Below are 53,703 nucleotides of genomic sequence, written 5' to 3'. Positions count from 1 at the left end.
AACTCGGTCACCGGCACCTTCTGAAAGAACCGGACGCTTTCGAACATCAGCGACAGCACGATGCCCAGCGTGGTGAAGATGGCCAGCGTCGAGCAGGCGATCATCAGGCCCAGCACGATCGCCTCGACGCTTTGACGCGCGCGGAAATCGGCCGAGACGCGGGCGCGGGCAAAGATCAGCAGGCCGAGGCTGAGCAGCCCCACCGCCACCACCATCGCCGTGCGCGAGGTGGCGTAAAGCGCGGTCCAGCGTTCCGCGGCCTCGATCTTCCACGGCTCGGGCGTGCCGAAAACCTGGCCGCGGGCGATGGACTTGATTTCGGCCAGCACCAGACGATAGGCACTGTCATCATCGGCGGCCACGGCGTCGGCGGGGATGCCGCCCATCACGGCGGCGTCGATCAGGCCCCCTTGCAGCATGAGCCACAGCAGAATCACGACAAACCCCGGCAGCAGCACCAGCAGCGCCGAATAGGCGGCGTGAAACCCGACCAGCGAATGCAGACTGGCGCCTCGGGTGCGTATCGCGGCCGCCGCCTGGCGGTTCAACAGATACCCTGCCACCACCGCGGCGAACAGAACGGAAAAGGCAGCAAGGGTCATAGCAGGGCCCATCGGTAAAAGGGGTGGCCCCGGGCGAGGGTCGCCCAGGGCCGGTCGGCATCACTTCGCGGGGGCCGCCATCGGGGTTGCGCCGGTCACGTCTGCCTGCACCTTGGCCAGATTCTCGGGGCTCAGCACGACGAGGCCGCGCTCGGCGAGGTAGCCGCCCTTGCCCAACGCCGCGTCCGAAGTGTATTCCGCCAGGAACTCGTTCAGGCCCGGGATGACGCCGCGGTGGGCGTTCTTGACGTAGAAGTACAGCGGGCGCGCGATCGGGTATTCGAACGAGGCGATGGTGTCCTTGTTCGCCTCGACGCCGTTGATCTTGACGTCCTTCAGCTTGTCGAGGTTTTCATAGAGGAACGAGAAGCCGAAGATGCCCACGGCGTTCGGGTCGGCAATGAGGCGCTGCACGATCAGGTTGTCGTTTTCGCCGGCCTCGATGAAGGGCCCGTCCTGGCGCATGCGCGAGCAGTCTTCCTTGACGAACTTGCTGTAGGCGTCCTTGTCGCCGGCGGCCTTCAGCGCCTTGGCGTAGTCGGTCGATTCGCAGCCGACGTGCATGGCCAGCTCGACAAAGGCGTCACGAGTGCCCGAGGTGGGCGGCGGGCCGTAGGCGATGATGTCGGTCGCCGGCAGCGCGGCGTCGATGTCGGACCACTTCTTGTAGGGGTTGTCGATCAGGCCGTCGCCGCCCGGCACCTTGGCCGCCAGCGCAAGGTAAACCTGCTGCAGCGTCAGGTCCAGATCGACCGGGTTGGCGCGCGACATGGCGATGGCCAGCCCGTCATAGCCGATCAGCGCTTCGGTGATGTCGGTCACGCCGTTCTTCACGCACAGCTCGTATTCGGACGCCTTCATCGCGCGCGAGGCGCCGGTGACATCGGGGTGACCCGCGCCCACGCCGCCGCAGAACACCTGGAAGCCGCCGCCGGTGCCGGTGGATTCCGTGACCGGCGACTTGCCGCCGTGGTTGGCGAATTCTTCGGCCACGGCCTGGGTGTAGGGGAACACGGTCGACGACCCGACGACTCGGATCTGGTCGCGCGCCATGGCGGCCGAGGCCGAGACGGCGGCGATGGCGATGGCCGAGGCCGAAAGCTTGATGAAGGACATGGAATTGCTCCTTGGTTTCCGGGCCGGGATTCGGCCGCTGGTGCCGGGATACCGCGCGGGCATGACGCTTGTGCTGCAGTTTTGTAACGGTTGTATGACGGTCCGCGCCCGGGCGGCGGAATCCTTTTCGCGCCGCCCCGGTTCTGGACAAAACGGCCCCGCGCGGCTAGCAGAGGGCACCCACCCGCAGGAGGCCCGCCATGACCCAGATCGACAGCTTGCGCGCGAAGTATCTTGGCGCCGTGCTGGAGGCCGCCGACGAGCCCGCGCTGGAGGCCGTGCGGCTGGCCGCACTGGGCAAGAAGGGCGAGGTGGCGCTGATGATGCGCGACCTGGGCGGCATGAGCCCCGAGGAGCGCCAGACCACCGGCAAGGCGCTGAACGCCTTGCGCGACGAGCTGGACGCGGCGTTGCGCGCCCGCAAGGCGGCGCTGGCCGATGCCGCGCTGGACGAACGGTTGCGCGCCGAATGGCTGGACGTGACGCTGCCCGCCCGCCCGCGCCGGGTGGGCACCATCCACCCGGTCAGCCAGGTGATGGAGGAATGCACGGCGATCTTTGCCGACATGGGCTTTCGCGTCGCCGAAGGCCCGCAGGTGGAAACCGACTGGTACAATTTCGACGCGCTGAACATCGCGCCCGAACACCCCGCGCGGCAGGAACATGACACGTTCTTTCTGCACCGCGCGCCCGGCGACGCCCGCCCGCCGCACGTGCTGCGCACCCATACCAGCCCGGTGCAGATTCGCGCCATGCAAGACCAGGGCGCGCCGATCCGCGTCATTGCGCCGGGGCGCGTCTACCGCATGGACATGGACCAGACCCATACGCCCATGTTCCACCAGATCGAGGGGCTGGCGATCGACCGCGACATCAGCATGGCCAACCTGAAATGGGTGCTGGAGGAGTTCTTTTCCGCCTATTTCGGCGCCCGCGTCCGCACGCGGTTCCGCGCCAGCCATTTCCCCTTTACCGAACCTTCGGCCGAGGTGGATATCCAGTGCAGCTGGGTCGGCGGCACGCTGAAGGTCGGCGAAGGCAACGGCTGGCTGGAGGTGCTGGGCTCGGGCATGGTGCACCCGCATGTGCTGCGCGCAGGCGGGATCGACCCCGACCAGTGGCAGGGCTTTGCCTTCGGCATGGGGATCGACCGGATGGCGATGCTGAAATACGGCATCCCCGACCTGCGCGCCTTTTTCGAATCCGATCTGCGCTGGCTGCGCCACTACGGCTTTGGCGCGCTGGAAGCGCCCAGCCTGCACGCCGGCTGAACCGGCAGCGCGGCGCCTAGCGCCGCCGCAACGTCTTGAGCGCCGACCACACCTGCATCAGCACCAGTGCCGCGATCAGACCGGCGAGGATCATGGTGATCGGGCGGTCGATGAAGTCGAGCGGCGAAGATACCCGCATCATCGCGGTGCGCAGCCGGGTTTCCATGATGAAGCCCAGCACCATGCCCATGATGAGCGGCACCGTGGGCAGATCGAGCCGCTTGAGCACGAAGCCGAACACCCCGAAGGCCGCGGCCACGCCGACATCGGCCACCGAGTTGCGCATGGAATAGGCGCCGACGAAGCTGAGCACCAGGATGGCCGCGCCCAGAAAGCGGGTCGGCACCTCGATCGTCTTCATGATCGGGCGGGTCGCGGCCAGCAGGAAGGCCAGCACGATCACATTGAGCAGCCCCAGCGCGATATAGAGCGCCACCACGAAATCCATCCGCGTCTCGAACAGCCCCGGCCCCGGCACGACGTTGTGGACATAGAACACCGACAGCATCATCGCCGTCAGTTCCTCGCCCGGGATGCCAAGCGCGAGCAAGGGCACCATCGCGGCCGCCGGCACCGAGTTGTTGGACGCCTCGGAGGCGATCAGCCCTTCGGGGCTGCCCTTGCCGAACATCTCGGGGGCTTTCGAGGTTTTCTGCGCATAGGTATAGGCCAGAAACTGCGCGGTGAATTCGCCCACCCCGGGCAGGATGCCCATCGCCACGCCGGTGCCGGCCGAAACGGTGGCCACGCGCTTGTAGCGAAAGATCTCGCCCATCGCGCGGAACAGGCCGGTGCCCAGCTTGCCCGCGCGCGGGGTGTGGTTGGGCTCGATCAGCAGCACGAAGGCTTGCGAAATGGCAAACAGCCCCAGCACCACCGCGATCAGGTCGATGCCCGAGGCGAGCCAGGCCTGATCGAAGGTGTAGCGGCGGGTGTAGCGCACGGCCTCGAGCCCCACGGTGGACAGGAAGATGCCGAAGAACGCCAGCGCCCCGGCCGCCAGCATCTGCCCGCGATGCGCGATGACAACCAGCAGGATGCCCAGGACGGCCGCGAGGAAAATCTCGCGCGAACCGAACATCGGCGCGATTTTCGCCAGCACCGGGGCAAGCAGGATCAGGCAGACGACGGAAAAGATGCCGGCAAAGAACGAGGCGGCATAGGCCAGCGCCAGGGCGCGCACGCCTTCGCCATTCTTCGTCATCGGATAGCCGTTATAGGTGGTCAGCGCGTTGACCGGCGTGCCCGGCGTGTTGATGAGAATGGCCGGGATCGCCCCGCCATACATCGAGCTGCCGTAGATGCCCAGCAGCGCGGTCAACCCCACGATGGGGTCGAAGCCGAAGGTGGCCGGCAGCAGGATGGCGATGGCCACCGGCGGGCCCACGCCGGGAATGGCGCCGATGACGACCCCGCCGACCGACCCGATGACCAGCGCCGCCAGCACCTGCCAGGTGGCCAGAATCGACAAGGCGGAAAGCAGGATGTCCATCGGCGTCTTTCAGAAGTTCAGCGACAGGAAGATGCGGGTCCGTTCCGGGAACAGGTCGTAAAGCGCGCCGCCGGGGATTTTCACCGAAAGCCCGGTCTTGAACACCAGCACCATGCCGACGGCAAAGACCGCGGCCCACAGCAGGCTTGCCCGGTCGCGCAGGCCGACGCGCCAGACCAGCCCCACCATCGTCACGAGACTGGCCAGCAGATAGCCGAGCCAGGGCGTGAGAAAGGCATAGGCCAGATACCACAGCACGAATTCGAAGGCGCGCAGCCAGATCAGCATCTCGCGCCATTCGGTATCGGGCTTGCGCGCGCGCAGGCAGGCCAGCACGTGCAGCGCCGAAAAGAAGGCCATGCCGATCAGGCCGATGGCGGGCCAGAGCGCGGGCTGGGCATAGGCCTTGACCCCTTTCGGGAACCACTTCGCCTGGTCGCCCAGAAACCCGATCATCACCAGCGCAAAGACCAGCATTCCCAGAGCAAAGGGCAGTTCGCCCCGCTGGCGCAGCGGGCGGTCGGGCAACGGGCTGGCAGCGGGGCGCATCGGGCGGGTCCGGGGCTGGGGGCGGGCAGGGGTGGGGGGCCGGGGGCGGGGCGGGAGGGGGCGCGCCCCCGCCTGCCCCGCCCCCGGTCACGCCGGAAGGGTCACTCGATCAGCGCCATGATGCGGGCCAGGGTTTCCTTGTCGCGCGCGATCCGTTCGGCCGACCCGGCGGCGTCGAGGAAATAGACCTCGGCCCCGGTATCCCTGGCCAGTTGCTGCGCGCGCTCCGAGGCCATCGCCTTTTTCGTCACCTCGGCCAGCACGTCGCGCACCTCCTGCGGGGTTTCCTTGCGCACGAACAGGCCGTTCCAGCTGGACATGGCGATCTCGGGGGCGAGTTCGCCGATGGTCGGCACTTCGGGCAGCAGCGGGATGCGGTTGTCGGTAAGCGCCACCAGCACCGTCAGGTCGTTCAGGCAGGGCAGCACCAGCTGCACGGTGGTGTTGATGACATCGGCATCGCCCGAGGCCAGGGTGTTGCAATCCAGCGCGTCGAAGGCGGCGTCCGAGCCCCATTCGAAGCCCATCGTCCTGGCCATCGCCATCGTCACCTGGGCCGGCGAGGTGACGATGCCGAAATGCCCGACGGCGACCGGGTTCGATTTCGCATATTCGGTCAGTTCCGCCATCGTCTTGTAGGGCGCATCGCCCTTGGCGGCGAGGATGAAGGGATAGTTCAGGAAGATGCCGACGGGGTCGAACTTTTCGGGCGTCAGCTCGGGGATGCCGATCTCGTGCCCGACCAGCGCCACATCCAGCACGAAGGAGCCGACGGTGTAGCCGTCGGGTTTGGCGTTGGCCACGTCGATGGCGCCGGGGAAGGGGCCGCCGCCGCCGCCGGGGCGGTTGACGACCGCGGCGGCGACCTTGTGATCCTGCTGCATCTGGTCGGCGATCATGCGGGTCAGCACGTCTTCGAGGTCGCCCGGCGGCCAGGGCACAATGAAGCTGACCGGCTGGTTGGGATAATCGGCAAAGGCGGGCAGCGCGAGGGCAGCCAGCGCGGCGGCAAGGGTCAGGCGGGTTTTCATCGGTGTCTCCCTGGAATGGTCCGGGTCTGGCGCCCGGTTCGGCTGGATGGGGTCAGGACATTCTTAACAAGTGCAGGAGTCAAGCGGTTTCGTTGCGCGTGCAACATCCGGCCGCCGGCATGGGCAGATAGCCGCGGTTGGCATAGATCAGCGGCAGGCGCGGGGCGTTGAGCCAGACCTGTTCGGCCTGCCCGATCAGCACATGATGGCTGCCCACCAGGTCCGACCGGGTGATCCGGCAATCCCAGGCGGCCAGCGCATCGGCCAGCACCGGGCTGCCGGTGGGGCCGTCGATCCAGCGGCCCAAGGCAAAGCGGTCGCCCGTGCTGCGGCCGGCAAAGGCGTCCGCGAGCGCCTGCTGTTCGTGGCCGAGCAGGTTGACGCAGAACACCCCGTTTTCCAGGATCGCCGCCGCCGAGCGGCTGGCGCGGTTGAGGCAGACCAGCAGCGAGGGTTTCGCGGTATCGGCCGAAACCGAGGTGACGGCCGAGGCGGTCAGCCCCGCGCGCCCGCCCGGCCCGTCGGTGGTGATGACATGGACCGAGGCGGCGGCGCGGCTCATGGCGTGCAGGAAATCCTGCCGCAGATCCCCGGTCATGGCGTGGCGGCGGGGGCGCTGCCCCCGTCCGGCCGGGGGCCGGACTCCCCCGGGATATTTGGGTCAAGGTGAAACGGCATGGCGGTTACCCCAGATCGAAATAGCGCATCAGCTCGACATCCGGCACCTGGGCGCGGAACTGGTCGAACTGGCTTTCGCGCGCGGCGGCGAAGGTGGTGACGAAGGCGTCGCCCAGCCAGTCGCGCGCGAAGGCGCTGGCGCGGAAGGCGGCGATGGCCTCGGGCATCTGGCGGTGGAAGTCGCGGGCGGGCGGCTGCCCGTAGCCGTTGCCGAGGACCGGGGCCTCGGGTTCGATTTCGTCAAGGATGCCGGCGATTCCGGCCGCCAGCGTGGCGGCGACGGTCAGATAAGGGTTGGTGTCGGACCCGGGCAGGCGGTTTTCCACCCGCAGGCTGCCGGGATCGTGGCCGACCACGCGCAAGGCGGTGGTGCGGTTTTCGTAGCCCCAGGTCAGGCCGGGGGGGGCGAAGGTGCCGGGGGCGAAGCGGCGGTAGGCGTTGACCGTGGGCAGGAACACCAGCGTGAGATCGGCCAGATGCCGTTGCAGCCCGCCGATGAAGTGGCGGAAGGTGCGGCTGATGCCGTGGGGTTCGGCCGCGTCCCAGAAGACCGGGGTGCCGTCGGCATCCTTGAGCGACATGTGCAGGTGAATCGACTGGCTGTCGGCCTGTTCGCTCCAGCGCGGCATGTAGGTGACGGTCTTGCCCTGGCGCAAGGCGAGGGCGCGCAGGAAGGTTTTCAGCAGCACCAGCTGATCGGCGGGCTCGAGCCCTTCGCCGGCGGCGATGCAGGCCTCCATGAAGCCGCCGCCGATTTCCTCGTGCATCTTGGCCAGGTCGATGCGCAGCGGTTCGGCCATGTCGGCCACCGCCTGATACCATTCGGATTGCAGCGCCTGATACAGCACGAGGTCGTGGCTGGGGTGCAGGGTGGCGGTGCGCAGGTTGCGATAGCCCTTGGCGGCCGCGCTTTCGGGGGTTTCGTCGAACAGGGTGTATTCCAGCTCCAGCCCGTATTTCGGGTGGAACCCGGCGCCGGCCGCGCGGGCCAGCACGCGCGACAGGAGCGCGCGCGGGCAGATCTGCGCCGTGGCGCCGCCGTAGTTGGACAGGAACATGAGGTCGTGCCCGGGGCGCGCCCAGGGAATGCGGCGGACCGTGGCGGGGTCGACGATCAGCGGGTCGTCGTGGAAGTCGGCGCTGTCGTCGGTGATGCCCGGCACCGTCAGCACCTTGTCGGTCGGGTCGAGCGCCAGCGTGACCGGCGCCATGCCCATGCCGTGCCGCAGGATGCCGGCCAGCGACCGGCGGCTGACCATCTGGCCGCGCAAGGCGCCGTTGGTATCGACCATCGCCACGGTGGCGAACTTGCAGCCGTTCTGTTCGAGCAATTCGTCGAGGTTCATGGTGTCCCTGTATCCGGCGGGTTGTCGGTCAGCCGCGCAAGCGCCGCCAGATCGGCTTGCGGGTTGGTGGAATAGGCGCGCAGGAAGACGCGCAGCCCGTTTTCCAGATAGCGGCGCACCTGGGCGCGGCCGGGAACCGCATCGGGGCGGTGCAGCGCCTGGGTGCGCGGGGCCGACAGGATCAGCGCCCAGAGGTCTTGCGCCGCAAGCTCGGCATCCTCGAAGGCCAGTCGCCCGGCGCTGCGCTGGCGCTCCAGCCAGGCGATCATCGCGGCCAGCAGCCGGTCGGGACCGGCGGCCTGATAGGCGGCGCCGATATGGGGAAAGCGCGCGGCCTCGCCGATCACCAGCCGGGCAAGGCCCAGAAGGTCGGGGCGCATCACCGTATCGGCATAGGCCCAGGCAAAGCGGTAAAGCTGATCGACCATGTCGCCGCCCTTGCCGAAGGGCTCGGTCATGGCGTCGCGGGCGCTGTCCATCATGGCGGCAAACAGCGCGTCCTTGGAGCCGAAATACTGGTAGAGCGTGGGTTTCGACACGCCGGCGGTTTCGGCGATGGCATCCATCGAGGCGCCGGCATAGCCCGCCCGGGAAAACACCCGGAAGGCCGCGTCGAGGATGCGCCGTTCCCTGGCAGCGCGGTTCAAGGCGCGGGCGCCGGCGGTCATGCCGCCACCCGCTGCACGAAGGGGATCAGGTGGCGGTCGTAGCCGGCGGGGCCTTCGATGTTGCACAGGTGACCGGCGCCGGCGATCACCTCGAACCGCACATCCGGTTCCGGGCTGGCGTCGAGGATGCGCCCGGCCACGGCGCGAATCTCGGCCGGGGGGGCGAGCCGGTCGTGTTCGCCGGTCATCAGCAGGCAAGGCATGGCGATGCGGGAAAAATCGAACCGTTCCAGAGGGTTGGTAAAGCAGCGGATCGCATCGCGGTAGGTTTCGGCCGGAATCGCCGCCATGCTGGCCAGAAGCTCGGCGCGGATGGCGTGGTCGGCGCCGGGTCCGGCCAGGAGGCCCACCACCGCGGGCGCGAAATCGGCCGGGCGCTGGCCGGCATCGAGCGGCACCTCGCGGCTGAGGCGGAAGGCCTCGCGTTCTTCGGGGCCGGCCTCGGACATGCCGGTGCAGCCGCCCGACAGCACCAGGCCCATGAGCCGGCCGGGGTGGCGCATGGCAAAGGACGTGGCGATCCAGGCGCCATAGGACAGACCCGCGAGCACGAAACGGTCGGCCCCGAAGGCTGCGGCGACGCGCAGGATATCGTCGCAGTAGCCATCGACCGTGGAGGGGCCGAAGCCCAGGGTGCTGTCGCCATACCCGCGCAGGTCCAGCGCCACGGCGCGGGCATGGGGCGCCAGCGCCTGCAACTGGCGGTGCCAGTTCCGCCGCCCGCCGCCGATGCCGTGCAGGAAGACGACCAGCGGGCCGCCTTCCCCCGCGACCGACAGGGCCAGCCGCGGCGTGCCCTCCAGCAGGCGGGTTTCGATGGCGGCAGCGGGCGCGGCCGCCGGGGGCGGCACCGGCGGGGCAGGGGGGGCGGCGGCCAAGGCGTCGATCCCGGCGCGGAACACCGCCTCGGTCCCCGCACGGATCGCGGCCAGCCGGTCGGCGCGGGCCGCGATCTCGGCCGTCCAGAGCACGGAGGCGCCGGTTCCGGTGGCCGCAACCGACAGGCGGGCATCGTAGCGGTCGGCGCCTTCGATGCCTTCGAGCATCCGGTAGGCCAGCACCCGGTCGCTTTCGGACCGATAGGTCAGGCGTTCGCGGTAGATCGTGTCCTCGCCCCGCACGGTGAAGCGGCGGGTTTCGTGGACCCCGGGTTCGGCTTCGATCCGGGCGATGGCGGGGTGCCAGGCGCCCAGAAAATCGCCCGCCATGTGCCAGACCGCATCGGCCGATGCCGCCAGTTGCCCGCGCACCTGCACCCGGTCGCGCGGCATCTCAGCGCAGGCCCTTCAGCGCGCCGGCATCGCCGCGCCAGAGCGAGTTGCGCGCCCCCCCTTCGTCGCCCGGGGCGGTGTCGAGCTCGTCCAGCTCGTAAAGCGCCAGCACGCCCAGATAATCCTCCATGATTTCCGAGGTGTAGGGCAGCATCAGCGCGCCGCAGCGGCTGTCGCGATACATCCGTTCCAAGGGCAGGGACCGCAGCATGGATTGCCCGCCGCAGGTGCGGATGGCGAGGGCCGCGATTTCCTGCACGCCTTCCATGATGTTGTATTGCGCGGCATACATCCGCATCACCTCGGCCTTGGAGGGGAAGCCCTTCGCCTCGGAAAACGCCTGCCACCACAGGGCGCGCATGTTGGCCAGGCGCGCATACATCTTGCCCACGGTGATGCGCTTGGTGGCATACATCCGCCGGTCGATGGGGGGCTGGCCGGGCACCTGACCCTTGAGATAGGCCACCATGAAGTCATAGGCGCCTTGCGCCACGCCCATGTAGGTGGGGCTGAGGGTGGCCATCATGTGCGGCCAGTTGGGCAGGGTCTTGCCGAAGATGCCGCGCGGCATCAGAAGGTCGTCGCGGGTCACGAACACGTCCCGCAGGATCAGGTCGCGGCTGTTGGTGCCGCGCATCCCCAGCGGATCCCAGTCGCCCTGAACGCTCAGACCGGGGGTATCCTTGTGCACGACGAACAGCATGGTGTCCTCGTGCCGGGGTTCCACCCCTTCGAACACCTCGGTGCAGACGATGGTGTAATAGTCGCAATACCCCGCCAGAGACGCGAATTTCTTGAACCCGCTGATGCGCCAGCCGCCTTCGACCGCGTGGCAGCGGGTCTGGTTCGGCTTCGACGTCCAGTTCTGCCCGCCTTCGGAGATGGGCTGCGAAAAGATCGCGCGTTCCTTGATCGCGCGGCGGAACTGGCGTTCGCGCAAGGGGGCGAATTCGGCGCGTTCCTCGGGCGTCAGGTTCGGCATCTCGAACATGAAGCGCGACCAGGCCATGCTGGAGTTGTGCATGTTGAAGGTCAGCGCGGTGGCGCCGCAATACTTGCCGATCTCGGCCCCGACCATGGCGTATTCCCACATGGAAAACCCCATGCCGCCGTATTCGGCGGGAATGCACAGGCCAAGGAAGCCTTCGTCGGCCAGGTCGCGGTAGTTTTCCACCGGGAACGACGCCTCGTCATCCACGGCCCGCGCCCGGGCGGCAAAGACGGGGCCGAGGGCGTTGATCCGCTCCAGCACCGCCAGAACCTCGGGGCGGATGCGGCTCAGGTCGTAGTAATCGCCCGGGTGGCTCATGGGCAGGACGGCGGGGATGGGGCGCGGGTCGTTCATGCGGCGAATCCTTCGGTCAGAACGCCGTCACGCACGACGACGCGCCCATCAAGGGCGATGGTGCAGTTGCGCATCGGCAGGTCGAAATGCCCCAGCGTGAAGCGCCCGGCATACTGGTTGGCGCCGGTGGACCACAGGAACGACCCCGCCAGCGCGCGGAACTCCACCGCCTGCATGTCGCGCTTGTCGTACATCGCGGCCGAAACCCATTTGGCGCCCGGGTTCACCCCCCAGCCGACGTGGCTCATGCCATAGGCGTTGGGGTCGTCCCACGCCTCCAGGTATTCGCGCAGGTGCAGCGCATCGATGCCGTCGCCCTTGATGGCGGTGATGAAATCGTCCTCGATGGTGAAGTCGATGCGGCTGGTCAGCACCGTCTTGAACGTCAGGTTCATGTCGCCCACGTCCATCACGATGCGCCCTTGCGCGCAGCCCTTGCCGGGGAAGGCAAGGCAAAGGCCCCCCGGCCAATGCGCCACCGCACCCGGCGTGGTGCCGAAGCCGGCGGTGCCCCCGCAGGGCGCCCCGCGGAGATCGACGTGAAAATCGGTGCCGGCGGCCGAGGTGACGTGCATGTGTTCGGCCGCCTTCAGCGCGGCGATGCCCGCCTGCACGGCGGCCGCGTGTTCCGCCTTCGGTTCGGTGCGTTCCAGGATTTCGGGGTGTTCGTTGGTGATGACCAGCAGACGGGTGCGGCCGGCCGCCTCGATCTCGGGCCATTCGGGGGCGTGGATCAGCCCTTCGACGGTGCAATCCACGATCACCTCGACGCGCTTCAACGCCTCGATCACCGCGCGGTTGCCGGCCAGCGCCCAGCTGGTGCCGGTGGATTTCACCGGCACGGGCGCGGTCTGCGCCGGCGTGGGCATGCAGATCATGCAGAATTCGGCGCCCAGGTCATAGGCGGCCAGTTCGCTCAGATGCACCAGCACCGGGCGCGACTGGGTTTCCGACACGATGGCCACCGGCGTGCCCCGCCCGATGCCGTTGAGCGCAAAGACGCGGCGAAAGGCCGCCAGCCATTTGCCTTCGATCCGTTCCTGCAGCATCGCCCCCCCGTTCGGTCATACGCCACCGCCCTGCGCGAGGTGCGCCGGTGTCTGCCCGGGGCAGATGAGGTGCGTAACTTTACTTTACGGTGTAGTTTTGTGGGGAATCGAACATGTGTCAACCGGAATTTTCGAAAGTTTCGTCGCCGATCCGATGGGTGCGAAAGCGCCCGCGCCCCGCGTGTTTGGAGGCGTAAAGCGCCTTGTCCGCGTCCGCCAGCATCCGGTCGGGCTGCGGTTCGGCATAGGCGGTCGAGACGGTCATGCCGATGCTGGCCGAAACCACGCACTGATGGTCGCGGTAGGGGATCGGCCTGCGCAGGCGGCGGATGATGCGGGCGGCGATGCGTTCGAGCCGCGCAAGGTCGACCAGACCGGGCAGCAGCAGCACGAATTCGTCGCCGCCGACGCGGGCAACGGTATCGTCCGCCCGCGTTTCGGCCCGCAGGATTTCGGCCACCCGGATCAGCACGTGATCGCCGGCGGCATGGCCGAAGGAATCGTTGACCTGCTTGAAGAAATCGAGGTCGAGGTGCATCAGCCCGAAGGGCGTGCCGCTGGCGATCAGCGCCGCCATGCGGCGATCCATCGCGCGGCGGTTGCGCAGGCCGGTCAGCGCGTCGGTCTGGGCCTGTTCCTCGGCCACGATCTTGGCCCCGGCCAGGCGGCGGTTCAGATCGGCCAGCTCGTCCATCACCAGGGTCTTCACCTCCAGCAGATACAGCAATTCGATGGCCAGATCGGTGGGGGCGAAATCGGCATCGGTCAGGCGGTGGTGGCGCACGGCCTCGGGCAGGTCGATCCCGAAGGACAGGTTCAAGAGCAGCCCGTCGTCGGCCAGCGGCAAGGCCAGGCCGCGCAGCGTGCTGACGGGGATGTGGCGCAGGGCCAGATGCAGCTTTTGCCCGGCCCTGCGGCCCAGGGCGGCCAGGTCGGCCACCCCGGTCGGGCGACGCACCTCGACCGCCTCGAAGAAATCCCGGCCTTCGAGCCGCGTTCCCGCAACCTTGGCCAGCGTGGGCCCCACCGCCCGGATCACGCCGCCGGCGTCCACATGCAGGTGCATCGGCATCACCCGGCCAAGCGCCGCGGTGCCGATCCTCAGATCCGGGGTCAAGGCCGCACCGTCCACCGCCTACCCCCCGCCCACCAGGTCGAACCGCCGGCCTTCGGCGAAATCGGCGGCGAGCAGGTGGATGCGCACGGTTTCCGACCCGTCGTCGCCGCCTTCGTGGTCCAGCAGCACCAGGGCGCCGTAATCGTCGGCCATGCCGCGCAGCAGCCCGACCAGCACATGCCCGAAGCCCGCCAGCCCTTCGCAGGTCAAGAGGTAGATGCCCGGTTGCGGTTCCTGCAACCGCAGCGCCGGAAGACCGAGGTCGGGCAGGGCCAGCCGCCCGCGCCCCGGCAGATCCTCCAGCGAATGCAGGAAATCGGTGAAGCTGACGCCGCCGAAGCGCAGCAGCCGCCGAAGGGGTTGCCCGGCCTGCGATGCGACCAGCCAGGTGCCGATATCTTCCAGAATGGTCTCGCGCGCCCGGCCCAGGGCGCGCGACGCCTGATCCAGCACCCGGGCCGTCAGACTGTCGTCGTAATGCAGCATCGCCTCGAACCCGTCGGCCCCAAGGTCGGCGCCGCGGGCGACGCCGGACCACAGATCGGCCCCGTAGACATCGCGCAGAAATCCCTGGATCGCGCGGTTCATCAGACCATGCATGCCACCCGCCTCGCTTGCCGTGTCCCGCAAGCCTAACGGGGGCGTGTTAACAAACCCCGAATCCCCGCTCAGGCGGCGTTGCGGCCGGCATTCATCACCTGGTCGCGCCCGTCGGCCTTGGCGGCCAGCAAGGCGCGGTCGGCGCGCGCCAGCGCCGACTCGGCGGTTTCGGCCGGGGTCGAGGCCAGCGCCACCCCGATCGACACCGTGACGCGCAGCGGGGGTTCGGACAGGTCGATCGCAAAGGGGCGTTCGGAAACCGCATGCCGCAGGCGTTCGGCCAGGATCAGCGCCTCGGCCTCGGTCACGCCGGGCAGGGCAACCAGAAACTCCTCGCCGCCGATGCGGGCAATCAGGTCGCCCGGGCGCAAGGCCACCGACAGGCGCGCGGACACCCCTGTCAGCACCTTGTCGCCCGCGGCATGCCCGAACCGGTCGTTCACCGACTTGAAGCGGTCGATGTCCAGCACCATCACCGCGCAGGTCCGGCCGTGCGCCGCCGCCTCGGCCAGCATTCGCCCCAGCATCGGCAAGGCGTAGCGGCGGTTGTGCAGGCCGGTCAGCGGGTCGGTCAAAGCCAGACGCAACCCTTCGGCCAGGCGGGCGCGCTGGCGGTCGGCGGCGCGCTTGCGGGCGATCAGGGCCTGGGCGCGCAACGCCACCTCGGCCCCGTCGAAGCCTTCGCGCAGCACGTCGTCGGCGCCCAGATCCAGCGCCGTTGCCGCCTGCCCCTGGCCTTCGGCCGGCAGCACCAGGCAGATCGCGGCATGGGCGCTTCCCGGGCGCGAGCGCAGTTCCGACATCAGTTGCAACCCGCTGCCCGGCGCGTCGAGATCGAGGCCGATGAGATACAGGTCCGCCGCCCCCCCCGCACCTTCCAGCGCGGCCTCGCGCGCCATCGGGGTAATGGCCGCGAACAGATGCGGCGCCAGCACGCTGCGCCAGCGCAGGCCGGTTTCGGGCCGCGGTGCGATCAGCGCCACCCGCGGCGGCAGGTCGAAGCCCGCCGCGGGCTCGGCCAGGCCGAATTCGTCCAGCGCCGCCGAGCCGGCGCCCAGATCGTCGCCCCGCGCGCGCAGCAGGTTGCGGATGCGCGCGAGCAACATGCGGTCGTCGATGGGCTTGACGAGGAAATCGTCCGCCCCGGCGCGCAAGGCGGCGATCTTGGCTTCTTCGTCGCCCGAGGCGGTCACCATGATGACCGGCACCCGCGCCGTCGCCGGATCGGCGCGCAAGGCGCGGCAGACCGCGATGCCATCCATGTCCGGCATGGCATAGTCCAACAGCACCAGATCGGGCGGGTCGCGGCGCGCGATCTCCAGCGCCTCGGGGCCGCTGGCGGCCTGCACCGCCTCGTAACACGCGGCCGTCAGCTTGACCTTGAGGATGATCCGGTTGGTGGGAACGTCATCGACGATCAGAATCCTGCGCGTCATGGCACTGTGACTCCTCTCGCTCGTGACGGGTTGCGCGCATACCTTATGTGTCGCAGATTCCCTGCCAATGGTTAACAAAAGGTTTCCGTCCGCGTCAGGCCAGAAAAGGTTGCCGGAATCGTGCGGAAACCCGCGCAGAAGGAAACGGGCATGACCCGCGAACAGGCCGAAATCCTGGGCTTGCAGGCGCTGTCGCACATCGCGGCGCAGGATGACCTGTTCGCCGCCTTTCTGGCTGCCAGCGGCGCCAGCCCGGCAGACCTGCGCGCCCGGGCGGCCGATCCGGCCTTTCTGGGGGCGGTGCTGGATTTCCTGCTGGAGGACGACCGCCGCGTGCTGGATTTTGCCGCCGCCGCAGGCATCGCGCCCACGCAACCGGCAGAGGCCCGCGCCCGCCTGCCGGGCGGGCAGGCCTGGCACTGGACCTGACGGCGCCCCCTTGCGCCGCCGCAGCGGCCCGGGCAGGGTGCGGCGGGGAAAGCCAATTGGGGGGGCGCATGATCGGCGGCATCATCTTCGACAAGGACGGCACGCTGTTCGACTTTCGCCGCACCTGGGCCGAATGGGCCGCGCGGCTGACGCTGGAACTGGCGCAGGGCGATGCCGCCCGGGCCGAGGCGCTGGGCCGGGTGGTCGGCTTCGATCTGGCGACGCGGGATTTCGCCTGGGACAGCCCGGTCATCGGCGGCACGCCGGTGGAGCTGGCCGCGCTGCTGGCGCCGCATCTGCCCGGTTGCGTGCCGGCCCGTCTGGTCGAGCGGATGAACACCCTGGCCGCGGATGTGCCGCTGGCCGAGGCCGTGCCGCTGCGCCCGCTGTTGCAAGGCCTGCGCGCGCGCGGGCTGCGCATCGGGCTGGTGACCAACGATGCCGAAATGCCGGCCCATGCCCACCTGAACCGCGCCGGCGTGGCCGACCTGTTCGATTTCGTCGCCGGCTGCGATTCCGGCCATGGGGCCAAGCCGGCGCCCGGGCAGCTTCTGGCGTTTTGTGCGGCCATGGGGCTGGCGCCGCGCGAGGTGGTGATGGTGGGCGACAGCCTGCACGACCTGCACGCCGGCGCCCATGCCGGCATGCGCCGCATCGGGGTGCTGACCGGCATCGCCCGCACCGCCGAACTGGCCCCCCATGCCGATACCGTGCTGCCCGACATCGGCAGCCTTCCGGCCTGGCTGGACCGTCAGGCTGCCGCCTGAAGGCGCGAAAACGACCTGAACCTGTCGCATCCGGCGAAACATCTGCCCGACGCTTGCCGTCATGCTGCCTCGGACAGACAGCTTGAGCGGAAGGATGCGCCATGAGCGACGATACAGCAGGCAAGCGCCGCGCCGGATCGCGGGGCGGCGGCCGGGCGGGCAACCAGCGCCGCAGCGGCGGACATGCCATCGACCAGATGTCGTGGCGCATCCCGCTCAACCCCGACCGGCCGACCGAGCCGCTGGACCACGACGGGGTGATGGCGATTCACCGCGGGGCGATGCGGATTCTGTCCGAAATCGGCATCGAGATGCTGAACCCCGAGGCGGTCGAGATCCTGCGCCGCGCGGGCTGCATCGTCTCGGGCACCAATGTGCGCATGGACGAGCATTTCGTGATGGAGCAGGTGCGCAAGGCGCCCGCCAGCTTTACCATCACCCCGCGCAACCCCGACCGCGAAATCGTGATCGGCGGCAAGCACATGGTCTTCGTCAACGTCTCGAGCCCGCCGAATGCCTGGGATCTGGAACGCGGCAAGCGCGCCGGCGATTTTGCGACGTTCCGGGAGTTCATCAAGCTGACGCAGTATTTCAACTGCATCCATGTCGCCGGCGGCTATCCGGTGGAGCCGATCGACATTCACCCCAGCGTGCGGCACCTCGACTGCCTGTATGAAAAGCTCGTGCTGACCGACAAGGTCTGCCATGCCTACAGTCTGGGCGCCGAACGGGTCGAGGATGTGATGGAAATGGTCCGCCTGGCCGGCGGGCTGAGCCATGACGAATTCGAGGCGAAACCGCGGATGTATACCAACATCAACTCGGTCAGCCCGCTCAAGCACGATTTCCCGATGCTGGACGGCGCGATGCGGCTGGCGCGGCGCGGGCAGCCGGTGGTGGTCACGCCCTTCACGCTGGCGGGGGCTATGGCGCCGGTGACCATGTCGGGCGCGGTCGCGCTGTCGATCGCCGAGGCGCTGTCGGCCATTGCGCTGCTGCAGGTGATCCGCCCCGGTTGCCCGGTGGCCATCGGCACCTTCACCAGCAACGTGGACATGAAATCGGGCGCCCCCGCCTTCGGCACGCCGGAATACATGCGCGCGACCCAGATGACCGGGCAGCTCGTGCGCCATTACGGCTTGCCGATGCGGTCGTCCGGGGTATGCGCGGCCAACGTGCCCGACGGGCAGGCGATGTGGGAAACCTGCAACTCGCTGTGGGCGGCGGTGCAATCGGGCACCAACCTTGTCTATCACGCGGCCGGCTGGCTGGAAGGCGGGCTGATCGCCAGCCCCGAAAAGTTCGTGATGGACTGCGAGGTGCTGCAGATGATCCAGCGCTATTTCGAACAGGCGACCTGGGCCACCACGCCCGAGGACATCGCCTTCGACACCATCGCCGAGGTCGGCGCCGGCGGCCACTATTTCGGCTGCCAGCACACGCAAGAGCGCTACACCACCGCGTTCTACGCCCCGATCGCCAGCGACTGGCGCAACTACGAAGCGTGGCAGGCCGATGGCGCCGTCTGGACGGCCGAGCGCGCGCACCGCATCTACAAGGCGATCCTGGCCGAGTTCGAGCCGCCGGCGATGAACCCCGACCACAAGGGCGCGCTGGAAGAATTCGTCGCCCGCCGCAAGCAGGAAGGCGGCGCGCCGACCGACTTCTGATCGCGCGGCACCGGTGCGGCCGCCCTTCAGTCCTTGAAGTGGCGGCTGTCCTTCAGCTGGTCCCAGGCCCAGACCACTTCTTGAAGGCGGTCTTCGTCGGCGCGGTTGCCGCCGTTCAGGTCGGGGTGCAGATCCTTGACCAGGCTCTTGTATTGCTTGCGAATCTCGGTGCGCGTCCAGGTGTCGCGGGCATCGAGGATCTCCAGCGCCTTGCGTTCGGTCGGCGGCAGGCGGCGCGTGCTGACCGAGGACGGCGCCGAGCGCGTGCCCTTGTCGCCCAGGATCTGCAGCGGGTCGTTCACGCCCAGCCGTTCCCAGGCGCGGCCTTCGTCGGCGCGCTGGCCGAAGGGCCGGGTTTCCCGCCCCCAGACGCGATCCTTGTCGATGAAGCGCTGGAACTCCTCCTCGGTCTGGCCCTGGAAAAAGTTCCACTTCAGGTTGTATTCGCGCACATGCTCGCGGCAGAACCAGACGAATTCGTCCAGCAGGTCGGGCGATTTCGGGGCCCGATACTGGCCGGCCTCCTTGCAACCCGGATAGGTGCAGGGGCGGTCGGTGCCCTCCACGGCGCCCGACATGCCACGACGGCCGCGTGCCTTGCGCTTCTTGTCGGCCGACACGCGGATGTCGAAATCAAATGGCGAACGGGTGGTCATGTGCGGGCTCCGGTCTTGCCTTTCCGACTCAGGCGGGCAAGTCTAGGTTATTCCACGCGCACTTGAAGGGGGGGGCCGGGCAAAAATGCGGGTCGAGGACCAAATTCGCCGTCAACTTTCCGAAGCCTTCGCGCCCGAGCGGCTGGACGTGGTGAACGAAAGCCACCGCCACGCCGGGCATGCCGGCGACGACGGGTCGGGCGAAAGCCATTTCCGGGTGGCGATCCGGTCGGCCGCCTTTGCCGGGCAGTCGCGCATCGCGCGCCATCGCGCGGTGCATGCCGCGCTGGGGCCCGAGCTGATGGGCCGGATTCACGCCCTCGCGCTGGAGATCGAAGCCTGAGCCTATTGCGCGGCCTGCCCGCCGCCGCCGGGGGCCGGCCCGACCGAAGGCGCAAGCCCGGTTTCCGCCTTGGCCGAAAGCCGCGGGGCTGTGCCGAATTGCGGCCGAGCGATCAGCGCGGCGCGGCGCGCGGCCACGTCCAGCGCATCGGGTTCGGGCAAGGCGGCGGGCTCGTCCTCGGCGGGGGGGGCGGCCGGGCGTGCCAGGTGCAGCGCCGGGGCCGGCACCTCGGCCGCGGCGGCGGTGGCGGTGGCGGCGGCCGGCAGCGCGCGGCGGAACACCAGCAGGTGCTGAAACGTCGTCGTCCGCCCGGTCAGGCCCACGCGTTCCTCGGCCGGCAGGGTGTCGGCGCGCAGGTATTCCCAGCCATCGGCGGCCATCTGGTTCATCGTCTGGGTCAAGGCATGGGCGAACCGCGCCTCGGTGGTCTTCAGCCCCTTGGCCTTCTCGCCCCGGCGTGGCGCCGGAATCACCCTGTATTCGAAACGCTGCATTCCACACCCCTGCTTCTGCCCGGGCAGGATAGGTGGATTCGCCCGCCAAGGCAAAGCGTGGCAAGGCAATTCCCGAAAAATTGCCCTCTGCGTGGCGCAACCGCCCCGCTGCCACAACCGGCGGCATTGCAACCCGGGTGCTGCTGCACATCTGGTGGCCTTGCCGGGGTCTTTACGAATCGACGCGCCGCGCTATACCTTTTGTTCCATGAATGTTCTTCTGTGGTTCAAGCGCGACCTGCGCGTCGCCGATCATCCGGCGCTGGTCCGGGCGGCAGCCCTGGGCCGGGTGCTGCCGCTTTACGTGGCCGAACCCGGGCTGTGGGCGCAACCCGACATGGCGGGCCGGCACTGGGACACGCTGGCCGAGGCGCTGGCGGGCCTGCGTGCCGATCTTGCGGCGCTGGGCGCGCCGCTGGTGGTGCGGTCGGGCGAGGCGGTCGAGGTCATCGCGCGGCTCGTGCGCGCCCACCGCATCGGCGCCATCGTCAGCCACCAGGAAACCGGCACGCTCTGGACCTATGACCGCGACCGCCGCCTGGCGGCCTGGGCGCGCGCGCAGGGCGTGGCGTGGGAAGAACTGCCGCAATCGGCGATCCGCCGCGGCCAGCGGAACCGCACCGGCTGGGCCGAGGCGCAGGCCGCCTTTCTGGCCGCACCGCGGCTGGATCCGGTGGCGCTGACGCCGGTGCCGGGGGTGGAGCCGGGGCTGATTCCGGCCGCCCGCGCGCTGGGCCTGGCGCCCGACCCGTGCCCGCACCGCCAGTCGGGCGCGCGCAGCGCCGGGCTCGCGCTGGCCGAAAGCTTTGCTGCCGGGCGGGGGCAGGGGTATCAGGCGGCCATGGCTTCGCCCGTCGGGGGGGAACGCGCCTGTTCGCGCCTGTCGCCGCATCTGGCCTATGGCACGCTGTCGCTGCGCGAGGCGGCGGCGGTCGGGCCCGGCACGCTGGCCGCGGGGGCCTTGCGTGCCTACCGTGCCCGGCTGGCCTGGCGCGACCATTTCCACCAGCGGCTGGAAGACCGGCCCGACATGGAACTGCGCCCGCTGCACCCGGCCTGCGACGTGACGGCCGGCAACACCGTGCATCTGGCCGCCTTTGCCGCCGGCGAAACCGGCCTGCCCTTTGCCGATGCCTGCCTGCGCTATCTGCGGGCCACCGGCTGGCTGAACTTTCGCGCCCGGGCGATGCTGGTGTCGGTGGCGGTGCATCACCTCGGGCTCGACTGGCGCGCGGCGGGGCAGGTGCTGGCGCGGCTGTTCACCGACTACGACCCCGGCATCCACTGGCCGCAGGTGCAGATGCAGGCCGGGGTGACCGGCATCAACACCATCCGCATCTACAACCCGGTGAAGCAGGGGCAGGACCACGACGCCACCGGCGCCTTCACCCGGCGCTGGGTGCCGGAACTGGCGGCGGTGCCCGACCCGCATCTGCACGCCCCCTGGCGCTGGAGCGGCGCAGGCACCCTGCTGGGCCGGCGCTACCCCGAACCGCTGGTCGATCCGGCGGAATCGGCCCGTGCGGCGCGCGAAACCCTGTGGGCGCATCGCCGCGCGCCCGGCTTTGCCGCCGCCGCCGCGCGCATCGCCGAACGCCACTCCAGCCCGGCCACGCCCGTCTTCGTCAACGACCGCCGCGCCCCCGCGCCGCGCCGCCGCCCGGCCGCGCCGGCGCAACTGACGCTGGATCTCTGACCATGCCGCGCGGGGTCAAGAAGCAGCACCTGCCGCAAAAGACCTGCGCCTGCTGCGGCAAGCCCTTTGCCTGGCGCAAGAAATGGGCCCGCGACTGGGAGACGGTGAAATACTGCTCCGACCGCTGCCGCACCCAGGGCAAACCCGCATTGCGCTGACCTGCTGAAAGCTGTTTCTTGGCGAAATTGGTCAGTTCATCTGACCGCGCTGTTGCCTATCGGAAACTTTTTCCCTATGGCATACCGTCGTATGCGGCGCAGTGCCGCTGTGCGAGGGAGGACGCCTTGAGCCGGATCGATAAGCACGGGTTGCAGGTGGATGCGCGGCTTGCCGCCTTTGTCGAGGATCGCGCCTTGCCGGGCACCGGCATTGCGCCCGATGCCTTCTGGTCGGGCTTTGCCGCCCTTGTGGCCGACCTCGCGCCTCGCAACCGCGCGTTGCTGGCCAAGCGCGACGCGCTGCAGGCGCAGATCGACGCCTGGCACAAGGCGCGCCGCAACCAGCCGCACGACCACTACGCCTACAAGGCGTTCCTGGAGGACATCGGCTATCTGCTGCCCGAAGGCCCTGACTTTCAGATCGACACCGCCAATGTCGACCCGGAAATCGCCGATATCCCCGGCCCGCAGCTGGTGGTGCCGATCACCAACGCCCGCTATGCGCTGAACGCCGCCAACGCTCGCTGGGGCAGCCTTTACGATTGCCTCTATGGCACCGACGCGATGGGCACGCTGCCGCCGCCCGGCGGCTACGACCGCGGCCACGGCGCCCGGGTGGTGGCCCGCGCCCGCGTGTTCCTCGATGAAACCTTCCCGATCCAGGGCGCCAGCCATGCCGACGTGCGCCGTTACCACGTGCAGAACGGCGCGCTGCTGATCGACGACATGCCGCTGATGCAGCCCGAAAAGTTCGTCGGCTACAAGGGCAACCCCAAGGCGCCGGATTCGGTGTTCCTGCGCAACAACGGGCTGCATGTCGAACTGGTGTTCGACCGTGCCCACCCGATCGGCGCGCGCGACCAGGCGCTGCTGGCCGATGTGCGGCTGGAATCGGCGCTGACCGCGATCATGGATTGCGAGGATTCGGTGGCCTGTGTGGATGCCGAGGACAAGGTGCTGGCCTATTCCAACTGGCTGGGCCTGATGAAAGGCGACCTGACCGAGGAGGTGGCCAAGGGCGGGCGCAGCTTTACCCGCCGGCTGAACCCCGACGTGGCGATCACCGCGCCCGACGGTTCGGCGCTGACGCTCAAGGGGCGTGCGCTCTTGTGGGTGCGCAACGTCGGCCACCTGATGACCAACCCGGCGATCCTGCTGCCCGACGGCAGCGAGATCCCCGAAGGGCTGATGGACGCGATGGTCACCGTGCTGATCGCCATGCACGACCTGAAAAAGACCGAAGGGATGCGCAATTCGGTCAAGGGTTCGGTCTATGTGGTCAAGCCCAAGATGCACGGGCCGGAAGAAGTGGCCTTTGCCGACGAAATCTTCACCCGCGTCGAACAAGTGCTGGGCCTGCCGCAATACACCGTCAAGCTGGGCGTGATGGACGAGGAGCGGCGGACCTCCGTCAACCTCAAGGAATGCATCCGCGCCGCGCGCCACCGGGTGGCCTTCATCAACACCGGCTTCCTCGACCGCACCGGCGACGAAATCCACACCAGCATGGAGGCCGGACCCTTCAGCCGCAAGGATTTCATCAAGCGCAAGGCCTGGATCACCGCCTACGAAAACCAGAACGTCGATATCGGCCTCGAATGCGGGCTGATGGGCCGGGCCCAGATCGGCAAGGGCATGTGGGCCATGCCCGACCTGATGGCCGCCATGCTGGAACAGAAGATCGAGCATCCGAAGTCCGGCGCCAACTGCGCCTGGGTGCCCAGCCCCACCGCCGCCACGCTGCACGCGCTGCACTATCACAAGATCGACGTGAAGGCGGTGCAGCGCCGCCTGGCCAAGGGCGGGCGGCGGGCCTATGTGGATGCGCTGCTGGAGATTCCGCAGGCCACCTATCGCAAGTGGACCGAGGCGCAGATCCTGCGCGAGGTGGAAAACAACGCGCAAGGCATCCTCGGCTACGTCGTGCGCTGGGTGGATCAGGGCGTGGGCTGTTCCAAGGTGCCCGACCTCAACAACGTCGGCCTGATGGAAGACCGTGCCACTTGCCGCATCTCGGCCCAGCATATCGCCAACTGGCTGCACCACGGCGTGGTGACCGAGGCGCAGGTGATGGACGTGATGCGCCGCATGGCCGAGGTGGTGGACCGCCAGAACGCCGGCGACCCTGCCTATCGCCCGATGGCCCCGGGCTTCGACGGGCCGGCCTTTCGCGCCGCCTGCGACCTCGTTCTGAAGGGGGCCGAACAGCCTTCGGGCTATACCGAACCGCTGCTGCACGCCTGGCGCCTGCGCGCCAAGGCCGCCTGAAGGGAGGACACCATGATAACCTTGCGCAAGGCCCGCACCATCCTGAAGGCGACGCTCGCCAAAGGGGCCGAGGCCGGCATGAAACCGCTGTCGGTGGTGGTGCTGGATGCCGGCGGCCACCCCATCGCCTTCGAGCGCGCCGATGGCGCCAGCCCCGGCCGCTTCGAGGTGGCGCGCGGCAAGGCGCATGGCTGCGTGATGCTGGGCCTTGGCGGCAGCGCCATCCATGCCCGGGCCGAACAGCAGGCCTATTTCGTCCAGGCGATGAACGGCGCCTTCGGCGGCAAGTTCGTGCCCGTCAAGGGCGGCGTGCTGGTGCGCGATGCCAAGGGCAATGTGCTGGGTGCGGTCGGCGTGACCGGCGACACCTCCGACAACGATGCGCTGGCCGCCGTGGCCGGGATCGAGGCAGCCGGCTTCATCGCCGAGCCCTGAGCCCCCGCGCCTTTGTGCAAGCGGGGGGGGGCCGGGTCTGCGCGCCACCGCGCAGCCTCGCCCCTTCACCCTGCCGCGGTCCCGGCCTATCATGCCCCGGCACGCGCGAGGGATCCCATGACAAGACCTGCCCGCCGGCCCGTGGTCGGCATCATCGGCAACCACAACGTCATCAACGACAGCTATCATGTGCATGCCACCGGGCTGATGAACTCGGAAGCGGTGGCCGAGGTGGCCGGGTGCCTGCCGCTGGTAATCCCCTCCGATCCGCGGCTGGTGTCGGTGGCCGAGCTGCTGGCGGTTTGCGACGGCTTTCTGCTGACCGGCGGGCGCCCCAACGTGCACCCCAGCGAATATGGCGAGGATGAAACCCCCGCTCACGGCGAATTCGACCGTTGCCGCGATGCCATCACCTTGCCGCTGATCCGCGCCTGTGTCGAACGCGGCCAACCCTTTCTGGGGGTCTGCCGCGGATTTCAGGAGGTGAACGTGGCCATGGGCGGCAGCCTGCACCCGGAAATCCGCGATCTGCCCGGCCGGATGAACCACCGCATGCCCCCCGACGGCACGCTGGACGAGAAGTTCGCGCTGCGCCATCCGGTGCGGCTGGTGCCCGGTGGCGTTTTTGCGCAGGTGCTCGGCGCCGAGGAGGTGATGACCAATTCTCTGCACGGGCAAGGCATCGCCCGGCCCGGCGCGCGAATCGTGATCGAAGGCACCGCCCCCGACGGCACGCCCGAGGCGATCCGCGTGGCCGATGCCCCAGGGTTCACCCTGTCGGTGCAGTGGCACCCCGAATACCGCGCCGCGACCGATCCGGTGTCGCGGCCGCTGTTCGCGGCTTTCGGCGATGCCGTGCGCGCCTGGGCAGCGCGCGGCTGAAACGGGGGTGCCGCCGCGGGGGGCATCGAGCCCCCGCTTGGCGGCGCTGCCGCGGAACGGTGCCGAGGTGTCGGGCCTGCGGCAATCGCCGTGATACTGTCGGCGGTGCGGGCGGCCGCGGGGCCCGAGCACCGGAAAGCCCCCCTTCGCCCTGGCGGGGCGCTGCGGCGCCAGGCCTCCTGTGGGGGCTTTCGAAGTGCCTTGACGGCTCAACGAACGCGCCTTGCCGGCGGTGCGGCAAGGCGCCCCCTCCTCCCGTTTCGGGCACGTCGGGAGGGGTGGTGCGGTGCACCACAGACCCGGCCTCCCGGTTTTGCCCGGGCGGTGCAGGCGGTCGCCCGGCGCCGGGGCTTGCGGCGCGCCCGAAAGCGTGGGTCAGGCGCTGCGGGCCAGCGGGGGCGGGGCGGCTTGCGGCGGGGGGGCGGCGGCTGCGCCCGCGTTCGGTGCGGTGCGGGCCGGCATGGGCGGGCGGTCGGCCACCGGCTCCGGCAGCGGCTCGCCTTGAATCCGGCGCAGCTTCAGCGCGCGCATGCCCTTGTGCAGGCCGAGCTTTCCGGTAGCGATCCGGCCGCTGCCGGGGCTGACCAGCGCCACGCCATCGATCCGCGCATCGCCCAGCGGCAGCAGCATTCCCGGTTCCAGCGCCATCGCCTGCGCCAGCGGCACGCGGATGCGGCCGACCACGGCATCCAGCACCACCTCGGCCCCCAGCACCGCACCGTTCAGCGCGGCCTGCCAGGCTTGTGCCGTCGCCTCGGTTTCGTCGGCGGGAGGCGGCGGCGCGGGTTTCGGCCCGCGCCCTTCGGCCGGCAAGGCCAGCAGAACCCGGCCTTGCCGCACCCCGCCGGCGATGTCGAGCTCGCACGACAGGAGCCGATAGGGCACATCGTCCAGCAACAGGCCCAGCGGGCGCGGTTCGTCGAGGAACGAGGCATAGCGGAAACCCGCCGTCCAGGTCAGGTCGGGCGAACAGGCCAGCGCCGATTCCAGCCCCGCCAGCGCCGCATCGATCAGCCGGGCCGACATGGCGGCATCGGTGCGCGTGGGCCGGCGCGGCACCGGCGGCGTGGCCGCGACGCGGCCGATGGTCTGGGTTTCGATCACCGCGGCCAGCACTTCGGGCGACAGGGCCAGCAGGCCCAGCCCTTGCCCCGGGCCTTCCAGCACCGCCAGCAAGGCGCGTTCGGGCAGCAGCTCCAGCAATTCGCCCAGCGACCGCCGGTCGTCGCGCAGCACCGGCACGGCCAGGTCGAGCCCGATGCAATCGCGCGCCGCGCGGGCAAAGGCCACGCGCCAGGCCCGCGCGCCCGTATCCGTGCCGGTTTCCGGTGGCCGCGCGGCCACCACCTTGCGCCTGAGAACCCCGCCCTGATCCGCCATGCCGCCCTCTTGTGCCGTTACGGCATCCTTGCAGCAAGGCGTTAGCAACCCGTTAAGCCGCCCCCTGTTGCGGCAGCACCAGCACCTGCGGAAAGCTGACCCGGAACGCCGCGCCGCCTTGCCCGGGCAGATAGCTGATGTCGCCGCCGAGGTTATGCATGATCTCGCGGCAGATCGCCAACCCCAGCCCCGCCCCGCCCGCATGGCTGGAATCGGTCAGCCTGGCGAATTTCTCGAAGATCAGCGCCTGCGATTCGGCCGGAATGCCGCTGCCGTTGTCGATGAAATCCACCTGCACCCGCCCGCCGCGCCGGCGCACAGCGATGCGCAGCACCGGGGTTTCGGCATCGCAATACTTGCGGGCATTCGAGATCACGTTGATGAACACCTGCGTCAGCCGGTCGGTGTCGGAAACCACCGTCACCTCCTCGGCCGGGGCATCGCGCTGCACCGCGAAATCGCGCTCGGGCCGCGTGGAGCCGGCCGCCTGCAAGGCCCGGTCCAGCGTGTCGCGCAGCGAGGCCTCCTTGATCGCCAGCTGCACGGTGCCGTTTTCCAGCACCGACAGATCCAGCAGATCATCCAGCAACCGCGTCAGGCGGATCGCCTCCTCGTGGATGATCCGCGCATAGCGCGCGGCCAGTTCGGGCGGCATCTCGTCGTCCATCATGATCTCGGAAAACGCCCGGATCGAGGTCATCGGGGTGCGCAGCTCGTGGCTGATCTGCGACAGGAAGGCGTCCTTCTGCACGCTCAGCTTCGTCAGCTTCTCGTTCGCCTCGCGCAACTGGCGCGCGGTGCGCGTCAGCTCGGCCTGCTGCGCCTCCAGCCGGGCGGAATACTCCATCATCTGCGCGGTTTCGTTGGCCACCGCCATCAGATCCTCGACCGAGACCGACGCGCCGCCGGCGATCTGCGCCAGCATGGCATGGGCTGCCGCCGCCCCGATCGAGCCCGACAGCCGCCGTTCCAGCGCGTTCATGAAGCCGGGGGTGATGTCGGGCAGATAGCCTTGCTTGCCTTGCGCGGCTGCCTCTTGCTGAAAGAACGCCAGCGCCACATCCTCGCCCAGAATGCGCTGCGCCATCACCAGCAGAGCCTCGGCCTCGGCCCGTCCGCGCGCCCAGCCCGAGGCCGGGCCGCTGTGGTCGAAGACATTGACGAACTGCGCCCCCTGCAACCGTTCCAGCGGGGTGGGAAAGGTCAACAGCGACCCGGCGCAGAACATCAGCGTGTTCAGCGCCAGCGACCAGAACATCGCATGGATCAGCGGGTCCATCCCGCCCACCCCGAACAGCGCCTGCGGGCGCAGCCAGGCGATGCCGAAGGGGCCTTCGGCAAAGGTGCGCACCGAAAGCACCGCTCCTGCACCGAACGACGGCAGATACAGCGTATAGACCCACAGCACGAACCCGGTGCCAAGCCCCAGCAGCGCGCCGGTCCGGGTGGCGCCGCGCCAGAATAGCCCCCCCAGCATCGCCGGCAGGATCTGCGCCACCCCGACAAAGGCGATCAGCCCGATGGCGGCCAGCGCGCCCGACCCGCCCGACAGCGCATAATAGGCATAGCCCAGCCCCAGCACCGCCGCGATCGACAGCCGCCGCGCCAGCAGCACCACCCGGCGCAGGTCGCCCGCCTCGGTGCCCTTGCGCCCGAAGGCCAGGATCACCGGCATGACGATGTGGTTGGACACCATCGTTGCCAGCGCGATGGCCGCCACGATGACCATCGACGTGGCCGAGGAAAACCCGCCCAGAAAGGCCAGCATCGCCAACCCGCCCCGATCCAGCGCCAAAGGCAGCGTCAGCACGAACAGGTCCGGGTTCGATCCGGGCGGCAGCACCTGCAACCCCACCACCGCGATCGGCACCACGAACAGGCTCATCAGCGCCAGATACAGCGGAAAGGCCCAGCTGGCGGTGGCCAGGTGGCGTTCGTCGGCGTTTTCCACCACCAGCACCTGGAACATCCGCGGCAAGGTCAGCACCGCCGCCGCCGACAGGAAGATCAGCCCCGCCCAGCGGTCGGGTTGCAGGTGCCACCCCGACAGCGCCGAAGCGTCGATCCGTGCCTTGATGTCGGCCGGGCCGTCGGCCACCACCCAGACCACGAAGATGCCCACCGCCAGCAAGGCCACCAGCTTGACCACCGCCTCCACCGCGATGGCGATCACCACGCCGTGGTGCTGTTCGTTGGCATCGAGGTTGCGCGTGCCGAACAGGATGGTGAACACCGCCAGCCCCGCCGCCACCCACAGCGCGGTGGTGTCGCGGTCGGGCAGGTGCCAGCCGGTCGGCGTGTCCGAGGCGAACACCGAAAACGACAGCGCCACCGATTGCAGCTGCAAGGCGATATAGGGGGTCGCGGCCGTCACGCAGATCAGCGTCACCGCCACGCCCAGCGCGTTGGACTTGCCATAGCGGCTGGAAATCAGGTCGGCGATCGAGGTAACGCGCTGGGTCTTGGCAATGCGCACCAGCTTGCGCAGGATCACCCACCACCCCACGAAGACCAGCGTGGGGCCAAGGTAGATCGTCAGGAACTCCAGCCCCGACCGCGCCGCATAGCCGACGGCGCCGTAGAACGTCCAGGCCGTGCAGTAGACCGACAGCGACAGCGTGTAGACCAGCGGGGAACGCAACCAGGGCAAGGCCGCATCGGCCGCGCGCCGTTCCACCACGAAGGCCACCGCGAACAGAAAGGCCACATAGGCCAGGCAGGACAGCACCAGCAGGTTGAAGGGCATGGCCTAGCCCTCGTCGCGCAGGTCGCGCGGCTCGGGCGGCGGGCGCACCAGCCGCGGGGCCAGCAGCGCCGCTGCGGCGATCAGCCCGCCCCAGATCGCGAACAGGTAGATCCCGTCGGTCGAGGTGGCGCGCGTGCCGCCCGGGTCGGGCGCCCACAGCATCGGCAGCACCATCAACCCCACCCCCAGCGCCGGCAGCATCCGCGCCGCATCCATCAGCCGCCGGAGCCGGTAGGTGTCCGGCGCCACGAACAGCGGCTGGCGCGGCGGCTTCATGCCTGCCCCAGCAGCGCGCGGACCGAGGCCAGCACGTCGGCGTTGGAAAACGGCTTGGCCATGAAGCCGCTGGCCCCGGCGGCCGCCGCCAGCTCGCGGTCGCGCCCCTGGCCGCGGGCGGTCAGCATCAGCACCGGCAGCGCGGCCGTGGCCGGCTCGGCGCGCAGATCGCGCAGGATGTCGTAGCCGGTGCGGCCGGGCAGCATCGCATCGAGGATCAGCGCATCGGGCCGTTCGGCGCGCACCACCTCCAGCGCGTCGCCGCCCTGATCGTGGCACGACACCCGAAAGCCGTCGCGCGTCAGGATGAAGCGGATGGCCTCCGAGATATTCGGCTCGTCCTCGATCAGCAGCACGTGCTTGCCCATCCGTCGGCTCCCCCCTCCGGTGCGGTCGGTGCAGGCCGACTATTGCCGCAATTCACGCACCTGTCAAAACCCTGTCGTCATTCCGGCACATCGGCCAGCAGCGCCAGCGCCTGGGCATGGATGCCGGCATTGGCCGCGGCAATCACCCGGCCGCCCTGATGCGCCGGCCGGCCGCGCCAGTCGGTGACGATGCCGCCGGCCGCCTCGATCACCGCGATCGGCGCCACGATATCGTAGGCTTGCAGGCCCGCCTCGATCACCAGGTCCACCTGGCCGGCGGCGACCAGCCCGTAAGCGTAGCAATCCATGCCATAGCGCACCAGCCGGGCCTGCGCGGCCAGCCGGTGAAAGGCGGCACCTTCCGCCGGCGTGCCGACCTCGGGAAAGGTGGTAAAGACCACCGCCTCGGCCAGCGGCCGCGCCGGGCGGGTGCGCAAGGGCCGCCTGCCGTGCGGCCCCGCCAGGTCGGCCCGCCCCGGCCCGCCGGCAAAGCGTTCGCCGATATGCGGCTGGTCGATCAGCCCCAGAACCGGGCCCGCCGCATCGGTCAGCCCGATCAGCACGCCCCAGGTCGGCGTGCCCGACAGAAAGCCCCGGGTGCCGTCGATCGGGTCCAGCACCCAGGTCAGCCCGCTGGTGCCTTCGCGGCGGCCGCGTTCCTCGCCCAGGATGGCATCCTGCGGGCGGCGCGCGGCCAGGATCGCCCTCATGGCGTCTTCCGCCGCGCGGTCGGCCTCGGTCACCGGATCGAACCGGGTGGTTTCCTTGCTTTCGGCGCCCAGCCCCTCGGTGCGGAAATAGGGCAGGATCGCCGCGCGGGCGGCATCGGCCAGATCTTCGGCCACCGCGAACAGCTCCGCTGCGGTGGCCGGGGTGCGTGCGGTCATGGCGCTTTCCTCCCTGCGTCCGGCCCTCGCGCTAGCGCGGGCCGGGCAGGGCGGTCAAGCGCCCTTCGTGCGCCGGTCAGGCGGCCGAGCTGTCCGACAGCACCCGCGCCAGGTCGAACAGGCGGCGGCGCTGCTGTTCGGGGATGCTGTAATAGGCGCGCACCAGTTCCAGCGCCTCCTTGTCGCCCAGCAGGTCGCCCGCGGGCTTGGCGGTTTCCGCGCTGTCGAGCCCTTCGAAGAAGAAGCTGACCGGCACGTCCATCTCCTGCGCGATGTCGTAAAGCCGCGAGGCGCTGACCCGGTTCATGCCGGTTTCGTATTTCTGGATCTGCTGGAACTTGATCCCGACCCGGTCGGCCAGTTGCTGCTGGGTCATGCCGACCATCCACCGGCGGTGGCGGATGCGCTTGCCGACGTGGGCGTCCACAGGATGTTTCATGGTTTTCTCCCTTGTGCCTGTGGGTCTCTTAGCAAGAACCGTGCCAGGCTCACGGCCGCTGAAATCTTTTGTTCATCTTTATCAGCAAACGAGCAAAACCGGTCAGAAAAGTGATGTTCGTGGGCCAATACTCATCCAGAACGGTGAATTTTCCCGTTCCGGTCGATCTCGGGGTCGGATGGGTGCGCCGTTGGGTTGCGCTGGTCGTGGCAATATGCAACGATTGTTGCAATTCGCAAATATTCTGAAATGCGAAATTGTTGCAATCTGCAAGTGCTGGCCAGCCTGTGCCGAACCGTATAGGTTGGCGCCGACCTCTGGCAAAGGAGCCTCGCCATGCGCGCCTATCGTGTTCACGCCTTCGGCGGTGCCGCCGGCCTGGAAACCGTGGATCGTCCCGACCCCGGCCCGGGCGAGGTGCGGTTGCGCATTGCCGCCTGCGGGCTGAACTTTGCCGACCTTCTGATGCTGAAGGGCGAATACCAGGAACGGCCCGAGCCGCCCTTCACCCTCGGGATGGAAGTCGCCGGCACGGTCGAGGCGCCTGGGCCGGGCGTGCAGGGGCTGGCGCCGGGCGACCGGGTGGCGGTCTTTGCCGGGCAGGGCGGGCTGGCGGAATGGGGCGTGTTCCCGGCCGACCGTTGCGTGCTGCTGCCGCCCGACATGCCGTTCGAAACCGCGGCCGCCTTCATGATCGCCTATGGCACCTCGCATCTGGCCTTGCAGCACCGGGCGCGGCTGCAACCGGGCGAAACGCTGCTGGTCACGGGGGCGGCCGGCGGCGTGGGGCTGACGGCGGTGGAAATCGGCCATGCGATGGGCGCGCGCGTCATTGCCGTGGCGCGCGGCGCCGACAAGCTGGCGGTGGCCCGGGCCGCCGGCGCCGATCACCTGATCGACAGCGACACCACCCCCGACCTGCGCGCCGCGTTGAAGGCGCTGGGCGGGGTGGACGTGGTGTATGACGCGGTGGGGGGCGAAACCTTCATGGCGGCCTTGCGCGCCACCCGGCCCGAAGGCCGGCTGATCCCGGTGGGGTTTGCCGGCGGCGGGGTGCCGCAGATTCCGGCCAACCTGCTGCTGGTCAAGAACCTGACGGTGATCGGCCTTTACTGGGGCGGCTACATGGCCTTTCGCCCGGGCCTGTTGCGCGACAGTCTTGCGGAACTGATGGCGATGTATTCCGCCGGCCGCCTGCACCCCCATGTCAGCCACGTGCTGCCGCTGGAGCGCACGGACGAGGCGCTGGAGCTGCTGCGCAGCCGCAAGTCCACCGGCAAGGTGGTGGTGGCAATGGGCGCCGCGCCCTGACGCTGGGCGCGTCAGACGATCCGGCGGAACATCGGCACCGGGCCGGAGTTGTCGAAGAACGGCACGCTGTCGGGGTCGCCGCCGCGCTCGATCAGGCGGAGGATTTCGGCGATGACCACTTCGGTGATGAACGGCAGGTCGAACCCGCGCGCCCGGCGCAGCGGGATCCACTGCAGATGCGCCAGCTCGTCCTGCGCGCCGGAAAAGTCGTCGGGGTCGCCCAGCACGCCCGACACGTCGGCCAGAAAGAACCGCGCGTCGAACCGCCGGCTGCGCCCCGGCGGGGTGATGGCACGAAAGACATAGCGCAGCGCCGCCGCATCGGGCACCAGCCCGCGCGCGGCCATCGGCGCCCAGTCGGGCTGCGGCGCCGCCGGCCAGGTGCCGGGGCGCGCAAGCGGCAGGCCGGTTTCCTCCCACAACTCGCGGATCGCGGTCGCGGCCAGGGTTTCGGGCGTCAGCCCTTCCAGCGCCCCGGGCAGCGGGTTTTCCGCCAGCCGGCGCCGGCAGGCTTCGGGCATCGGGCGTGCCAGCGGCACCGCGCGGTCGCCGGCATCCACCGCGCCACCCGGAAAGACGAACTTGTTGGGCATGAACGCGGCCGAGGCGCCGCGCTGGCCCATCAGCACCTCGGGGCCTTCGCGCCCCTCGCGGGTCAGGATGACCGTGGCCGCATCGCGGATCGGCTGGGAATCTGTCGTCATGGGCGCCTCTTGCCGGCTCAGGCCGCGTCGCGCCCGAATCCGTGCATGCGCCGCGACCACTGGATGCCCACCAGCATGCCCTTGAGCCGCGGCAGAAGGTAGAGCGAAAGCGCCACCGCCAGCGTGACGAACAGCGTTGCCATCACCAGCGGGTCGGGCCGATAGGTCACGAACACCCAGAACAGCAGCGGCGTCAGCAGCTTGCCCACCACCACGATGGTCAGGTAGGCCGGCCCGTCGTCGGCGCGATGGTGGTGCAGCGCCTCGTCGCAGACCGGGCAATGCTCGCGCACCTTGAGGTAGCCTTGCAGCATCGGCCCCGCGCCGCAGGCCGGGCAGCGCCGCCGCCAGCCGCGCCACATAGCCAGGGCCAGCGGGCGGTCCTCGGCGTCGGGCAAGGCATCGGCAGGCCGGGTCGGGGGAATCGCGGCTGGGGCGGACATGGCGGCTTTGCGTGTTGGGGCAGGGCAGAGCCGCACCTTGCCACGTCTCGGGCGCAAGGGAAAGCCGCCCCGGTCGCCCGCGACCTTGCGCCGCAAGCGGCCTGCCGGCGCGCGCTTTCGTGTTCGGCCCCGCGACGGAAACCCCGCGCCGCGGCGTGAAAGGGGTGTCGATCGGCCGAAAGGCCTGCAACCAAGGAGACGCGACATGACCCGCAAGACCGTTCTGATGCTGACCGTGGCCCCGGCGCTGGCGCTGGCCGTGGCAGCCGGTGCCGTGCAGGCCCGCGGCCCGGGCGAACACGACCGCATGGGCGGCCGCCCCGCCGCCATGATGCCCGATTTCGCCACCCTCGACACAGACGGCGACGGCAAGATCACCCGCGCCGAGCTCGACGCCCGCCGGGCCGACCGCCAGAAGGCGATGGATGCCGACGGCGACGGCCTCGTGACCCTGGAAGAAATGAAGGCCCACGCCGCCGCCGAGGCCGCCGCCCGTGCCGAAACCAAGGCCGCGCGGATGTTCGAGCGCGCCGATGCCGACAAGGACGGCAAGCTGACGGCGGCCGAACTCGATGCCGCCGCGCCGCGCCGCCAGGCCGGGCTCGACCGGATGTTCTCGCGCCTCGACCAGGACGGCGACGGCGCGATCAGCAAGGCGGAATACGACCGCATGGCCGAACGCATGCCGGAAGGCCGGCGCGGCCACGGCGAAGGCCGCCGCGATGGCCACGGCAAGCCGCGGAACTGATCCTGCGGCCCCGCGCGGCCCGGCCCGGCTTGTCGGGGCCCGGGCCGCGGTCTAGGCTTCGTCGGCGGCGGCCCCGTTGCGGGTTGCCGCCTTCGCGCGATGGTGCTGTTGCAAAGGTGCCCCCGGCAGTGATCCCGGCCATGCCATCCTTGCCATCCTTGCCATTCCCGCCGGCCCGCGACCGGGCAAAGGCGCCATGATGGCGCTCGATTCGGGCATGGCGGGCGCCTCCGACGCGGCGCTGCTGGCGCTCTATGCCGGCGGCGATGCGGCGGCGGCGCGCGAACTGGCGCGCCGGTTCCTGCCGCGCACGCTGGCCTATGCCCGGCGCATCCTCGGCGATGCCGCCGAGGCCGAGGACGTGGCGCAGGAGGCCATGCTGCGGCTGTGGCGCATGGCCCCCGGCTGGCGCAGCGGCGAGGCGCAGGTCTCCACCTGGCTGTGGCGGGTGGTGGCCAACCTGTGCACCGACCGGCTGCGGCGCCGGCGCGGCGGGGTGGGGCTCGACGACGTGCCAGACCCCGAAGATCCTGCCCCCAGCGCCGTGCAGGCGCTGGTGGCCGCCGACCGCGCCGCGGCGCTGGACCTCGCGTTGGCCGCCTTGCCCGACCGCCAGCGCCAGGCGGTGGTGCTGCGCCATCTGGAAGGTCTGCCGAACCCCGAGATCGCCGAGATCATGGGGATCGGCGTCGAAGCTGTGGAAAGCCTGACCGCGCGCGGCAAACGCGCGCTTGCCGCCCGGCTGTCCGGGCAACGCGAAGCCCTGGGGTATGACCATGACGACTGAACCGAAGCGCGACCCCGCCCCCGACGTCCTGCTGGACGATCTGTTCGCCGCTGCCCGCGCCGCGCCGCCGCAGCCGGTGCCCGATGCGCTGCTGGCGCGGGTGCTGGCCGATGCCGATGCGGCGATGCCGCGCCGCCCGCGGGCCTCCGCCCCGGCCGCCGCCTCTGCCCGGCCGGCACCGCCGGGGTGGCTCGCTGTGCTGGTTGCCGCCCTGGGCGGGCGCGGCGCGGTGGCCGGGCTTGCGGCCGCAGGGCTCGCCGGGGTCTGGATCGGCTTTGCCCAGCCGGCCGCCTTGCCCTTCGGCGCGCTGGCCGCCGACACCCCGCTGGAGCTTTACCCCGGCGATCCGGACCTTCTCGACCGGATCCTTGCCGCCGACCCCGCATCCGAAGGCTGACCCATGACCGAAACGCCGCCCCCCGCCCCCCTTGCCCCGGCCGCGGAAAAGCCGCGCCTGCCGAGGCGCATCCGCTGGTTGCTGATCGGCTCGCTCACGCTCAACCTGCTGGTGGTCGGGGTTCTGGCGGGGGCAGCGCTGCGCATGGCGGGGCCGGGGCACATGGCGCCTGCGGCCGCCGACCGCAGCCTGGGCTTCGGCCTGTGGTCGGGCGGGCTGGAACGCGGCGACCTGCGCGCCTTGCGCCAGCGCTTCGACGCGAGCGGCCTCGACCTGCGCCGCGCCCGCGCCGAAGACCGCGCCGACCGCGCCGCGCTGCTGGCGGCCTTGCGGGCGGAGCCGTTCGACCCTGCCGCCCTCGATGCCGTTGCGGCGCGCATGCGCGCCCGGATGCTGGAACGGCTGGACCTCGGGCAAGCATTGATGCGCGACCACATCGCCGCGATGACCCCCGAGGCCCGCCGCGCCTTTGCCGACCGGCTGGAACGCAGCTTTGCCCGCGGTCCGCAGCGTGGCGAGCGCCCGCCGCGCTGAACGGCAACGGGGGGCGGAAATGCGAACGGGCGCCCGCAAGGGCGCCCGTTTCGGTTTTCTGGAGCGGGCGATGAGATTCGAACTCACGACCCTAACCTTGGCAAGGTTATGCTCTACCCCTGAGCTACGCCCGCACTCCGTGGCGCGGGTGTTAGCCCAAGGTGCCGGCCGGTGCAAGAGGGCGCGCACGGGAATTTTCCCGCGCCGCGCCGGGCGATGCCGCCGGGGGCGCCGGATGCTGGCGAAGCGCCGGGCGGATATCGAAAGGGGGGGGTGCAAACGCGAACGGGCGCCCGCAAGGGCGCCCGTTTCGGTTTTCTGGAGCGGGCGATGAGATTCGAACTCACGACCCTAACCTTGGCAAGGTTATGCTCTACCCCTGAGCTACGCCCGCACTCCGTGGGCGGTGGATTAGCCCAAGGTGCCGGGCGGTGCAAGAGGGCGCAGGCGGATTTTTCGCACCCCCCCCGCGCGCCGCTGGCGGCTCAGGCCGCCTTGCCGCGCCCCATCAGCCAGATCAGCGCCGCCCCGGCCAAGATCAGGAAAGGCACCATCGCCAGGTTCACCAGCTCCCACCCCGCCTGGGGCGAGCCGCCCGAACAGTTCATCAACCCGCCCGAGGACAGCGACGCCATCGTCACCCCGCCGAACACGATCAGGTCGTTCAGCCCCTGCATCCGCCCTCGCTCGGCCGGGGTGTAAAGCCTGGCCAGCATCGTGGTCGCCCCGATGAAGCCGAAGTTCCAGCCCACCCCCAGCAGGATCAGCGCCAGGAAGAACTGTTCCAGCTGCACCCCCGACAGCGCCACCGCACCCGAAGCCGCCAGAATCGCCAGCCCGATCGCCACCACCTTGTCGGCCCCCAGCCGCGCGATGATGTGCCCGGTCACGAAGGACGGCGCATACATCGCCAGCACATGCGCCGTCACCACATCGGCCGCGTCGCCCTTGTCGAAGCCGCAGCCCACCACCGCCAGCGGCGACGAGGTCATCACCAGGTTCATCAGCGCGTAGGACACCGTGGCACAGATCACCGCCACCGCAATGGCCGGCGACTTCAGCAGTTCCAGCCGGCTGCGCCCGGTATCGGCGCCGGGCGCCGGCGGCACCGGGCGCGGGATCTTCAGCCCGGCGAACAGGAACATGCCGGCCGCGTTCAGCCCGATCACCGCCAGATAGGTGCCGAGAAAGGGGTAGACGAAGGCATCGGCCGTCACCTTCACCAGCTGCGGCCCGAGGATGGCCGACAGAAGCCCCCCCGCCATCACCCAGGAAATCGCCTTGGGCCGAAACGCCTCGGACGCGGTATCGGCCGCGGCAAAGCGGTAAAAGCCCTGCGCGCTCATGTAGATGCCGGTGAACAGCGCCCCCAGCACGAACAGCGGAAAGCTGGCGATGGTCAGCGCCCAGGCGCCGATCGCCGCCCCGACCATGCCGCCCACCGACCCGGCGACGAACCCCGCCCGCCGCCCGTGGCGCTGCATCAGCGCCGACAGCGGCGTGGCGCTCAGCATCGAGCCGATCACCGTGGCCGAAATCGGCAAGGTCGCCCAGCAGGGGTTCGAGGCCAGCGACTGCCCCGCCAGCCCCGCGATGGTGAAGATCATCGGCATCTGCGCGCCAAGGATCGCCTGCGCGGCGACCAGCACCCAGACATTGCGCCGGGCCAGCCGGTCGTCGAAGGCGGGGGGGGAGGATGCAAGGCTCATGCCGCATTGCTAGGCCCGCGCAGGCCCGGGCGCAAGCGGGCAAAGGTAGGCTGCGGCCAGCGGGCAGGGCGGGCAGGGGGGCTGCCGGCGCGGGGGGCATCGAGCCCCCGCTTGCCGGCGCTGACGCGGAATGCGGCCCCGCCGGCGCCCGGATGCCGCCGCGGGGGGCGCCACAGGAAAGTTCCCCCCCGGCCCTTGCGGGGGGGCGGGCGCCAAACTAAGACTCTGGCAAGGACCTGGTGGCATAGATCAGCGAAACATCCGAAGGCAGGCAAGACAGATGCGTGATCCGGCAGACTTCTACATGAACACCCTGGTGCCGATGGTGGTCGAACAGACCAGCCGGGGCGAACGGGCCTATGACATCTTCTCGCGCCTGCTCAAGGAACGCATCATCTTCCTGTCCGGCCCGGTGCACGACGGCATGTCGACCCTGATCGTGGCGCAGCTGCTGTTTCTGGAGGCGGAGAACCCGACCAAGGAAATCAGCATGTACATCAACAGCCCCGGCGGCGTCGTCACCTCGGGCCTGTCGATCTACGACACCATGCAGTACATCAAGCCGCGCGTCTCGACGCTGGTGGTGGGGCAGGCGGCGTCGATGGGCTCGCTCCTGCTGACGGCCGGCGAAAAGGGCATGCGCTTCAGCCTGCCCAATGCCCGCGTGATGGTGCACCAGCCTTCGGGCGGCTATCAGGGCCAGGCCACCGACATCATGATCCATGCGCGCGAGACGCAGAAGCTGAAGGACCGGCTGAACCAGATCTACGTCAAGCACACCGGCCAGGACATCGCCACGGTCGAGGCCGCGCTGGAGCGCGATAACTTCATGTCCGCCGAAGATGCCAGGGCCTGGGGCCTGATCGACGAAATCGTGGACAGCCGCGGCAAGGCCGACCCGGCCGCGAAGTGATCGCCGGGCGCCGCCCCGGCGGCGATTAGGCGTTGTGATGCGCACGGCCCTTCCGTAATCTTGCGGGCGGGACTGACGGACAGGCGATAGGAACGGAACGCATGGCTAGCAATTCGGGCGACAGCAAGAACACCCTCTACTGCTCGTTCTGCGGCAAGAGCCAGCATGAGGTGCGCAAGCTGATCGCGGGGCCGACCGTGTTCATCTGCGACGAATGCGTCGAGCTGTGCATGGACATCATCCGCGAGGAAACCAAGACCTCCGGCCTCAAGACCGCCGACGGCGTCCCCACCCCGCGCGACATCGCCAAGGTGCTGGACGATTACGTCATCGGCCAGGACCGCGCCAAGCGCGTGCTCTCGGTCGCAGTGCACAACCATTACAAGCGGCTCAACCACACCGGCGGCAAGTCGGGCGATGTGGAACTGTCCAAGTCCAACATCCTGCTGATCGGCCCCACCGGCACCGGCAAGACCCTGCTTGCGCAAACGCTCGCGCGCATCCTCGACGTGCCGTTCACGATGGCCGATGCCACCACCCTGACCGAGGCCGGTTACGTGGGCGAGGATGTGGAAAACATCATCCTCAAGCTGTTGCAGGCCTCGGAATACAACGTCGAACGCGCGCAGCGCGGCATCGTCTACATCGACGAGGTGGACAAGATCACCCGCAAGTCGGACAATCCCAGCATCACCCGCGATGTCTCGGGCGAAGGCGTGCAGCAGGCGCTTCTGAAGATCATGGAAGGCACCGTTGCCTCCGTGCCGCCGCAAGGCGGGCGCAAGCACCCGCAGCAGGAATTCCTGCAGGTGGACACGACCAACATCCTGTTCATCTGCGGCGGCGCCTTCGCGGGGCTGGAAAAGATCATCGCGCAGCGCCACAAGGGCACCTCGATCGGCTTCGGGGCCGAGGTCAAGGCCCCCGACGCCCGCGGCGTGGGCGAACTGTTCCTCGAACTCGAACCCGAAGACCTGCTGAAATTCGGCCTGATCCCCGAATTCGTCGGCCGCCTGCCGGTCATCGCCACGCTCACCGATCTGGACGAGGCCGCGCTGGTCACCATCCTGACCGAGCCGAAGAATGCGCTGGTCAAGCAATACCAGAAGCTGTTCGAGATCGAGGGCGTCAAGCTGACCTTCGCGCCCGACGCGCTGACCGCCATCGCCCGGCGCGCCATCAAGCGCAAGACCGGCGCCCGCGGCCTGCGCTCGATCATGGAAGACATCCTGCTCGACACCATGTTCGAACTCCCCGGCATGGGCGGCGTGCACGAGGTGGTGGTGAACGAAGAGGTGGTGAACGGCACCGCCAAGCCCTTGCTGGTGCACGCCGAACGCAAGAAAAAGGAAACCGCCTCGGCCGGCTGAGGCGGCAGGCGGGGCGGGCTTCGGGGGGGCGCCCCTTTTGCCTGTTCAGCCGCCCCGCGGCGCCCACAGGATGATCGCCGCCCCGATCAGGCACAACCCGGCCCCGGCCAGATCCCGGGGGTCGGGGCGCTGCCCCTCCATCGCCCACAGCCAGATCAGCGAGGCGGCGATGTAGACCCCGCCATAAGCGGCATAGCTGCGCCCCGCCGCATCGGCCGGCGATTGCGCCAGCAGCCAGCCAAAGGCCGCCAGCGACGCCATCCCCGGCAAAAGCCACCAGACCGGCTTGTCCAGCCGCGCCCAGGCCCAAAAGGCAAAACAGCCGGCAATCTCGGCCAGCGCCGCCGCCGCATAGATCGGAATCGCCTGCATCCGCGCCTGCCCTTTCGCCTGCCGCCGCGCCACCCTTGCGCGCCGCGGCGCGATGCGCAAGCCTGCGCGCACCCGACCTGCCGACAACCGAAAGGGCCTGCCTTGCGCCGTCTCATCTCCTCCGGCTCCAGTTTCGAAGCGACCATCGGCTATTCCCGCGCCGTGGTGCAAGACGGCTGGGTCTTCGTGGCCGGCACCACCGGCTACGACTACGCCACCATGACCCTGCCCGAAGGGGTGGAGGACCAGTGCCGCAACGCGCTGGCTACGGTGGCGCAGGTGCTGGACCAGGCGGGCAGCAGCCTCGATCACGTGGTGCGCGTCACCTACATCCTGCCCGACCGCGCCGAGTTTCCGCGGCTCTGGCCGCAGCTTTCGGCCGCCTTCGGCACCGCCCGCCCCGCCGCCACCATGATCGAGGCGCGGCTGATGGAAGACGCCATGCGATTCGAGATCGAGGTCACAGCCCGCGTCGCCGCCGGCTGACCGGCCTCCGGCCGGATTGCGCACCGGGCGCAGCCGGGGCTCGCGCGGCTGTGCATCAGGTTCCACCCGGCGCGCGCCCACCCACAGCAGCGGCATCGGCCCGCGGGCGGCGTCAGCACCCGGTCGCCCGGCCGCAACTGCTCGACCGGCACGGGGCCGTTCGGCGTGGCCACCCGCGCCCCGGCGCCCGGGCAGATCGGCATCGGATCGGGCAGCGCAAAGCCCAGGCCCGGGTTCAGGCCGAAGCCGATCAGCAGCCCCGACAACAGCGGCGGCCCGTTGGGGAAATGCACGAACACCTGGTCGCCCGCCTTGAAGGCCACCGCCGGCACCGCCAGCAGCGGCAGCCCCAACAGCGTGAAGGTCTGCGCCGTGCCCTTGCCGATGTATTCCGGCGGCAGGGCAGGGCCCCCGTCGATGGCGGCGGTGGCCACGCCGTCGCTGGCCTGGTCCAGCACCTCGTCGTCGTTGACGATGGTGGCCGACAGCGGCCCCGACCCGAAGTTGAGCACGCTGACATTCAGCAACCCCCCGGTCTGCAACGACAAGAGGCCGGCGGTGTAAAGACAGACGCTTCCGATGGTAGCGGTAACCGTCCTGACCGCACTTCCGTTCCCGGCACAACACATTGCCGCCCGGAACGATTCCGCACCCGGACCGAAAGGTCGGCCTGTGCAACAATCTTGAAAATCTTGTGGCACGCATCCGCCGGCCTTGCGCCTTGCGGCGTCAACTCGCCGCTGGACCTCGGCGCGCCCTTGCGCCATATGGAAACCATCCGCACGCGCTAGGAGAGTCTCTCGTGAAGTTCCTGCTCAGCTTTCTGACCTGGTGGAACGGCCAGACCCTGAACACCCGCTTCCATACCTGGCGCCACGGGGTCAAGGTCGGCGAGGATGCGCAAGGCAACACCTTCTACCGCTCGCGCGACGGCAAGAAGCGCTGGGTGATCTACAACGGCGAAATCGAGGCCAGCCGCATCTCGCCCGAGTGGCACGGCTGGCTGCACCACACCTGGGACGCGCCCCCCACCGAACAGCCGCTGCGCCGCAAGGCCTGGGAAAAGCCGCATCAGGAAAACCTGACCGGCACCCCCGCCGCCTATGCGCCCCCCGGCTCGATCCGCCGCGCCGCCCCGGTGGAGCGCCGCGATTACGAGGCCTGGCAGCCCGAATGAACGAGAACGCCACCGAAGTCGCCGTCGGCGGCGCGGTTCTGGCCGTGGCCATCGGCTTTCTGGTCTATGCCGCGCAGGCCACCGGGCTCGGCGCGCCCGCCGGCAGCTACGAACTGCGCGCCGCCTTCCGATCGGTCGAAGGCGTCAAGCTCGGCACCGACGTGCGCATGGCCGGCGTCAAGGTCGGCACCGTCACCGGCCTGTCGCTGAACCCCGACACCTTCATGGCCGAAGCCCGCTTTACCGTGCGCGACGGCATTCTTCTGCCCGACGACAGCACCGTGCTGATCTCCTCCGAGGGGCTGCTCGGCGGCAACTTCGTCGAGATCACGCCCGGCGGTTCCCCCTTCAACCTCCAGCCCGGCGCCGAGATCGAAGACACCCAGGGCGCCGTCAGCCTCACCACGCTGCTGATGAAGTTCGTCGGCGGCGCGGCCGGCGATGCGCTGAAAGCCGGCGAATGATTCGCGCGGCCCTGGCGCTGCTCTTGCTGGCCTTGCCCGCGCAGGCCCAGCCGATCCTTGAGGCCCCCGGCGCGCAGCTGCGCTGGCTCGACCGCCTGTCGGGCGAAACCGCCGATATCGAGCTGTCGCGCGGCCAGTCGGCGGTCTGGGGGCGGCTTTCGGTGCAGCTCAACGCCTGCCGCTACCCCGAGGACAACCCCACCGGCGAGGCTTTTGCCCACCTCACCGTGCGCGATTCTCTGCTGGATGCCACCGTGTTCTCGGGCTGGATGGTCGCCTCCAGCCCGGCGCTCTCGGCGCTCGACCATGCGCGCTACGATGTCTGGGTGCTGCGCTGCCTGACGGAATAGCATTGAGGCCGGGGCCCCCGATGCGCTAAAGCGGGGCCCGGACCCTGAAAGGACCAGACCGATGAAGTTCCTCGACCTTGCCAAGGTCTACATCCGCTCGGGCGGCGGCGGGGCGGGCTGCGTGTCGTTCCGGCGCGAAAAGTTCGTCGAGTTCGGCGGCCCCGACGGCGGCGATGGCGGCAACGGCGGCTCGGTCTGGGCCGAGGCGGTCGAAGGGCTCAACACCCTGATCGACTTCCGCTACCAGCAGCATTTCTTCGCCAAGTCCGGCCAGCCCGGCATGGGCAGCCAGCGCACCGGCAAATCCGGCGACGACATCGTGCTGCGCGTGCCCGTGGGCACCGAGATTCTGGACCAAGACGAGGAAACCCTCATCGCCGACCTGACCGAACCCGGCCAGCGCGTGCTGCTGGCGCAAGGCGGCAACGGCGGCTGGGGCAACCTGCGCTTCAAGTCCTCCACCAACCGCGCCCCGGCCCGCGCCAACCCCGGCCAGGAAGGGGTCGAGCGCACGATCTGGCTGCGGCTCAAGCTCATCGCCGATGCAGGGCTGCTGGGCCTGCCCAACGCCGGCAAGTCCACCTTCCTTGCCGCCACCTCGAACGCGCGGCCCAAGATCGCCGACTACCCCTTCACCACGCTGGTGCCCAACCTCGGGGTGGTGGGGATCGACGGCAAGGAATTCGTCATGGCCGACATTCCCGGCCTGATCGAAGGCGCCTCCGAAGGCCGCGGTCTGGGCGACCAGTTCTTGGCCCATGTCGAACGCTGCGCGGTGCTCCTGCATCTGGTCGATGGCACCTCCTCCACCATCACCCGCGATTACCGCACCATCATCGCCGAGCTCGATGCCTACGGCCACGGCCTGGCCGACAAGCCGCGCATCACCGCCATCAACAAGATCGACGCGATCGACCCGAAAACCCTGTCCTCCCGCCGCCGCGCGCTGGAAAAGGCCAGCGGGGACAAGGTCTTTGCCATTTCCGGCGCCACCGGCCAGGGCCTGCCCGAGGTGCTGCGCGCCCTGATGGCCGCCATCCGGGCCGACCGCGCCACCCCCGAGGACGACACCGGATCATGGCGGCCCTGACCCCCCCCGACATCGCCCGCGCCCGCCGGCTGGTCGTCAAGATCGGCTCTGCCCTGCTGGTCGATCGCACCACCGGCCTGCGCGGCGACTGGCTGCGCGGCCTGGCCGAGGATGTGGCCGCCGCCCGCGCCCGCGGGGCCGACGTGATCCTCGTCTCCTCCGGCTCCATCGCGCTCGGCCGCCGCGTGCTGGGCCTGCCCGACGGCGCGCTGCCGCTGGAACAGTCGCAGGCCGCCGCCGCCGTCGGCCAGATCCGCCTGGCCCGCGCCTACGAGGAGGCTCTGGTGCCGCACGGGCTCAAGGCCGCGCAGGTACTGGTCACGCTCGAAGACACCGAGGACCGCCGCCGCTACCTCAACTCCCGCGCCACCCTCGCCACGCTGCTGTCGCTGGGCGTGGTGCCGATCGTGAACGAAAACGACACGGTGGCCACCGACGAAATCCGCTTCGGCGACAACGACCGCCTCGCCGCCAACATCGCCGTCACCGTGGGCGCCGATCAGCTGGTGCTCCTGTCGGATGTCGACGGTTTCTATTCCGCCAACCCCAAGACCGACCCCACCGCCCGCCGCTTCGACGTGATCGACCACATCACCCCCAAGATCGAGGCGATGGCCGGCGACCCGGTTTCGGGCCTCTCCAAGGGCGGGATGAAGACCAAGCTGATGGCGGCGAAAACCGCCGTCGCCGGCGGCTGCGCGATGGCGATCATGGAAGGCTCCACCTACCGCCCGCTTGCCGCGCTGGCGCAAGGCGCGCCGCGCACCTGGTTCCTGCCGGCAGGCGACCCGCAGGCCGCGCGCAAGCGCTGGATCGCGGCGATGAAGCCGCGCGGCACCGTCACCGTCGATCCCGGCGCCGTCGCGGCGCTGCACGCGGGCAAGTCGCTGCTGCCCGCCGGCGTGCGCAGCGTCTCGGGCCGCTTCGGCCGGGGCGAGCCCGTCACCATCGCCGGCCCCGCGGGCGAGGATCTGGGCAAGGGCCTGATCCGCTACACCTCCGACGAAACCCGCGCCATCGCCGGCCACCGCAGCGCGGAAATCGAAGGCATCCTCGGCTACCCCGGCCGCACCGTGCTCATCCACCGCGACGACATGGCGGTCTGACGCCGCCCCCCCGCCGGCGCAACACCGGCACGGCGACCCGTCCCCCCGGCCGCTTCACGCCCTCGGCCGTTTCACCTTGTGCTAATATCCTGCGGGGGGTGCGGGGGGTGCAAAACCCCCCGCGCCGCCGCCGGCCCCCCGCGCCGCCGCCGGCCCCCCGCGCCGCCGCCGGCCCTCAGCGCGTCGGCACCGGCTCCGGGCCGCGATAGTCGTAAAAGCCCCGCTTGGTCTTGCGGCCCAGCCAGCCGGCTTCCACGTATTTCGTCAGCAGCGGGCAAGGGCGGTATTTCGTATCCGCCAACCCGTCATGCAGCACGTTCATGATCGCCAGGCAGGTGTCCAGCCCGATGAAATCGGCCAGTTCCAGCGGCCCCATCGGGTGGTTCGCGCCCAGCTTCAGCGACTGGTCGATGCTGCGCACGTTGCCCACGCCTTCATACAGCGCATAGACCGCCTCGTTGATCATCGGGATCAGCACGCGGTTGACGATGAAGGCCGGGAAATCCTCGGCGCTCGCCGCGGTCTTGCCCAGGCGCTGCACCACGCCCAGGAGGGTCTGATAGGTCGCCTCGTCGGTGGCGATGCCGCGGATCAGCTCGACCAGCTGCATCACCGGCACGGGGTTCATGAAGTGAAAGCCCATGAACTTTTCGGGGCGGTCGGTGCGCGCCGCAAGTCGGGTAATGGAAATCGACGAGGTGTTCGAGGTCAGGATGGTCTGCGGCCCCAGATGCGGCGCCAGTGTTTCGAAGATCTGGTGCTTCACCGTCTCGCGCTCGGTTGCCGCCTCGATGATCAGGTCCAGCGGGCCAAGCTCGGCCAGGTTCAGCGTGGTGCGGATGCGCGCCATCGCCTCGGCCTTGGCTTCGGGCGTGATCTTGCCGCGCGCGACCTGGCGTTCGATGTTGCGGTCGATCAGCGCCACCGCATCGGCCAGCGCCTGTTCGCTGATGTCGGTCAGCAGCACGTCATATCCTGCCAGGGCAAAGACATGCGCAATCCCGTTGCCCATCTGGCCGGCGCCGACCACGCCCACGCTGCGAATGTCCATGCACCCCTCCCTTGTCCGACCGCCGCCCGACCTTATGCCGGTGCCGCGCGCCAGCGCAAGGCCGCATCGCGCCGCGCCGGAAAACCCGTGCAATTCTAACCCTTAACCGCTCCCTTACCCTGGCGTGGCAGGCTGGGGTCGGGTGACTTGACCTGGGTGGGTGACATGACATGCGAACTTCCCGGCGCGGGGGCGCTGGACTATTTCCCATGCCGCTACGGGGCGGCGCGGCTGGTGTTTCGCGGGCCCTGGCGGGCGGTGCGGCCGGGTTACAGCGTGGCGCTCGGCGGGGCGGCCACCTATGGCCGCTTCGTGGCCCGCCCTTGGCCGCAGCTGCTGGAACAGGCCTCGGGGCAGATGGTGCTGAACCTCGGCGTGCCGCAGGCCGGCCCCGATGCCTGGCTGGCCGAGCCCGAGGTGCTGAGCCTTGCCGCCCGCGCCCGGCTGCGCTTTCTGGCGGTGCCCGGGGCGGTCAACCTTTCCAACCGCTTCTACACCGTGCATCCGCGCCGCAACGACCGCTTCCTGCGCGCCAGCCCTGCCTTGCAGCGGCTTTACCCCGAAATCGACTTCACCGATTTCGCCTTCACCCGGCACCTGCTGCGCGTGCTGGCCGGCCACGGCGCCCCGCGCTTTGCCGAACTGGCGCGCGGGCTGTCGCAAGCCTGGCTCGACCGCATGGGCCAGCTCATGGCCGCGCTCAAGGGGCCCACGGTGCTGGTGTGGTTTGCCGACCGTCCGCCGCCCTTGCCCGACGATCCGCCCGACCTCGCGCAAGGCGCGCCGCTGCTGGTGGACCGCATGATGCTCACCGCCTTGCGCCCGCATCTGGCCGGCCTGGTCGAAGTCGTCCACCCCGATTGCGCGGGCAGCGCCGAAGGCAAGTCCTTCGCCCCGCTCGAGGCGCCGGCGGCCCTGTCGCTTCCCGGGCCTTCGGCGCATCAGGCGCTGGCCGATGCGCTGCTGCCCTGGCTGCGGCAAGGGGCGCATTAGGCCAAAGGGGCAGGGCCCCGCCGGCCCCGCCCCCCCTTAGGCAAAAGGGGCAGGGCCCCGCCCCCCCCCTTCAATCCCTTGCCGCCGGCCTTACAGCTTGGCGGTCAGCTCCGGCACGACGGCGAACAGGTCGCCCACCAGGCCATAGTCGGCGACCTGAAAGATCGGTGCCTCCTCGTCCTTGTTGATGGCGACGATGACCTTGCTGTCCTTCATCCCCGCCAGGTGCTGGATGGCCCCCGAGATGCCGACGGCCACATACAGCTGCGGCGCCACCACCTTGCCGGTCTGGCCCACCTGCCAGTCGTTCGGCGCATAGCCACTGTCCACCGCCGCGCGGGATGCGCCCACCGCGGCGCCCAGCTTGTCGGCCAGCTTCTCGATGATGTCGAAGCTTTCCTTCGACCCCACGCCGCGCCCGCCCGACACCACGATCCTGGCCGAGGTCAGCTCCGGCCGGTCGGAGGCCGCCACCTTGTCCTCCACCCAGGACGACAGGGCCGAGGCCTTGGGCGCCACCGCCTCGACCGGGGCCGAACCGCCCATACCGGCGGCGGCAAAGGCCGCGGTGCGCACGGTGAACACCTTTTTCGCGTCCGACGACTTCACCGTCTGGATGGCGTTGCCGGCATAGATCGGGCGCTCGAACGTGTCGGCATCGACCACGGCCGTCACATCGGTCAGCACCATCACATCCAGCAGCGCGGCCACGCGGGGCAGCACGTTCTTGGCATAGGCGGTGGCGGCGGCGGCAATGTGGCTGTAGCCGCCGGCGAGGCTCACCACCAGGTCGGCCAGCCCTTCGGCCAGGCCGTGGCCGGCGTCCTCGGCATGCAGCACCTTGGCGGCGCCTTGCAGCTTCGCTGCTTCGGCCGCCGCCGCCGCGGGGCCTGCCACCAGCAGATGCACCTCGCCCAAACCGGCCACCGCCGTCAGGGTCTTGGCCACGGCATCGGTCGCCAGCTGGCCCCCGTTCACATCGGCAATCAGCAGAACAGCCATCACAGAACCCCCGCCTCGTCTTTCAGTTTCGCAATCAGCTCATCGACCGAGCCGACCTTGACGCCCGCCTTGCGGCCTGCCGGCTCCACGGTCTTCAGCACGGTCAGCCGCGGGGTGACATCGACGCCGTAATCGGCGGCGGTCTTTTCCTCCAGCGGCTTCTTCTTGGCCTTCATGATGTTGGGCAAGCTGGCATAACGCGGCTCGTTCAGCCGCAGGTCGGCCGAGATCACCGCCGGCAGGCTGACCTGAATGGTCTGCAACCCGCCGTCCACCTCGCGGGTGACGGTGGCCTTGCCGTCGGCCACGGCGATTTCGCTGGCAAAGGTCGCCTGCGCCCAGCCCAGCAGCGCGGCCAGCATCTGGCCGGTCGCGTTCATGTCGTTGTCGATGGCCTGCTTGCCGGTGATGATTAGGCCGGGTTCCTCGGCGCGTGCCACCGCGGCCAGCAGCTTGGCCACCGCCAGCGGCTCGATGTCCTGGTGCACGTCCGACGCCGCCTCGATCAGGATGGCGCGGTCCGCCCCCATGGCCAGCGCCGTGCGCAGGGTTTCCTGCGCCTGCTTCACGCCGATCGACACCACCACGATTTCCGACGCGACGCCCTTTTCCTTCAGCCGGATCGCTTCTTCCACCGCGATCTCGTCAAAGGGGTTCATCGACATCTTGACGTTCGCCAGATCGACGCCCGATCCGTCCGCCTTCACGCGAACCTTCACGTTATAGTCGATCACGCGCTTGACAGGCACCAACACCTTCATCGGCAGCACTCTCCCATCCATCCGCGCGGGCGGGGCCGCGCCATTGCATCCTCGGCTGTGTTAGCTGTTCTGCACCTGCGAGAACAGTGCGGATTCGACATGATTTCATGCCGCGACGTCGCGTTTTCCGCTGCTAGCGCGTCAACCCCGGCACCCACAGCACATCGCTGCGGCCGTCGTCGTTGGCGATGCGGCCGGCCACAAAGAACCAGTCCGACAGGCGATTGAGGTATTTCACCGCCTCCGGGTTCACCGCCTCCATCGTGGCCAGTTCCACCACCAGCCGCTCGGCGCGCCGGCAGACGGTGCGGCACAGGTGCAGTTGCGCCGCCAGCACCGACCCGCCAGGCAGGATGAAGCTGCGCAGGGGCTCCAGCCGCGCGTTCATCGCGTCGATCTCGCGCTCCAGCCGCTCGACCTGGCCTTCGGTCATGCGCAGGGGGGTATAGGGCAGGGTGGCATCCAGGTGCATGTCGGGGGTGCACAGGTCGGCGCCCAGGTCGAACAGGTCGTTCGAGATGCGTTTCAACGCCGCGTCCATCTCGTCTTGCGCATGCAGGCGTGCGAGGCCCACGGTGGCGTTGGTCTCGTCCACCGTGCCATAGGCGCTGACGCGGATGGAATGCTTGGCCACCCTTGCGCCGTTGCCCAGGGCGGTTTCGCCGGCATCGCCGGTCTTGGTGTAGATTTTCGACAGGACGACCATCAGTTCCCCCAGGTGTGCCGGATGTAGACAAAGCCCACGATCAGCGCCACGGCGACGAACTGGGCATAGATGCGATACCGCATCAGGCGGTTGGCATGCTTGCGGTTGAACTCGCCCCCCCGGGCAAAGCCGCCGATGCCGATCATCAGGATCACCAGCACCACCAGCGAGGCGCCGGCAGCCAGCAGGAACAGCGGATCGTCGCGCAGCATGACATTCTCCTTGCGGGTCTGCGCCGGATGTAGCCCATCGCGGGCCAAAGGAAAAACCCCCGCGCCGGTAATTTTTCGCAAGGCTTCGGCCGGGGCTGTGGCGGGCAGAGGTTAACGCCGGGTAAAAACGAAAGGCCAAGCCATTGAAATGGCTTGGCCCGTGTCATGTCCCTCGCAGGGACAGGGGGGGCAGGCCCTCTGCGCCCCGCTGTCGTCAGGCCGGCCTCAGCCGATGGCGGCGGCGCGGACCTCGTCGTCGATATGGGCGACATACTGGGCGAAGTTCTTCGAGAACATGCCGATCAGTTTCGCCGCCTGCGCGTCATAGGCGGCCGGGTCGGCCCAGGTGCTGCGCGGGTCCAGCAGCGCGGCATCCACGCCCGACACCGCCACCGGCACCTCGAACCCGAAGTTGGGGTCCTTGCGGAAGGTCGCACTGTTGAGCGAGCCGTCCAGCGCCGCGGTCAGCAGCGCGCGGGTGGCCTTGATCGGCATGCGCCTGCCGGTGCCGTAGGCGCCCCCCGTCCAGCCGGTGTTGACCAGCCAGCAGGTGGCACCGTGCTGGCGGATCTTTTCCTGCAGCAGCTTGCCATAGACTTCGGGGCGGCGCGGCATGAAGGGCGCGCCGAAGCAGGTGGAGAAGGTCGGCGTCGGCTCGGTCACGCCACGCTCGGTCCCGGCGGTCTTGGCGGTGAAACCCGACAGGAAGTGATACATCGCCTGCGCCGGGGTCAGCCGCGCGATGGGCGGCAGCACGCCGAAGGCGTCGCAGGTCAGCATGATGACGTTCTTCGGATGCCCGCCCAGCCCGGTGTGCGAGGCGTTGGAAATGTAATCCAGCGGATAGGCGCAGCGGGTGTTTTCCGTCAGGCTGCTGTCGGCGAAATCCAGCTCCAGCGTATCGGGATCGTAGACCATGTTCTCCACCACCGTGGCGAAACGGTGGGTGGTGGCGTAGATCTCCGGCTCGGCTTCGGGCGACAGGTTGATGGTCTTGGCATAGCAGCCGCCTTCGAAGTTGAAGGTGCCCGTGTCCGACCAGCCGTGTTCGTCATCCCCGATCAGCACCCGCCCCGGGTCGGCCGACAGCGTGGTCTTGCCGGTGCCCGACAGCCCGAAGAACACCGCCGTCTCCGCAGGGTTCCCCGGCGCGTGGTTGGCCGAGCAGTGCATCGGCATGATGCCCTTTTCCGGCAGCAGGTAGTTCAGCAGCGTGAACACCGACTTCTTGTTCTCGCCCGCATAGGCCGTGTTGCCGATCAGGATCAGCTTGCGGTCGAAGTTCAGCGCGATCACCGTTTCCGTGCGGCAACCGTGGCGCGCCGGGTCGGCCTTGAAGCCGGGGCAGTTGATGACCGTCCATTCCGGCACGAAGCTGTCGAGCTCGGCCCGCGCGGGGCGGCGCAGCAGATGGCGGATGAACAGGTTGTGCCAGGCCAGCTCCGTCACCATCCGCACGTCCAGCCGGTTGGCCGGGTCGGCGCCGGCATAGAGATCCTGCACGAAATAGTCGCGCCCCTTCATGTGGGCGGTCATGTCCTCGTACAGCCGGTCGAAGGCCTCGGGCGCCATCGGGGCGTTGTTTTCCCACCAGATGGTGTTTTCCACCGACGGCGTGCGCACCACGAACTTGTCCTTGGGCGAACGCCCCGTGAATTGCCCGGTCGAGACGAGAAACGCCCCCCCCAGCCCCAACCGCCCTTCGCCGCGCGACACCGCCGCATCGACCAGCGCCGGTTCGATCAGGTTGTAATAGACGTTGCCAAGCCCGTGCAGACCTTGGGTTTCCAGAGTATGGGCCGGGTTCACGCGTCCATGATCCATGTGCAGGCTCCGTGCCGTCGGGGCGGCATTGCATAGATTCCGATGACGGCGCCGTGAATGAAACAATGTTGCGCCGATCGCGCCGGAAGGGGCGATGGGCGCGCTATAGCACGTCGGCTCGGACATGTAACAGGACAGTTGGGCGCAGTTAGCGCAACCAAGGTCGGTTTAGCGCAACCACCCGGATCACTGCGGCAATTTAGCCATTGGTTGAGGATTTTTTGGTCTTCTGGGCGACATCCGGGCGGGTGATTCGCAGTTGGCTGTTGATTCAAAACGGCGAAAGGCAGAGAATGTGGCAAAAAGCAGGCATAACGAGCAGTACAAGGACAGCGCCCATGTCGAGGATCGCCCTCGTTGACGATGACCGCAATATTCTGACCTCCGTTTCCATGACGCTCGAAGCCGAAGGTTTCGAGGTCGAGACCTACAACGACGGGCAAAGCGCCCTCGATGCCTTCAACCGGCGCCTGCCCGACATGGCGGTGCTCGACATCAAGATGCCCCGCATGGACGGCATGGACCTGCTGCAACGCCTGCGGCAGAAGACCAACATGCCGGTGATCTTCCTCACCTCCAAGGACGACGAGATCGACGAGGTGTTGGGCCTGCGCATGGGCGCCGACGACTATGTGAAAAAGCCCTTCAGCCAGCGGCTGCTGGTCGAACGCATCCGCGCGCTGCTGCGCCGGCAGGAGGCGATCGCCACCGGCGATCTGCCGGCGGCCGACGAATCCAAGGTGCTGGAGCGCGGCCACCTGCGCATGGACCCGCTGCGCCACGCGGTGACCTGGAAGGGGCGGGACGTGGCGCTGACGGTGACGGAGTTCCTGCTGCTGCAGGCGCTGGCGCAACGCCCCGGCTTCGTGAAGTCGCGCGACCAGCTGATGGACGTGGCCTATGACGACCAGGTCTATGTCGACGACCGCACCATCGACAGCCATGTGAAGCGCCTGCGCAAGAAGATGCGCGCCGTCGATCCCGATTTCTCGGCGATCGAGACGCTGTATGGCATCGGCTACCGCTACAACGAAGAATGACCCTCGCGCCCCGCGTCGATCTGCAGAACAGCGAACCTGCGCCGACCCGGGCGCAAGGCCCCGTCGTGCTGGGCGAAGACTGGACCGGCCCGGAAACCGCCACCGACCCCGGCCTGCGCGCCCGGCGCCGCAGGCGGGGGCTGGTGTCGCTCAACACCTCGCCGCTGGCGCGCAAGATCGTGGTGTTCAACCTGCTGGCGCTGCTGGTGCTGGTGGCGGGCGTGCTGTTTCTCAACCCGTTCCGCGACAGCCTGGTCATGCAGCGCGAGGCGGCGCTGGTCACCGAGGCGCGCCTGATCGCCAACGCGGTCGAGGCGCGCATGCCGCAGGTGGCCGGCCCCTTGCAGAACGCGCCGAGCCAGGGCGCCGTGGCCGCACTGGCGCTGGCCCGCATCGAGGTGTCGCCGGGCACGGTGCTGCGGGTCTACGACCGCAACGGCCAGGTCATCGCCGAAACCGTGGGCCAGGCGCGCGACGGCGCCTTTCCGATGGACCCGGTGGCACAGCCGCGCAACACGTTTCTGACCGACCTGCTGAACGGCGTGTGGTCGGGCGTCTCGCGCCTGGTGCCGGGCAGCCGGCCGGCGGCGACGCCGCCGGATGCCGCCGCCGTGTCGGCCGACCTGGTGGCGGCGGCCCGCGAAGGGCGCACCCGGGTGCGCGCCAGCGAGGATGCCGGCGGCAACAC

58 protein-coding genes, 2 tRNA genes and 1 pseudogene (1 of these 61 only partly in view) are annotated in these 53,703 nt (G+C 69.3%); 26 read left to right on the top strand and 35 right to left on the bottom strand.

Annotated features, from left to right (window positions below):
* A protein-coding gene (pstC, locus tag ACK4S2_RS04675; protein WP_409620807.1) for a phosphate ABC transporter permease subunit PstC crosses the window boundary here: on the bottom strand, positions 1-602 show its start. It extends 775 nt beyond the left edge of the window; the window shows 602 of its 1,377 coding nt (coding positions 1-602); it begins with the start codon at positions 600-602; its stop codon lies off the left edge, out of view.
* A 60-nt stretch (positions 603-662) separates the two neighbouring features.
* Positions 663-1,718, bottom strand: coding sequence for a substrate-binding domain-containing protein (locus tag ACK4S2_RS04670; RefSeq protein ID WP_409620805.1), 1,056 nt, complete (start codon positions 1,716-1,718; stop codon positions 663-665).
* Positions 1,719-1,918: 200 nt separating this feature from the next.
* On the opposite strand from ACK4S2_RS04670, the gene pheS reads away from it, so the two are divergent.
* Positions 1,919-2,989 (top strand): phenylalanine--tRNA ligase subunit alpha, encoded by a 1,071-nt coding sequence (gene pheS, locus ACK4S2_RS04665; protein ID WP_409620803.1) that lies wholly within the window; start codon positions 1,919-1,921, stop codon positions 2,987-2,989.
* Between the two features lie 16 nt (positions 2,990-3,005).
* On the opposite strand, the gene ACK4S2_RS04660 is transcribed toward pheS, so the two are convergent.
* The 12 genes from ACK4S2_RS04660 to ACK4S2_RS04605 form a co-directional block, all read right to left on the bottom strand.
* Positions 3,006-4,481, bottom strand: a complete 1,476-nt coding sequence (locus tag ACK4S2_RS04660) for a tripartite tricarboxylate transporter permease (protein ID WP_409620801.1) — start codon at positions 4,479-4,481, stop codon at positions 3,006-3,008.
* A 9-nt stretch (positions 4,482-4,490) separates the two neighbouring features.
* On the bottom strand, positions 4,491-5,030 hold the full coding sequence (locus ACK4S2_RS04655) for a tripartite tricarboxylate transporter TctB family protein (RefSeq protein ID WP_409620799.1): 540 nt from the start codon (positions 5,028-5,030) through the stop codon (positions 4,491-4,493).
* Between the two features lie 101 nt (positions 5,031-5,131).
* Positions 5,132-6,061: a tripartite tricarboxylate transporter substrate binding protein gene (locus tag ACK4S2_RS04650; RefSeq protein WP_409620797.1), complete on the bottom strand. Its 930-nt coding sequence runs from the start codon at positions 6,059-6,061 to the stop codon at positions 5,132-5,134.
* Between the two features lie 79 nt (positions 6,062-6,140).
* Positions 6,141-6,659 (bottom strand): flavin reductase, encoded by a 519-nt coding sequence (locus tag ACK4S2_RS04645; protein WP_409620795.1) that lies wholly within the window; start codon positions 6,657-6,659, stop codon positions 6,141-6,143.
* 85 nt (positions 6,660-6,744) lie between these two features.
* Entirely contained in the window at positions 6,745-8,085 is a 1,341-nt protein-coding gene (locus tag ACK4S2_RS04640) for a glutamine synthetase family protein (RefSeq protein ID WP_409620793.1), read from the bottom strand.
* Positions 8,082-8,753 carry a TetR/AcrR family transcriptional regulator gene (locus tag ACK4S2_RS04635; protein WP_409620791.1) on the bottom strand — a complete coding sequence of 224 codons (672 nt, stop codon included), beginning with the start codon at positions 8,751-8,753 and terminating at the stop codon, positions 8,082-8,084. The genes ACK4S2_RS04640 and ACK4S2_RS04635 overlap by 4 nt, the downstream gene beginning before the upstream one ends.
* A complete protein-coding gene (locus tag ACK4S2_RS04630) occupies positions 8,750-10,024 on the bottom strand; it encodes an alpha/beta fold hydrolase (protein WP_409620789.1) in 1,275 nt (424 codons plus the stop codon). The genes ACK4S2_RS04635 and ACK4S2_RS04630 overlap by 4 nt, the downstream gene beginning before the upstream one ends.
* Position 10,025: 1 nt before the next feature.
* A complete protein-coding gene (locus ACK4S2_RS04625) occupies positions 10,026-11,369 on the bottom strand; it encodes an acyl-CoA dehydrogenase family protein (protein ID WP_409620788.1) in 1,344 nt (447 codons plus the stop codon).
* Positions 11,366-12,418: a peptidase M29 gene (locus tag ACK4S2_RS04620; RefSeq protein WP_409620786.1), complete on the bottom strand. Its 1,053-nt coding sequence runs from the start codon at positions 12,416-12,418 to the stop codon at positions 11,366-11,368. Before ACK4S2_RS04620 ends, ACK4S2_RS04625 begins: the two co-directional genes overlap by 4 nt.
* A gap of 118 nt (positions 12,419-12,536) precedes the next feature.
* The gene (locus tag ACK4S2_RS04615; RefSeq protein WP_409620854.1) at positions 12,537-13,490 is read right to left on the bottom strand and encodes a GGDEF domain-containing protein; all 954 of its coding nucleotides are present in this window, start codon (positions 13,488-13,490) and stop codon (positions 12,537-12,539) included.
* 63 nt (positions 13,491-13,553) lie between these two features.
* A complete protein-coding gene (locus ACK4S2_RS04610; protein ID WP_409620784.1) occupies positions 13,554-14,135 on the bottom strand; it encodes a heme NO-binding domain-containing protein in 582 nt (193 codons plus the stop codon).
* A gap of 68 nt (positions 14,136-14,203) precedes the next feature.
* A complete protein-coding gene (locus tag ACK4S2_RS04605) occupies positions 14,204-15,571 on the bottom strand; it encodes a diguanylate cyclase (RefSeq protein ID WP_409620782.1) in 1,368 nt (455 codons plus the stop codon).
* 150 nt (positions 15,572-15,721) lie between these two features.
* Here ACK4S2_RS04605 and ACK4S2_RS04600 point away from each other — a divergent pair, with 150 nt between their 5' ends.
* The 3 genes from ACK4S2_RS04600 (at position 15,722) to ACK4S2_RS04590 (ending at position 18,437) form a co-directional block, all read left to right on the top strand.
* A complete protein-coding gene (locus ACK4S2_RS04600; RefSeq protein ID WP_409620780.1) occupies positions 15,722-16,000 on the top strand; it encodes a DUF3572 domain-containing protein in 279 nt (92 codons plus the stop codon).
* Between the two features lie 68 nt (positions 16,001-16,068).
* On the top strand, positions 16,069-16,767 hold the full coding sequence (locus ACK4S2_RS04595) for an HAD family hydrolase (RefSeq protein ID WP_409620778.1): 699 nt from the start codon (positions 16,069-16,071) through the stop codon (positions 16,765-16,767).
* 101 nt (positions 16,768-16,868) lie between these two features.
* Entirely contained in the window at positions 16,869-18,437 is a 1,569-nt protein-coding gene (locus ACK4S2_RS04590; RefSeq protein WP_409620776.1) for a trimethylamine methyltransferase family protein, read from the top strand.
* A 26-nt stretch (positions 18,438-18,463) separates the two neighbouring features.
* On the opposite strand, the gene ACK4S2_RS04585 is transcribed toward ACK4S2_RS04590, so the two are convergent.
* Positions 18,464-19,093, bottom strand: a complete 630-nt coding sequence (locus tag ACK4S2_RS04585) for a DnaJ domain-containing protein (protein ID WP_409620774.1) — start codon at positions 19,091-19,093, stop codon at positions 18,464-18,466.
* Positions 19,094-19,178: 85 nt separating this feature from the next.
* On the opposite strand from ACK4S2_RS04585, the gene ACK4S2_RS04580 reads away from it, so the two are divergent.
* On the top strand, positions 19,179-19,436 hold the full coding sequence (locus tag ACK4S2_RS04580) for a BolA family protein (protein ID WP_409620772.1): 258 nt from the start codon (positions 19,179-19,181) through the stop codon (positions 19,434-19,436).
* A gap of 2 nt (positions 19,437-19,438) precedes the next feature.
* Here the strand turns inward: ACK4S2_RS04580 and ACK4S2_RS04575 are convergent, their stop codons facing one another.
* Positions 19,439-19,930, bottom strand: a complete 492-nt coding sequence (locus tag ACK4S2_RS04575) for a DUF4177 domain-containing protein (protein WP_409620770.1) — start codon at positions 19,928-19,930, stop codon at positions 19,439-19,441.
* A 91-nt stretch (positions 19,931-20,021) separates the two neighbouring features.
* Here ACK4S2_RS04575 and ACK4S2_RS04570 point away from each other — a divergent pair, with 91 nt between their 5' ends.
* The 5 genes from ACK4S2_RS04570 (at position 20,022) to ACK4S2_RS04550 (ending at position 25,369) form a co-directional block, all read left to right on the top strand.
* A complete protein-coding gene (locus ACK4S2_RS04570) occupies positions 20,022-21,626 on the top strand; it encodes an FAD-binding domain-containing protein (protein WP_409620768.1) in 1,605 nt (534 codons plus the stop codon).
* A gap of 2 nt (positions 21,627-21,628) precedes the next feature.
* Entirely contained in the window at positions 21,629-21,784 is a 156-nt protein-coding gene (locus ACK4S2_RS04565; RefSeq protein ID WP_409620766.1) for a DUF2256 domain-containing protein, read from the top strand.
* A gap of 126 nt (positions 21,785-21,910) precedes the next feature.
* The gene (locus ACK4S2_RS04560; RefSeq protein ID WP_409620764.1) at positions 21,911-24,052 is read left to right on the top strand and encodes a malate synthase G; all 2,142 of its coding nucleotides are present in this window, start codon (positions 21,911-21,913) and stop codon (positions 24,050-24,052) included.
* Between the two features lie 12 nt (positions 24,053-24,064).
* On the top strand, positions 24,065-24,487 hold the full coding sequence (locus tag ACK4S2_RS04555; protein WP_409620762.1) for a GlcG/HbpS family heme-binding protein: 423 nt from the start codon (positions 24,065-24,067) through the stop codon (positions 24,485-24,487).
* Positions 24,488-24,604: 117 nt separating this feature from the next.
* Positions 24,605-25,369, top strand: a complete 765-nt coding sequence (locus ACK4S2_RS04550) for a gamma-glutamyl-gamma-aminobutyrate hydrolase family protein (protein WP_409620760.1) — start codon at positions 24,605-24,607, stop codon at positions 25,367-25,369.
* Between the two features lie 375 nt (positions 25,370-25,744).
* Here ACK4S2_RS04550 and ACK4S2_RS04545 read toward each other — a convergent pair whose 3' ends face one another.
* The 6 genes from ACK4S2_RS04545 to ACK4S2_RS04520 all read right to left on the bottom strand — a co-directional run bounded on the left by ACK4S2_RS04545 (position 25,745) and on the right by ACK4S2_RS04520 (position 31,465).
* On the bottom strand, positions 25,745-26,749 hold the full coding sequence (locus ACK4S2_RS04545; RefSeq protein WP_409620758.1) for a FliM/FliN family flagellar motor switch protein: 1,005 nt from the start codon (positions 26,747-26,749) through the stop codon (positions 25,745-25,747).
* Between the two features lie 52 nt (positions 26,750-26,801).
* Entirely contained in the window at positions 26,802-29,495 is a 2,694-nt protein-coding gene (locus ACK4S2_RS04540) for an ATP-binding protein (RefSeq protein WP_409620756.1), read from the bottom strand.
* A gap of 3 nt (positions 29,496-29,498) precedes the next feature.
* Positions 29,499-29,771: a hypothetical protein gene (locus ACK4S2_RS04535; RefSeq protein ID WP_409620754.1), complete on the bottom strand. Its 273-nt coding sequence runs from the start codon at positions 29,769-29,771 to the stop codon at positions 29,499-29,501.
* Entirely contained in the window at positions 29,768-30,139 is a 372-nt protein-coding gene (locus ACK4S2_RS04530; protein ID WP_409620752.1) for a response regulator transcription factor, read from the bottom strand. Before ACK4S2_RS04530 ends, ACK4S2_RS04535 begins: the two co-directional genes overlap by 4 nt.
* Positions 30,140-30,216: 77 nt before the next feature.
* Positions 30,217-31,026: a histidinol-phosphatase gene (hisN, locus tag ACK4S2_RS04525; RefSeq protein WP_409620750.1), complete on the bottom strand. Its 810-nt coding sequence runs from the start codon at positions 31,024-31,026 to the stop codon at positions 30,217-30,219.
* A 76-nt stretch (positions 31,027-31,102) separates the two neighbouring features.
* Complete coding sequence (locus ACK4S2_RS04520; protein WP_409620748.1) at positions 31,103-31,465, bottom strand: helix-turn-helix domain-containing protein; 363 nt, start codon at positions 31,463-31,465, stop codon at positions 31,103-31,105.
* Positions 31,466-31,801: 336 nt separating this feature from the next.
* Between ACK4S2_RS04520 and ACK4S2_RS04515 the strand changes: the two genes are divergently transcribed.
* Entirely contained in the window at positions 31,802-32,776 is a 975-nt protein-coding gene (locus ACK4S2_RS04515) for an NADPH:quinone oxidoreductase family protein (RefSeq protein ID WP_409620746.1), read from the top strand.
* A gap of 11 nt (positions 32,777-32,787) precedes the next feature.
* Here the strand turns inward: ACK4S2_RS04515 and ACK4S2_RS04510 are convergent, their stop codons facing one another.
* Both ACK4S2_RS04510 and ACK4S2_RS04505 read right to left on the bottom strand, forming a co-directional pair.
* Complete coding sequence (locus tag ACK4S2_RS04510) at positions 32,788-33,480, bottom strand: NUDIX hydrolase (protein WP_409620744.1); 693 nt, start codon at positions 33,478-33,480, stop codon at positions 32,788-32,790.
* Between the two features lie 17 nt (positions 33,481-33,497).
* Entirely contained in the window at positions 33,498-33,923 is a 426-nt protein-coding gene (locus tag ACK4S2_RS04505; protein WP_409620742.1) for a DUF983 domain-containing protein, read from the bottom strand.
* A gap of 205 nt (positions 33,924-34,128) precedes the next feature.
* On the opposite strand from ACK4S2_RS04505, the gene ACK4S2_RS04500 reads away from it, so the two are divergent.
* From ACK4S2_RS04500 to ACK4S2_RS04485, 4 genes are all read left to right on the top strand, one after another.
* Positions 34,129-34,671 carry an EF-hand domain-containing protein gene (locus ACK4S2_RS04500; protein WP_409620740.1) on the top strand — a complete coding sequence of 181 codons (543 nt, stop codon included), beginning with the start codon at positions 34,129-34,131 and terminating at the stop codon, positions 34,669-34,671.
* Positions 34,672-34,870: 199 nt separating this feature from the next.
* The gene (locus ACK4S2_RS04495; protein WP_409620851.1) at positions 34,871-35,458 is read left to right on the top strand and encodes an RNA polymerase sigma factor; all 588 of its coding nucleotides are present in this window, start codon (positions 34,871-34,873) and stop codon (positions 35,456-35,458) included.
* Entirely contained in the window at positions 35,448-35,855 is a 408-nt protein-coding gene (locus tag ACK4S2_RS04490) for a dihydroorotate dehydrogenase (RefSeq protein ID WP_409620738.1), read from the top strand. The genes ACK4S2_RS04495 and ACK4S2_RS04490 overlap by 11 nt, the downstream gene beginning before the upstream one ends.
* A 3-nt stretch (positions 35,856-35,858) precedes the next feature.
* A complete protein-coding gene (locus ACK4S2_RS04485; protein WP_409620736.1) occupies positions 35,859-36,389 on the top strand; it encodes a periplasmic heavy metal sensor in 531 nt (176 codons plus the stop codon).
* 59 nt (positions 36,390-36,448) lie between these two features.
* Here the strand turns inward: ACK4S2_RS04485 and ACK4S2_RS04480 are convergent.
* From ACK4S2_RS04480 to ACK4S2_RS04470, 3 genes are all read right to left on the bottom strand, one after another.
* Positions 36,449-36,523: transfer RNA gene (locus ACK4S2_RS04480), tRNA-Gly, on the bottom strand.
* A 185-nt stretch (positions 36,524-36,708) separates the two neighbouring features.
* Positions 36,709-36,783: transfer RNA gene (locus ACK4S2_RS04475), tRNA-Gly, on the bottom strand.
* A 91-nt stretch (positions 36,784-36,874) separates the two neighbouring features.
* Positions 36,875-38,098, bottom strand: coding sequence for an MFS transporter (locus tag ACK4S2_RS04470; protein ID WP_409620734.1), 1,224 nt, complete (start codon positions 38,096-38,098; stop codon positions 36,875-36,877).
* Between the two features lie 280 nt (positions 38,099-38,378).
* Between ACK4S2_RS04470 and ACK4S2_RS04465 the strand changes: the two genes are divergently transcribed.
* Both ACK4S2_RS04465 and clpX read left to right on the top strand, forming a co-directional pair.
* On the top strand, positions 38,379-39,011 hold the full coding sequence (locus ACK4S2_RS04465; RefSeq protein WP_409620732.1) for an ATP-dependent Clp protease proteolytic subunit: 633 nt from the start codon (positions 38,379-38,381) through the stop codon (positions 39,009-39,011).
* A 101-nt stretch (positions 39,012-39,112) separates the two neighbouring features.
* The gene (clpX, locus tag ACK4S2_RS04460; RefSeq protein ID WP_409620730.1) at positions 39,113-40,381 is read left to right on the top strand and encodes an ATP-dependent Clp protease ATP-binding subunit ClpX; all 1,269 of its coding nucleotides are present in this window, start codon (positions 39,113-39,115) and stop codon (positions 40,379-40,381) included.
* Between the two features lie 45 nt (positions 40,382-40,426).
* Here the strand turns inward: clpX and ACK4S2_RS04455 are convergent, their stop codons facing one another.
* Complete coding sequence (locus ACK4S2_RS04455) at positions 40,427-40,753, bottom strand: YnfA family protein (protein ID WP_409620848.1); 327 nt, start codon at positions 40,751-40,753, stop codon at positions 40,427-40,429.
* A 102-nt stretch (positions 40,754-40,855) separates the two neighbouring features.
* Here ACK4S2_RS04455 and ACK4S2_RS04450 point away from each other — a divergent pair, with 102 nt between their 5' ends.
* Positions 40,856-41,239 (top strand): RidA family protein, encoded by a 384-nt coding sequence (locus ACK4S2_RS04450; protein ID WP_409620728.1) that lies wholly within the window; start codon positions 40,856-40,858, stop codon positions 41,237-41,239.
* Here the strand turns inward: ACK4S2_RS04450 and ACK4S2_RS04445 are convergent.
* Positions 41,233-41,442 (bottom strand): annotated as a pseudogene (locus ACK4S2_RS04445) (Hint domain-containing protein); the annotation flags it as partial. The gene ACK4S2_RS04450 and the pseudogene ACK4S2_RS04445 overlap by 7 nt on opposite strands.
* Before the next feature lie 599 nt (positions 41,443-42,041).
* Here ACK4S2_RS04445 and ACK4S2_RS04440 point away from each other — a divergent pair.
* The 5 genes from ACK4S2_RS04440 (at position 42,042) to proB (ending at position 45,426) form a co-directional block, all read left to right on the top strand.
* On the top strand, positions 42,042-42,416 hold the full coding sequence (locus ACK4S2_RS04440) for an NADH:ubiquinone oxidoreductase subunit NDUFA12 (RefSeq protein ID WP_409620726.1): 375 nt from the start codon (positions 42,042-42,044) through the stop codon (positions 42,414-42,416).
* On the top strand, positions 42,413-42,880 hold the full coding sequence (gene mlaD, locus ACK4S2_RS04435) for an outer membrane lipid asymmetry maintenance protein MlaD (RefSeq protein ID WP_409620724.1): 468 nt from the start codon (positions 42,413-42,415) through the stop codon (positions 42,878-42,880). Before ACK4S2_RS04440 ends, mlaD begins: the two co-directional genes overlap by 4 nt.
* A complete protein-coding gene (locus tag ACK4S2_RS04430) occupies positions 42,877-43,230 on the top strand; it encodes a DUF2155 domain-containing protein (protein WP_409620722.1) in 354 nt (117 codons plus the stop codon). The genes mlaD and ACK4S2_RS04430 overlap by 4 nt, the downstream gene beginning before the upstream one ends.
* Before the next feature lie 61 nt (positions 43,231-43,291).
* A complete protein-coding gene (obgE, locus tag ACK4S2_RS04425; RefSeq protein ID WP_409620720.1) occupies positions 43,292-44,320 on the top strand; it encodes a GTPase ObgE in 1,029 nt (342 codons plus the stop codon).
* Complete coding sequence (proB, locus tag ACK4S2_RS04420) at positions 44,308-45,426, top strand: glutamate 5-kinase (RefSeq protein WP_409620718.1); 1,119 nt, start codon at positions 44,308-44,310, stop codon at positions 45,424-45,426. Before obgE ends, proB begins: the two co-directional genes overlap by 13 nt.
* A gap of 175 nt (positions 45,427-45,601) precedes the next feature.
* Here proB and ACK4S2_RS04415 read toward each other — a convergent pair whose 3' ends face one another.
* The gene (locus tag ACK4S2_RS04415) at positions 45,602-46,477 is read right to left on the bottom strand and encodes a 3-hydroxybutyryl-CoA dehydrogenase (RefSeq protein WP_409620716.1); all 876 of its coding nucleotides are present in this window, start codon (positions 46,475-46,477) and stop codon (positions 45,602-45,604) included.
* A 165-nt stretch (positions 46,478-46,642) separates the two neighbouring features.
* Here ACK4S2_RS04415 and ACK4S2_RS04410 point away from each other — a divergent pair, with 165 nt between their 5' ends.
* Positions 46,643-47,470, top strand: coding sequence for a DUF6473 family protein (locus ACK4S2_RS04410; protein WP_409620714.1), 828 nt, complete (start codon positions 46,643-46,645; stop codon positions 47,468-47,470).
* A gap of 90 nt (positions 47,471-47,560) precedes the next feature.
* Here the strand turns inward: ACK4S2_RS04410 and ACK4S2_RS04405 are convergent, their stop codons facing one another.
* From ACK4S2_RS04405 to ACK4S2_RS04385, 5 genes are all read right to left on the bottom strand, one after another.
* Positions 47,561-48,472: an electron transfer flavoprotein subunit alpha/FixB family protein gene (locus tag ACK4S2_RS04405; RefSeq protein ID WP_409620712.1), complete on the bottom strand. Its 912-nt coding sequence runs from the start codon at positions 48,470-48,472 to the stop codon at positions 47,561-47,563.
* Positions 48,472-49,233, bottom strand: coding sequence for an electron transfer flavoprotein subunit beta/FixA family protein (locus ACK4S2_RS04400; protein WP_409620710.1), 762 nt, complete (start codon positions 49,231-49,233; stop codon positions 48,472-48,474). The genes ACK4S2_RS04405 and ACK4S2_RS04400 overlap by 1 nt, the downstream gene beginning before the upstream one ends.
* A 133-nt stretch (positions 49,234-49,366) precedes the next feature.
* On the bottom strand, positions 49,367-49,939 hold the full coding sequence (locus ACK4S2_RS04395) for a cob(I)yrinic acid a,c-diamide adenosyltransferase (protein ID WP_409620708.1): 573 nt from the start codon (positions 49,937-49,939) through the stop codon (positions 49,367-49,369).
* Positions 49,939-50,151 (bottom strand): twin transmembrane helix small protein, encoded by a 213-nt coding sequence (locus ACK4S2_RS04390; RefSeq protein ID WP_409620706.1) that lies wholly within the window; start codon positions 50,149-50,151, stop codon positions 49,939-49,941. The genes ACK4S2_RS04395 and ACK4S2_RS04390 overlap by 1 nt, the downstream gene beginning before the upstream one ends.
* 225 nt (positions 50,152-50,376) lie before the next feature.
* Positions 50,377-51,975 (bottom strand): phosphoenolpyruvate carboxykinase, encoded by a 1,599-nt coding sequence (locus tag ACK4S2_RS04385; RefSeq protein ID WP_409620704.1) that lies wholly within the window; start codon positions 51,973-51,975, stop codon positions 50,377-50,379.
* Positions 51,976-52,313: 338 nt separating this feature from the next.
* Here ACK4S2_RS04385 and ACK4S2_RS04380 point away from each other — a divergent pair, with 338 nt between their 5' ends.
* Both ACK4S2_RS04380 and ACK4S2_RS04375 read left to right on the top strand, forming a co-directional pair.
* Positions 52,314-53,015 (top strand): response regulator, encoded by a 702-nt coding sequence (locus ACK4S2_RS04380; RefSeq protein WP_409620702.1) that lies wholly within the window; start codon positions 52,314-52,316, stop codon positions 53,013-53,015.
* Positions 53,012-53,703, top strand: a 692-nt coding sequence (locus ACK4S2_RS04375; protein ID WP_409620700.1) for a sensor N-terminal transmembrane domain-containing protein, incomplete at its 3' end; no start/stop codon positions are given. The genes ACK4S2_RS04380 and ACK4S2_RS04375, both read left to right, overlap by 4 nt.

The sequence above is a fragment of the Gemmobacter sp. genome, from assembly GCF_046292685.1.
Taxonomy (GTDB): Bacteria; Pseudomonadota; Alphaproteobacteria; order Rhodobacterales; family Rhodobacteraceae; genus Wagnerdoeblera.
This window is presented reverse-complemented; position numbering and strand designations above follow the sequence as displayed.

Bases quoted from the DNA above. Each gene is read 5' to 3' on its own strand.
- ACK4S2_RS04430 (WP_409620722.1), top strand. From the start codon at position 42,877: ATGATTCGCGCGGCCCTGGCGCTGCTCTTGCTGGCCTTGCCCGCGCAG.
- ACK4S2_RS04385 (WP_409620704.1), bottom strand. From the start codon at position 51,975: ATGGATCATGGACGCGTGAACCCGGCCCATACTCTGGAAACCCAAGGT.
- ACK4S2_RS04380 (WP_409620702.1), top strand. From the start codon at position 52,314: ATGTCGAGGATCGCCCTCGTTGACGATGACCGCAATATTCTGACCTCC.
- ACK4S2_RS04650 (WP_409620797.1), bottom strand. From the start codon at position 6,061: ATGAAAACCCGCCTGACCCTTGCCGCCGCGCTGGCTGCCCTCGCGCTG.
- ACK4S2_RS04540 (WP_409620756.1), bottom strand. From the start codon at position 29,495: ATGCCCTTCAACCTGCTGGTGCTGTCCTGCCTGGCCTATGTGGCCTTT.
- ACK4S2_RS04390 (WP_409620706.1), bottom strand. From the start codon at position 50,151: ATGCTGCGCGACGATCCGCTGTTCCTGCTGGCTGCCGGCGCCTCGCTG.
- ACK4S2_RS04395 (WP_409620708.1), bottom strand. From the start codon at position 49,939: ATGGTCGTCCTGTCGAAAATCTACACCAAGACCGGCGATGCCGGCGAA.
- ACK4S2_RS04555 (WP_409620762.1), top strand. From the start codon at position 24,065: ATGATAACCTTGCGCAAGGCCCGCACCATCCTGAAGGCGACGCTCGCC.
- ACK4S2_RS04645 (WP_409620795.1), bottom strand. From the start codon at position 6,659: ATGACCGGGGATCTGCGGCAGGATTTCCTGCACGCCATGAGCCGCGCC.
- ACK4S2_RS04510 (WP_409620744.1), bottom strand. From the start codon at position 33,480: ATGACGACAGATTCCCAGCCGATCCGCGATGCGGCCACGGTCATCCTG.
- ACK4S2_RS04660 (WP_409620801.1), bottom strand. From the start codon at position 4,481: ATGGACATCCTGCTTTCCGCCTTGTCGATTCTGGCCACCTGGCAGGTG.
- ACK4S2_RS04635 (WP_409620791.1), bottom strand. From the start codon at position 8,753: ATGACCGCCGGCGCCCGCGCCTTGAACCGCGCTGCCAGGGAACGGCGC.
- ACK4S2_RS04585 (WP_409620774.1), bottom strand. From the start codon at position 19,093: ATGACCACCCGTTCGCCATTTGATTTCGACATCCGCGTGTCGGCCGAC.
- ACK4S2_RS04490 (WP_409620738.1), top strand. From the start codon at position 35,448: ATGACGACTGAACCGAAGCGCGACCCCGCCCCCGACGTCCTGCTGGAC.
- hisN (WP_409620750.1), bottom strand. From the start codon at position 31,026: ATGACCGCACGCACCCCGGCCACCGCAGCGGAGCTGTTCGCGGTGGCC.
- ACK4S2_RS04610 (WP_409620784.1), bottom strand. From the start codon at position 14,135: ATGCATGGTCTGATGAACCGCGCGATCCAGGGATTTCTGCGCGATGTC.
- ACK4S2_RS04575 (WP_409620770.1), bottom strand. From the start codon at position 19,930: ATGCAGCGTTTCGAATACAGGGTGATTCCGGCGCCACGCCGGGGCGAG.
- ACK4S2_RS04595 (WP_409620778.1), top strand. From the start codon at position 16,069: ATGATCGGCGGCATCATCTTCGACAAGGACGGCACGCTGTTCGACTTT.
- ACK4S2_RS04580 (WP_409620772.1), top strand. From the start codon at position 19,179: ATGCGGGTCGAGGACCAAATTCGCCGTCAACTTTCCGAAGCCTTCGCG.
- ACK4S2_RS04625 (WP_409620788.1), bottom strand. From the start codon at position 11,369: ATGAACGACCCGCGCCCCATCCCCGCCGTCCTGCCCATGAGCCACCCG.
- clpX (WP_409620730.1), top strand. From the start codon at position 39,113: ATGGCTAGCAATTCGGGCGACAGCAAGAACACCCTCTACTGCTCGTTC.
- ACK4S2_RS04535 (WP_409620754.1), bottom strand. From the start codon at position 29,771: ATGAAGCCGCCGCGCCAGCCGCTGTTCGTGGCGCCGGACACCTACCGG.
- ACK4S2_RS04500 (WP_409620740.1), top strand. From the start codon at position 34,129: ATGACCCGCAAGACCGTTCTGATGCTGACCGTGGCCCCGGCGCTGGCG.
- ACK4S2_RS04655 (WP_409620799.1), bottom strand. From the start codon at position 5,030: ATGCGCCCCGCTGCCAGCCCGTTGCCCGACCGCCCGCTGCGCCAGCGG.
- ACK4S2_RS04410 (WP_409620714.1), top strand. From the start codon at position 46,643: ATGACATGCGAACTTCCCGGCGCGGGGGCGCTGGACTATTTCCCATGC.
- ACK4S2_RS04640 (WP_409620793.1), bottom strand. From the start codon at position 8,085: ATGAACCTCGACGAATTGCTCGAACAGAACGGCTGCAAGTTCGCCACC.
- ACK4S2_RS04530 (WP_409620752.1), bottom strand. From the start codon at position 30,139: ATGGGCAAGCACGTGCTGCTGATCGAGGACGAGCCGAATATCTCGGAG.
- ACK4S2_RS04565 (WP_409620766.1), top strand. From the start codon at position 21,629: ATGCCGCGCGGGGTCAAGAAGCAGCACCTGCCGCAAAAGACCTGCGCC.
- ACK4S2_RS04515 (WP_409620746.1), top strand. From the start codon at position 31,802: ATGCGCGCCTATCGTGTTCACGCCTTCGGCGGTGCCGCCGGCCTGGAA.
- ACK4S2_RS04630 (WP_409620789.1), bottom strand. From the start codon at position 10,024: ATGCCGCGCGACCGGGTGCAGGTGCGCGGGCAACTGGCGGCATCGGCC.
- pheS (WP_409620803.1), top strand. From the start codon at position 1,919: ATGACCCAGATCGACAGCTTGCGCGCGAAGTATCTTGGCGCCGTGCTG.
- ACK4S2_RS04605 (WP_409620782.1), bottom strand. From the start codon at position 15,571: ATGACGCGCAGGATTCTGATCGTCGATGACGTTCCCACCAACCGGATC.
- ACK4S2_RS04550 (WP_409620760.1), top strand. From the start codon at position 24,605: ATGACAAGACCTGCCCGCCGGCCCGTGGTCGGCATCATCGGCAACCAC.
- ACK4S2_RS04455 (WP_409620848.1), bottom strand. From the start codon at position 40,753: ATGCAGGCGATTCCGATCTATGCGGCGGCGGCGCTGGCCGAGATTGCC.
- ACK4S2_RS04545 (WP_409620758.1), bottom strand. From the start codon at position 26,749: ATGGCGGATCAGGGCGGGGTTCTCAGGCGCAAGGTGGTGGCCGCGCGG.
- ACK4S2_RS04415 (WP_409620716.1), bottom strand. From the start codon at position 46,477: ATGGACATTCGCAGCGTGGGCGTGGTCGGCGCCGGCCAGATGGGCAAC.
- ACK4S2_RS04400 (WP_409620710.1), bottom strand. From the start codon at position 49,233: ATGAAGGTGTTGGTGCCTGTCAAGCGCGTGATCGACTATAACGTGAAG.
- ACK4S2_RS04495 (WP_409620851.1), top strand. From the start codon at position 34,871: ATGGCGCTCGATTCGGGCATGGCGGGCGCCTCCGACGCGGCGCTGCTG.
- mlaD (WP_409620724.1), top strand. From the start codon at position 42,413: ATGAACGAGAACGCCACCGAAGTCGCCGTCGGCGGCGCGGTTCTGGCC.
- ACK4S2_RS04615 (WP_409620854.1), bottom strand. From the start codon at position 13,490: ATGCCGATGCACCTGCATGTGGACGCCGGCGGCGTGATCCGGGCGGTG.
- ACK4S2_RS04670 (WP_409620805.1), bottom strand. From the start codon at position 1,718: ATGTCCTTCATCAAGCTTTCGGCCTCGGCCATCGCCATCGCCGCCGTC.
- ACK4S2_RS04470 (WP_409620734.1), bottom strand. From the start codon at position 38,098: ATGAGCCTTGCATCCTCCCCCCCCGCCTTCGACGACCGGCTGGCCCGG.
- ACK4S2_RS04465 (WP_409620732.1), top strand. From the start codon at position 38,379: ATGCGTGATCCGGCAGACTTCTACATGAACACCCTGGTGCCGATGGTG.
- ACK4S2_RS04520 (WP_409620748.1), bottom strand. From the start codon at position 31,465: ATGAAACATCCTGTGGACGCCCACGTCGGCAAGCGCATCCGCCACCGC.
- ACK4S2_RS04485 (WP_409620736.1), top strand. From the start codon at position 35,859: ATGACCGAAACGCCGCCCCCCGCCCCCCTTGCCCCGGCCGCGGAAAAG.
- ACK4S2_RS04505 (WP_409620742.1), bottom strand. From the start codon at position 33,923: ATGTCCGCCCCAGCCGCGATTCCCCCGACCCGGCCTGCCGATGCCTTG.
- ACK4S2_RS04590 (WP_409620776.1), top strand. From the start codon at position 16,869: ATGAGCGACGATACAGCAGGCAAGCGCCGCGCCGGATCGCGGGGCGGC.
- obgE (WP_409620720.1), top strand. From the start codon at position 43,292: ATGAAGTTCCTCGACCTTGCCAAGGTCTACATCCGCTCGGGCGGCGGC.
- proB (WP_409620718.1), top strand. From the start codon at position 44,308: ATGGCGGCCCTGACCCCCCCCGACATCGCCCGCGCCCGCCGGCTGGTC.
- ACK4S2_RS04620 (WP_409620786.1), bottom strand. From the start codon at position 12,418: ATGCTGCAGGAACGGATCGAAGGCAAATGGCTGGCGGCCTTTCGCCGC.
- ACK4S2_RS04600 (WP_409620780.1), top strand. From the start codon at position 15,722: ATGACCCGCGAACAGGCCGAAATCCTGGGCTTGCAGGCGCTGTCGCAC.
- ACK4S2_RS04405 (WP_409620712.1), bottom strand. From the start codon at position 48,472: ATGGCTGTTCTGCTGATTGCCGATGTGAACGGGGGCCAGCTGGCGACC.